A 57,671-nucleotide genomic window follows, 5' to 3' on the forward strand; every position below is an offset into this window, starting at 1 on the left:
AATTCGTAAGAATTTTCTTGAAAAGCCTCTTCAGGAATTTCAGGACTATTGTCAGGAGTAATAATGGTGTAAGGTTTTCCGCAATGTCCGTCCGAATTTGCTCAGATGCTTACCGCTATGAAAAACAATGCCAATAATACAGTTATTTTCATAATTCCTACTTTTCCGCCATTTTAACGGCTGGTATTATGATATATATTTGTCTACGAGTATTCAACAGAATTTACTTCAGCGACTGCAGAAGAAAAACTTATCCGGAAAATCTGCAGGCACCAAGGCAAAGTGAATAATGACTGCAGTCGGGACAATCTTCTGAAAAATTGTTTGACCTGAACTTTTCTAGTTTATCGGATTCAAGCATTTGTTTGAAATCATCTTCAAGAATATTTCCGAGGACCAGATCGCTCTGTTCGCATGGTCTTACGTTGCCGTAAAAATCCACGGCAAATTTGACGATTCCGCATAGGCAGGAGCCGAATTTTAAGTTCTTGAACAGACTAATATCGCCTTTACACCTTTCAAAAGGAATACCGAAAATGACTGGAAATCCGTATTTTCCTGAAAATTCATCGGCAATTTTTATTATTCCCAGTTTTTCATCAGTGCTCAAAGCAAGTTCCTCTTTATTTTCAGCTCCCCTCCCAGATGGTGTAAAAAAATTGATTGTCGCCGAATCACAGGAAAAGGCAAAGGCAAATCTCAAAAGATCGATTATTTCAACTAAATTTATTTTCATGGCAGTCACCGATAGGTTTACCCTGAATCTTCTCTTTTTGGCATGAGCAACAGCTGATTTTACATTGTCCAAGCCTCCGCTTTTGCATATATATAAATACTTTTCATCCATGAGTGTCGGGAGGGAAATGTCTATTAAGTCGAGTTTTTTTAGATCAATCCTTGAGAAAATATTGCGGTCAAGATTTTTGCCGTTGGTCGCAAGACTTATGAATTTTACATCAGGTCTGCATAATTCAATCAATTCCGGCAGTTCAGGGGATAAAAGCGGTTCACCGCCAGTAAAGCAGATTCCCGTTGGTTTTATTTTCTTTATTATGTTTTCAAGTGCCTTTTTTTTGTCTATATTGGTTTTTCCGCTGTCTTGAAAATTTCTATTTTTCCAGATATTGTAGCAGTATAAGCAGTCATTGTCGCATTCCCTGGTGATCTCGAAAACGACAAACAAATCATTCATGGGAGAGCAGGTCTCTAAAAAGCGTGTCCATGAATGGCATTATGGTTTCAATGTAAACGATATCGGCTTTTGTTTTTTCCAAAATACCTGCGTAAGATTCATAAACCGAATCGCTTAAAATTCCTTCGTTTCTCAGCGATTCAATTTCACCTAATATCGCCTGAAGACTTCTGTCAATATCCATTTCGTTGATATCTGCCGAGCGAAGATTCAAGGGTATTTCCCATTCCCATTTGCGGAGAATTTCACTGGATACTGATATTTTCGCGTAAGTCTCCAAGTTTAAAACAATGTTGTCGAGGGCGGAATCAAACTGATCTTTCGTTATCTTTCCTTCATCCATCAGTCTGTGGACAGTGTCCGTTCTGGAGTCTATGGTCTTGATAAGCCTGTCAAGTCTTATTTCGATAGAAGTAGGCATCATCCTTGTTGTGTATAAGTACCCGGATATGTATTTAATTCGCGATTCTGCGATTGCGGAAAGCAAGTCAGTTTCAAACGAATTTAAAAGTCCTTCTTCATTCAGACTTTCCAACGAAGCCACGGCTTTTTCCAAATAAGATCTTTGTCCCGACATGTCGATGTATATGTAATGCAACTCTGAAGCATCTGAATCCGGATGACTGTAGTCAATAACCCCGTCAAGCTGCCTCCACATTTCCCTGTAATCACCCCAGTAAGAAGAGGTCAAAATTCGACCCGCCCTTCCATCCTCTTTTCCGTTTTCGACGGGTTTATGCGAGCCTTCCTCCCCTTTTCGGAGACTGCATTTGATAATGTTCATCGGTATTGAAATTGAAAAAACAAAAGCAAATGTTCCTATTTTCTTAAGTAGCTGAATTCCTTTCATCAAAATACCTCTCTGTGTTTTTGCGGCGCCAAAATCTTAAAAGTTTGTTATTTCATTCTTCGGTGCAGAGATCTCTGAAAAGCGAATCCATAAAAGGTGCTATTGAATCGAATACCGCGAGATCGGCAAGAGTTTTGTTGTAAATTTCGACGTAGTCCATGTATTCGTCTTCAGTCATTCTGCCGTCCTCCCTGATAGAGTCAAGCCTCGACATAGTAGCCTGAATTACAACTTCGATGTCGATATTGTCATTATTTTCCAGAGAGGGATTATATCCATATTTCGCATCCCATCCCCAAGATTTGAGATATTCATGAGCGATTTGCATTCGTGCAAATTCATTCAGGTTCCTGACGATGTTTTCCAGAGCTGAATCAAGCTGCTCGTCGGTTATCAGCTCTGAACGTTTCAATTCTTCAAGTTCAACAATCATCATGTTGATTCTTTTTATCCTGTCGTCCATTTTTATCTCAATCAGAGGCGGTATTGATCTTGTAAGGTGGTTAAAACCTGACATGTACTGGATTTTCGACTCAGCCATGTCTGAGAGTAATTCCATCTCAAAACCGGAAATCAAGCTGTTTTCCTGAAGATCCTTAAGTGAAATCAACGATGCTCTCAGGCTATCGCTCGGTTCTCTCAAATCGATATATTTGAATTCCTGTAACAAGCCCGAATCATCCGAAAATCCATAACGGGCGACTTCGTCCATCTCTCTCCACGCCTTCCTGAACCTTTTCCAGGAATCAGTGGAAGTTATTTCATAAAAACGCCCTCTGTGCTCACGGTTTTCTTCGCCGCTGGATTCCTGCCCTTTTTTTAGGTTTAAAACACATTTAAAAAAAGTCAGAGGAAACGATACTGACGCTATCATCATGTGTATCCAAAATTTAGAATAGATAAGTTTCATAACTGTCTTTAATCAAGCAAAATAAATGATTCACCGAGAGTGGTTCGGTTGTTTTTGATACGGACAATATATTTTCCGGAAGTCAGGGGATTGCCGTTGCTGTCCATGGGTAGCCAAAATAAATCGTGGTTTCCTGCTCTGAAAAAACCCAGTATCGAATTAAATACCGCCCTGCCCGAGATATCGAAAACTTCAAGAGAAACCTCACCATCCTCCGTCATGAAGAACGAAATCTCAGAGGGATTCAAAGACCTGTCAAAAACCATTCCGAAAGCCTGAGTTTCAGGGTACGGCTCTACGTTTTCGTCGACGAAAACATCCACCCCGGACCTGTAAAGGATTTCGGTATTTCCGTCGGAGACCACAAAAACTCTCTCCGGACCGAAATAGCCTGTCCAAGCTGTATAAAAAGAATCGTTCGCGTTGAACTCCAGTTGGTTTAAACCTGTGATAATATCCCTTAAAACAACGTAAGAATGAACGTTGACGAATGTGTCGTATACATAAAAAAGAACTTCAAAATTAGCGTCTTGGTCGAAATCGCTGGACAATCCCAAAATATCGAAATAATAGACTTCTGAAGGAAGGGGCAGGGAAAACGAACCCAAAGAATTAAATCCTGTGTCCATCAACCAAAAAAAATACGTTTGGTTGGGCTGAACAATCAAAAAAGGTTCAGAAGGAATGCCTGTCGGAGCGAAAACCCTGACTGCCCTGGTGACTTCAATTTGAGAAAATACTGTGCTGAAAGATGTAATCAGAAAAAAGGCAAAAAGAAATCTTTTCATTTTAGCCTCCTTTTTATGGTTCCGAAACGGTAGAAAATTTTAGAGAAAAAGACTGGGCGGTTTTTCCTCCGTTCCCGTCCAAGACTTCAACCGTGACTGGAAAAGTGCCCTCACTGGGAGTTAGCCATGAAATAATGCCGTTTCTATCGACGGTCATTTCCGAGGGGGATTGGGTCAACGAATAAGTGAGAATGTCTCCGTCAATATCAAAAGCGGCTATTTGATATGTATAGGTCCCTCCACCTGTTACCACAGGAGGCGATGAAGTTATAGACGGAGGAGAGTTTGAGATTATTACAGAATTTGTTGAATATTTGACTCCGTTTCCGTCTGTCAATTCGAGCGTCAATTCATCTCCTCTTTTAAAACCCGAGAGAGAAATGACAGAGTCCTCTGCTCCGGGTATGGTTACACCGTTTTTATACCATTTGCAAGAAAAGCTGAAGTTTGACCTGTCGCCAACAATCTCTATTCTCGTAATTCTCAGTACATCAGAAACCGTCACGGAGTCTGGTCCTATTCTTGCTGCGGCTATAGAAGCGGATGAAGGCGATAAAAGAATGAGAACTTCGGATTCAAAGATTCTAATTTTGCCGTCTTGGAAAACTACATAGACTACCGTCTTGATTTTAGCTCCGACAGGAATCTGAGAGGTCTGGAGAGTCTTGGAAGCCATTCCAATTGTTTCCTCTTCTACCACCCACAAATTGTAAATTGAATCAACTCCAGGAACTGAATAGTAATAATCGGCTGATATGACATCGCCTCGGGTTGGGTTGACGGGAACAAGACGTATTTCCATACCCGGAAGGTTGTTGTCTGATTCCGAGGAACCGTTTTGACCTGAAGGCGTGTCATCCTTAGAGCAGGAAAACGCGAATATCAGAGTTGCAGAGATAAATATCATCTTCTTCATTTATTCCCCTTCCGTAATTTGAGCCTGATTTTCATCCAAGGCTTCAAGGATCCATTGGTAAATCGTGTCGCTCAGTGATATCTCTTCTCCCGCATCCTCTGGAAGCTTGAAATATTCGACATAACCGTCTTTCCCTTCAATCGTAGGAAAAGCGAAATTCGCGTCCAAACCTGGTAACAGGACGAGTTTTGAGATGTCATTCGTCAGATTTCTCGCTGAAGAACTTTCGAAAAGTTTACTGGCGTTATCAGGAGACACAAATTGGTCTTCTTCACCATGGAGAAAAAGAAAGTAGCAGTTTGAATTTCCGATTTTTTCAAGAGGTTCAAAGTCGAGAAGGGATCTCGCATAGGCGAGGTTTTCCCTCTCCCCTGGAAAACCAGCTATTTCAGTCCAGTATTCGTCTGTATTTCTAAGATTTTCCAAACCCAATTCAAGGTCTTCAATTTGCTTTCTGAGCCTTTCTTCAGACCACTGCCTCTCTATTGCCTGAAGGACAAGCATCTCGATATTCCCTGAATCCACAGGATTAAGGGAAGTAGCTCCGAGTGATACGACACCTTTTATTCTGTCTTTATAGGCCGGATCGGAAGCGAGATCAAAAGCTATTAGAGCTCCTTCTCCATGTCCGATGATAAAAACATTTCCGGTGTCGACACCGGGTGTTGACATCAGATGGTCTAAAGCCAGGGCGGCGTCTGAAGCTAAAACGCCCCAATGCAGAGAGTCATAACTGCCCTCGCTATTGCCCGTGCCTCGTTTGTCGTATGTCAATACAGCAAAAGAACCTGTCGAAGCCAATTTGTGAGCGAGGGAGGAAAACACTCCCATTTCGCGTCTGTCGACCGCGGCGCTCGAGTGTATGAACAAGACACCCGGACTATTATCACCGGATATCGGCAAATATAGGGATCCGGAAAGTCTCACTCCGTCACTGCCGCTGAATACGGCTTCCTCTATTTTGTAATTTTCAGGATTGAATGAAAATATTTTTGGTTTGGCAAGGGTCAAAGGAGCTTCCGAATCTTCGAAAATGCTCAGAGTTACACCCGAAGGAAGAACTACCCTGGATTGTAGCAACGTCCCGGCTCTTCCGTCACCCCTCATAATCGTCCTCACGATAGCGTAGACGCTGTCATTACCCCAGAACAACATTGAATCCTTTTCAATTTCTTTTCTGTAGACAATCCTGAATTCCGCTGTATCTCCTTTCAGCCTCGTCAACTCTATAGCCGCCCCACCCCATTCACCAAAAGCTGAAGGTATGATGACCGGAATTTCCTGAACTCTCTCCCAGACAGAGTCTTTAAGTATATACCTGTTTACGAGAATTTCTATAAGCAGAGCCCTATCCCACTCTATTATCGCAGGTCCATCAGGATCCTTGGGGTCACTGTTGTAGTACCTCGGAGAAGAGACAACACTGTTTTGGAGAAGTATTATCCAGGGTTTTTCGTATTTTAACCTGAAAGATATTCTTTGTCCGGGTAATTCTTCGAAACACCTGTAACTTACTACCTGTGAAGACGCGACCCCGGGGGCAAGTATCAATTTTGATTCGTATGTTATCGGCCTTAACCTGAAAGGCCTCTCCTGGGTAGAAGAGACTATTATCGTGTCATGGACTTGTTCCCTTTTGATTGTTTCATAACCCACTTGATTGTTATCGACGGCTATGTTGTAAGTTGTTTGAGGAGGAAGGGGGGAGATTCCCGAAGAATGTCTTTGGGAGCAAGAAATCAGTAATACAATGGGCAAAAACACTTCTTCTATTTTCATGTTTTCTCCCTTTTTATAAGCTTTACTCTATTGAAATACAAAGACCAAAAAATATCAATGACTTTCTCCCAAAAACATCTTCAAAGCATGAGGCATAATCTTCGCCACGACACCAGCGCAAAGCTTTGCGGCTTTGACAGAGCCGGGAAAATTTACGATTATCGTCCTGCCCTTGGTTCCCGCGTAAAGCCTTGACAGCATCGCGTTCGGAGTCTCTTTTAAGCTCTCGACTAAAATTGCCGTCGACAGCCCTGGAAGTTCGCGTTCGCAGTATTTTTTTGTGACATCGGGAGTTACATCTCTTTCGGATATCCCTGTTCCCCCGCTCGTAAAAATAAAATCGCAGTCGTAGTTTTCTTTGAAAGCTTTGAGTATTGATTTTTCTTCATCGGGGACAATCCCGCGCTTTATCTGTGCTTTGGGATACGCCTCTTTAATCACATTTTCTATTTCAGGGCCCGAAAGGTCTTCGTATACTCCCGCGTAAGCTCTGTCAGATATCGTAATAACAGATACTTTCACTGTCTATTTCCCCTTCCTCCATAACTTCGGCGAAAACGCCTTTTTTAGGCAAAGCGCTGATACCTAAAAGCTTTTTTATGGCGTTTTCATCTTCTTTTTTCCCTATCTGGGTCACCTTCAAAACCGCTTTGCCCAGGTGAATTTCGGTTCCAATCGGAAGGTTCGAAAGGGCAGCTCCTTTTGTAGTGATGTTTTCCGCGAAATCGCCAAATGTTATGTCGGTTCTTTCTTTTGCTATTTCATTGATGTCTTCAATCGCGAGCAATGTGACTTGCCTGTGCCATTTTCCGGCGTGAGCATCCCCTTGTATTCCCCAGTTTTTTTTCAAGACAATTTTGTCAACAGGCGTTTTTTTCGTTCCCCTCTCATTGGATACATTGACTGAGAGAACGAAAAAATATTTTTTCATCATAAATCCTTTCTCTTTTCTACAAGCTTAATTCCCGTTATTCTCATATTCCTGTCAACGGCTTTACACATATCGTAAATCGTCAAAGATGCTATCGCAACCGCTGTCAGAGCTTCCATTTCGACGCCTGTCTTGGATTCTGTCTTCGATTCGGCGCTTATCAGTATTCCGTCTGGAGCGAAATCAAATGAAAGTTTGACGTGCTCAAGCGGGATGTTGTGGGAGAGAGGCACCAGTTCAGGTGTTTTTTTTGCGCCTTGAATTCCAGCTAAATTCGCCACAGCGAGCACGTCGCCTTTTGCGACGGCGTTTTCTTTGATTAGATTTAAAGTCTCTTTTGAAAGCTCGATTTTACCTTCAGCCCGAGCGAATCTGTTAACCAATTTTTTCCCCGAGACATCAACCATTCCGGCTTTTCCTAGTTCGTCTGCATGAGTGAACTTCATTTATTATCCTCCTATCTCGCTCATGGTCCTGTTGACGCAGACATATCCCTTACTGGGCTTTGCCATAATTGTTTTGATAATGCTCCCTTGGATGTCGTTGAAATCAACTTCAATTTCAATGTTGCTGTGAAGACAGGGTTTGAGTTTGCCGTCTGAGAGCAGTCTTATCCTGTTGCAATCCTCGCATTTGGGAGGTCTGTCGAATGTAGTTTCAATTTTTTTTTGACCGAGGTTGTAAGCATTTATAAGCTGGAGAGAGATCTCGAGTTTCGCACAGAATTCCTTCATTTTCTCGATGTCTTCTCTTGTTGTGTCATTGAGAACCACTGTGTTGATTTTGACGCCGAGACCCGCTTCTATTGCTTTCTCGATGCCTTTGAAAACCGGTCTTATATCCCCCACCCGTGTGATTCTTTTGTATCTTTCGGGATCTAGTGTGTCGAGTGAAACGTTGACTCTGTCCAGTCCGTTTTCTTTCAACTTGACTGCCTTATCTGCCAGATAAGTTCCGTTGGTCGTCATGCAGATCTCTTCTATTTTTCCTATTTCATCTATCATAGCCACCAGGTCCTCAATTCCAACACGTACCAGCGGTTCGCCTCCAGTGAGTCGTATTTTTTTTATTCCCAATCCGGCAGAGGCTTCGACAATTTTTACTATGTTTTCGTATGAAATAATCGATGAATGCTTTTTTTTCTGAACACCTTCTCTGGGCATACAATAAAAGCATCTAAGGTTGCACCTGTCGGTGACGGAAATTCTAAGGTAGGTTATTTCGCGGTTATATCTGTCTAACATCCACTTGCGACCCGGGCTTAAATACTTTCTGCCCTATGTCAAATTTTAAAAGCGCGTTTGACCTTGTAAGAGCCACTATGTCTCCTGAGCCATGGTAGTTAACGTTTTTGACTATTCCCTGATCTATTTTCACCGGCAAATATTCGACCCTCTCAGCTGTTTCTCTGATGCGACCTTCCTCGTATATCCCTTTTTGGGTATTCGGTTTGTACGAAAACTTCATGAGATTGTACACAAAAGGCTTAACAATCATCTCAAAGATCACGAAGACCGAAACAGGATTTCCTGGCATTCCAAATGCGAATTTTCCTTCCCTCTCTCCGAACATCGTCGGTTTTCCGGGTTTTATAGCCAAAGAGTCGAACCTTATTTCCAATCCGTTCTTTATAAAAGCCCTTCCCGTCAAATCCAAATCTCCCACTGAAGAGCCTCCTGTAATGAGTACTATATCGCATTCATCGAGGGCTTTGCCTATTATGCCCGTCATTTCGTATAAATCGTCAGAAACTCTCATGTAAAGTTTTTTTCTGAAAAAGCATGAATCCAGAAGCGAGGAAATTTCAAATAGGTTGCTGTCGTATATTTTACCGTAAGAAAGCGGCCTACCAGGCTCTTCGAGTTCGTTTCCTGTCGTTATGACTCCAATAAGAGGACTGACTGGCATCATTATTTCCCTGTATCCCGATGAAACAAGAACGCTGATTTCTTTTGGTCCAACAATGCATTTTTGAAGGACTATTTGGTCTTTTTTTACGTATTCTCCCTGTTTGACAATGTTTTGAGCTTCTTCGGCTCTTATTATTTTCATTTTTCCGTCTTTTTCTTCAGCGTATTCTTTTCTGATTATGGTGTCGGCTCCCTCTGGAACTATTCCGCCTGTCATTATTTTCGCGCATTCTCCGCTCGAAACCTTTTTTTCAGGCGTTTTCCCCGCCGGGATGAACTCAGTTATTCGGAATTCGTCGGACAGATCTACAAAATCATAGGCAAAACCGTCCATTGCAGCTTTTTTGTAAGGGGGCAAATCCATCTTGGAATACACATCGTAGTTAAGTGGTCTTCCAAGAGCATTTTCAATGAGTACCGGTTCACTTTTTAGAACCATTTTCTTTCCCAAAAGAAATTCGACAGCTTTATCAGGATGAAGCATCAATTCTCCTTTTTTGGTTTATTATCTGTCAAATTAAACTTTTTGACAACATCTCTGTGATTAATCCCAGCGAATAGCAATCTTGACATACAACAGGAACTAACTTATAATTTTGTGAATTTCTAAACAAGGGTTTTTTTTCGCTGTAAAACCCACACCATAAAATGACGGTTTTTGACAGAGTTGACTTCAGTTGAGGGTTAAAAGACTCTCGCAAAAGACAAGGAGGACTAATGGCAGAGGTAATCAACGTCGGGTGCAAAACTCCAGCGAATGTCGCAGAAACACTTTCAAGGACTACTTGTGTCCAAAAGACGGCAGCTTCCAACTGGAAGCTCATTATTTTGGGAATTTTTGCCGGTGTCTATATCGGATTCGGAGCTTCGATAGCGACATTGGTCGCCTCGGACTCGGCAAAATTTTTCGGTGTTGGAATGGGCAAATTTTTCACGGGGGCGGTTTTCAGCGTTGGACTCATGCTCGTCGTCATAGCCGGAGCGGAACTCTTCACGGGAAACAACCTCATGCTAATGAGCGCTCTGGACAAAAAAGTTTCAATCTTTAAAGTTCTGTTCAAATGGCTCGTGGTCTATTTGGCGAATTTTATCGGTTCTGTTCTTCTCGCGTATCTTATTTATTTAAGCGGTCTTTGGAAAGGCGGAGAATTTTTAACCGGCATCACAGCTATTAAAATCGCATCCGCGAAAGTCAGTCTTCCCTGGGTTGAAGCTTTTGTAAGAGGCATTCTCTGCAACATACTCGTATGCCTGGCAGTCTGGATGGCTCTAGCCGCAACCAACGTAATCGGAAAAATTTTCGCGATATTTTTCCCGATAATGACATTCGTAGCCATGGGTTTTGAGCACAGCATCGCCAACATGTATTTTATTCCTCTGGGTCTTTTCCTCAAAGGAACAGCAGCAGCAGGGGCTTCAGGGCTCGACTTGAGCACATTGACGTGGGCTTCTTTCTTTATCAAAAATTTGATCCCCGTCACTCTCGGCAACATCGTTGGTGGAGCGGGATTTGTCGGTGCCCTGTATTGGATGGTTTACGTAAAAGACAATAAATGAAGAGCAGCGCTGCTGTTATTCTCGCCGGTGGAAAAAGCACCCGGTTCGGGAGTGACAAAGCTTTTGCAAAATTCGGGGACTCGACTCTGGTCGAGTCCGTTTTCTACTGCCTGAAAAAAATCTTTGAAAATATAATAATCGTCACAAATAACCCCGGGCATTTTCCACGTTTCGATGCATTGATTGTCAAAGATAGAGTCGCCGGCAAAGGTCCTTTAGGAGGTATCTATACGGGACTAAAAATGTCAATTTCACCCAGAATATTCGTTTTTGCATGCGATATGCCTTTTTTAAATGAAGGTTTTATCAATTACATGATTTCTATAGATAAAGGAGATGTAATCGTTCCGAAAATCGGCTGTTTCACGGAGCCACTGCACGCAATATACTCATTATCATGCCTTGAACACATTGAAAAACAGCTTCTTGTAAACGATAACAAGATCCAGAATTTTTTTGGAAAAGTTGACACGGTTTATATAGCGGAAAAAACATCGAGAAAATTTGATCCGGAACTTAAAATGTTTTTTAATATCAATGAAAAAAAAGATATCACCAGGATCATCAATGTATAAAAAAATCCAAATTACAAGGTTTGACCTGCGAACAGGAGAAAGCAAGCTGGAAGACAGAATCATAGTCGAATCTGTCCTCAGGATTTTCATCAACGGATCCCACTTCTCATCCCTTGTCTGCACTCCATCTTTCGTCGAAGAGCTTGCTGTAGGCAACCTTTTTTCGGAGGGATTCATAGAAGATTCGGAAGAAATATCTTCCGTCAGGAAGAGCGAAGAAGGGACATCGGTTTTTGTTGATCTTAAAAAAGCGACTGACCATTCATTCGCCGATAATGAATTTATAATAACTTCCGGATGCGGCAGGTCTTCCACAGCATCATTCGATTTCGAGGGAGAGATAAAAAAAAATCAGACTCCAGGAGACGTCAACCCGATATTCATTCTCTCACTTTTCAGAGAATTCCATGAAAAATCCGTTTTATTCTCCCAGACGGGGGGTGTCCATTCAGCGGCTCTCTGTGATGAAAACGGGATAATTTCGTTCATGGATGACATAGGCAGGCATAACGCGGTCGATAAAATCATCGGCAGATCTCTTTTACAGGGGGAAAAAGGCGAAAACAAGTTTTTAATATTTTCCGGAAGAATTTCATCTGAAATCTTTCTCAAAGCTCACAGATTCGGAGTCTATATGATAGCGTCGCGTTCAGCGCCTACAGACAGATCCGTTGATATGGCGAAGGCTTCAAACATCAGACTCATAGGCTTTGCAAGAGGTCAAACACTAAATTTATATAACTGAAAATACGGCGTTTTCTGACTGCTGCTTCGCCGTATTTTCCTGCCGGTTGTCTTTTCTGGCCTATTCCATGTCCAACAGATTTAGTTCAGCCTGGGTGAAAACAGGCCCGTCTGTGCAGCAGTACTTGTGTCCGATAAGACAATGCCCGCACTTTCCGATTCCGCACTTCATGTGCATTTCCATTGTCGTAATAATGTCTTCAGGTCTCATTTGCTTTTCTTCAAGAGTCATATTCGTGAATTTTATCATTATGGGAGGGCCACAGACATAGGCTACGGTCCTCGACGCGTCGAACTGAACTTTCTCGAAAAGTTTGGTTACAACTCCGACGCTTCCTTTCCAACTTTCATCTGGGCTGTCCACAGTTCTCAATACTTCGACGTCATCGTATTTTGCCCATCTTGCCATTTCATCATCATAGACGCACTCGGCTGGGCATTTAGCTCCATAGAGTATCCATATCTTCCCGTACTTTTCGCGATTGTTGAAAACGGCGTTCATGACAGACCTTAAAGGCAATAGACCTATACCTCCAGCGACAAAAAGAACGTCTTTTCCTTCGTATTCCTTCCATGGAAAAGAGTTTCCATAAGGACCTCTGACAAAAAATTCTTGCCCGTCCTTCAGATCATGCAGGGCGTCAGTCAGCGTTCCCACTTTTCTGACAGCTATTTCAAGATTGTCCCCTCTTTCGCAAGTTGAAGTGATTGATATGGGAGCTTCGCCTTTTCCGAAAATGGACACTTGAACAAACTGTCCCGGTTTCCAGGCAAAAGGCTGTCCGTCCTTGAATTCCAGTGTGTAGTGTTTTACGTCGAAAACCAGATCATTTACTTTTTTTATTTTTACCGCTCGGGGTAGATATTCATTTTTTTCCATTATATCGCTCCCTTACATTAAAGACTGAAATACTTCTTTTATGTCGATTTTTACCGGACACGAATCATAACACCTCCCGCAACCAACACACCCAGTATCACCGAATTTCAATTTATCCCATAATATCTTACAGTAGTAACGGTTGCGTGTACGTTGTTCTTTTCTTTCTTTTGGATTGTGTCCTCCGGCCATCCTAAAATATCCGCTTAAAATACAGGAGTCGATTACCCTCATCCTCAAGCCTTTGTCGTCTTTTTGCAGGTCTTTCACATTGAAACAAGTGCATGTAGGACAGACATAATTACAGGCTCCGCATGACAGACATCTGTCTGTTATTTCTTCGAGAACTTTTTCTTTCACAGGATTTGACATCATATTTTCGAGAGCTATCTCCTTTGTGAAATTTGTGGCCACCGGCAAAGTCATGGCTTTTTCTTTTTTGGATTCCCAAAGTTTCACTTCATCGGTTTTAGCTTGCCTGAATAGAGAAGAGTTTTCTGAAATTAAAAAACTCCCCTTTTCACTGCCGACATTGACAAAATAATCCCCGTTTTCCATATCGGTCAATTGAAGATCAAATCCATTTTCTGCAAACGGTCCTGTTTTCATAGTAGCGCAGAAACAACTCTCAGAAGGAGGAGTCAGGCACGCCATGGTTATTAAAGTCAATTTTTCTCTCGCTCTATTGTAATAAAAGTCTATGAATTCGCGTTTTGAGAAAAAATTATCCGTGTATTTTATCGCGGCCGCGTCACAATTCGGCAAACCAAACAATACAGTCTCTTCTGTTTGGTCAACACTCCTGAGCTTGGTCGTATTCCCCACTTTTTCAAATTCTATCATCGGTTCAATTTGCCCGAACAAAACTTCCCTCGCTGAAGGCATTAAAGGTTTGTGGGCTTTTAGAAGTATGTTATGTTCCTCTTCTACGGGCAGAAAAGCTACATCACCAAACTCATTTTTTTGCATGGCAAAAACTTTAGAGTTCTTTCTCATACCGGAGACAAATTTGAGAAGGTTCTCTTTCGAGATAATCAATCTATCGGCAGCCATTAGTTCTCACCTCCGATTTTAACAGCGCAAATCTTATATTCAGGTATCTTTGCGACGGGATCGAGCGCGTTGTTGGTCAGTTTGTTCACCGACTGCTCGGCAAAATGAAATGGTATAAATATGGTTCCTGGTTTTGTCATATCAACTACTTTTGCTTTGACGCGGATATCGCCTCTTCTCGATGAAACCCTGACTTCGCTTCCATTTTTGATCGAATATTTTTTTGCGTCTTCAGGATTTATTTCAACATAACATTCAGGAACTTCTCTTTCGAGGGTAGATGTTCTCTTCGTAAGAGTTCTTGTATGGTAGTGATAATATGTTCGCCCTGTGGTAAGGACAAGAGGGTATTCATCATCCGGCAATTCCGCGGGTTCTTTGAATTCTATCGCAGTGAAAAGCCCTTTGCCTCTTGAAAACTTTCCGTCTTTGTGCAGATAAGGAGTTCCGGGGTGTTCAGCAGTCGGACATGGCCACTGAAGTCCGAAGTTTTCTGACAGTCTTTCAAAACTCATCCCATGGTAACTTGGCGTTAAAACAGCTATTTCGGAAAATATTTCTTGGGCAGTTTTGTATTTCATTTTGTATCCGCACTTCTCGGCTAAATCGCAGATTATCTCCCAGTCTTGTTTGGCCTCTCCCGGAGGATCAATAGCTTTCCTGACTAGCTGGACTCTTCTCTCGGTATTTGTAAAAGTCCCGTCTTTTTCTGCGAAACTCGCACCGGGTAGAACCACATCTGCCATCTGGGCAGTCTCTGTCATGAATATGTCCTGAACTATCAGAAAATCCAGGGATTTTAAACCTTTCTCAACGTGGGCAATATTCGGATCAGATACCATTGGATTCTCACCGAGAACATAAAGAACTTTAAGTTTGCCGTCTATAGCCAAATCAGGCATGTCTGTAACTGTCGTGCCAATTTCTCCTGAAAGGTCATCAACACACCATGCTTTTTCAAATTTATCCTTGATCTTTGGATCAGACACCGGTTGATAACCGGGATATACATTGGGAAGACCTCCCATATCACAAGCGCCTTGAACGTTGTTCTGCCCTCTCAATGGATTGACCCCAGTGCCTGGTTTCCCTATATTTCCAGTCAACATAGCAAGATTCGCGCAAGATTTGACATTGTCCACACCAGTTGTGTGCTGTGTTATACCCATGCAGTAGAGTATCGCGGATTTTTTGCTTCTAGCGTAAATCCTCGCGGATTCAGCAAGATCTTTTGCGGGGATACCGGTAATTTTTTCAACGTATTCAGGAGTATATTTCTTTACGGTATTTTTCAATTCTTCAAAGTTTTCAGTGAAATTCAATGTGTATTCCTTATCTTCGAGACCTTCATCTATTATGACATTCATCATCCCGTTGATAAGGGCTACATCTGTACCAATTCTATGTCGTAAATGGTATTTTGCGTGTTTTGAGAGCTGAATGTTCCTTGGATCGGCGAGAATAAGGGTCGCTTTCCCATTTTTTACGGAATTGATTATTCTCGATGCTACAAGAGGATGCTGTTCAGTGGTGTTGGAACCGGTGACGAAAAATACTTCGGTATCTTCGAATTCCGTCACTGAATTCGTCATAGCGCCCGAACCCAATGTCGCGGCGAGACCCGCCACGGTAGAAGAGTGTCAAAGCCGAGCGCAATGATCTACGTTGTTTGTCTTGAAAACCGCTCTTGCGAATTTTTGAAGAATGTAGTTCTCTTCATTAGTGCATTTTGCCGATGCGAAAAAAGCGAGGCTTTTCGAACCAAACCTTTCAAAATGCTCCTTCATTTTTCCAGAGACGAGATTAAGAGCTTCTTCCCATGTAGCCTTTCGGAATTTTCCATTCTCTTTTATTAAAGGTTCAGTCAACCTATCCGGATGCTGGACAAATTCCGCGGCATTCCACCCTTTTACGCAAAGGCTTCCTTTGTTTACCGGGTGCTCTCTGCTTGGATAGACACCGTTTATCCTGCCGTCTCTAACTTTGAAGTAAAATCCGCAACCACATCCGCAATAGATACATGTAGTCAATACCCTCTTTTCACTAGACAAAAACCCTCCTTATCTCTTTTTATGTTTTTAGTTGTATATGTATAGCAGTTTTTTCTCATTTTAACGGTTATTATTCTCTGTGTCAAACTTTAGCATTTTAATCCTAAAAACCAACTTTTAGACATCTAACTTTTTTTGGAAGCATTAAAATATTCAATCTGAAGGAAGGGTGTTTCAAGAAACCTGATATCCGTTCAGGTTTTTCCGCGGGTATAAGAGAAAGACCAGGAATCCCTTCTCTAAAAATCGACCTCAGGCAGATGGTCGAAGGCGTTAGGCCCGTTAAATGAGAGCTCAACGTGCTTGCAGTCGGCATGCTGAAACCTTTCCCTCACATATATTCCATTTTCGAAACCAAGACCTTTTCAAAAGCTTTAGACATAAAAAAGAATATGGCAAAGTTTGCGGATTTATGAAAGGGCGCAACCATGAAAACGTCTTTTATAGATCGTCAGAAAACATACAGTACTCCCAAGAAAGTTAAAGAACTCGACGATTTTTATCGTGTCCGGAAAAGGTCTGGGAAACAGTGCGTTCGAATATTTAATTAAAGCTATTGAGACCATATATTGCGTGGAAAAATCATCTGGATTAAATTGAACATTGGAACAAAGGATCTTTATCTCTGAAAACTCAGAACACTATCACGTCGGCGAGTTTCCTCGCCATCTCGGAACTCTTTTTAGAAAAAGCGCAATCTCCTTCGATAAAAATTGATACATGAGGGTTGATATATTTCAGCGCTGAATTGCTCTCTATAATCAGATAATCAGTTTCATTTTCCCTTGCGAGATCAACCACGTGATGAATTCCTCTGTTTAAATCAGTGAAAAGTTTTTCAGGTCTATCGGGATTCGTCCTACCGTGCCCGAATTTAATGATCTTTGTCTTTTCCTTTGGAAGCTTTTGAAGCAAGAGTCTCGCCGTGGTCGTCTTTCCAACTTTGCTGCATGCGCCAGAAACTGTGATGATAATCATTCGGAACTTATCAGGTAAAACAGCCTAATTGACAGGAAACTATTTTAATTTTCAGACGATTACAGTATCTGCCGATTTCTTTTACATCCACACCCAGTTCTGATGCGGCTTCGAAAGCTTTCGAGCATTCGATGCATTCTTTGTTGTCTCTCATGATCATTTTTCGCCTTATTGTTGTTTCAATTTCTTCAGGAACCATCAAATCCTCTTTTCATTAGCGATCAGGTAATTAAAGTAAAATTTCTGCTCGCTAAATACTTAATAAGATTGTCTATATGGTTTTCCAATTCACTCGCCACGCCAAGATAAGCCTCGTAGTCCTTTCCATATGGGTCCGCCACGTGTGTTTTTTTATGTGAAAACTCCGAAATGAGTTTCGTCTTGCCCTGACCTCCCGACTTCTGGACTTTTTTCTGAATTTTTGCGTCCATAGTCAATATCAGGTCAGCCTCTTCAATGTCTTTTTTGCAGATTTTTTTTGGTTTGCCGGAAATATCAACTCCGTATTTTTCCTTTATGACCCTTAAAGTTTTATCTGAATAGACAAAGCTTTTATTGTCCACCTTCAAGCCAGCCGAACTGACGTTTAATTTTATGTCTGTTTTTGTTGATTTAAGTTTTAGAATATATTCAGCCATAGGGCTTCTGCATGTATTGCCTTCACATACAAAACATATAGACAGAGGCTCATTAGTCTGATATTTGATGTCCATCGAAGTCAGATCGCCCAGGACAAAAGGACTTATTTCACCTTTCCTCAAAACAGTCATCTTTTTGCCTGTTGTCTCTATGACAGTCGATGCAGGTTTCGCCGGAAGAGATTTGGTCTTGTTCAGAAAGTGGAATTCTTCCTTTGAGAACATGGAAGACAGATGAGATAGATCCGCTGGATTGTTTTCCCCCGAAATATTCGCCGAAGTTGCGGGCATAATATCCAAAGCCTTGATAATATCCAAAGGAGCGGGTTTTTTGGGTACTCTAACGGCAATTTTACCGTTTTCGTCAACCAGATGTTCCGGGACCTTTTTGGAAGCTTTTCCGACAACAGTCAGTGAACCAGGCCAATACTTCTGGGTCAAACCGTAAATACGAGGGTTGAAATTGTCGAAAAGCCTGTATGCCCTGTCAATAGAATATGTCAGTATAGGTACCCTTTTGTCAGGATTTCTTTTTTTCAGTTTTAAAACTTTTTCATAAGCTTCCTTGCTTTCCGGGCTGAATGCAAAACCCCAGACAGTGTCTGTTGGTATCAAAACAACTTTTCCGGAAAGAAACGCCAAGAAAGCCTTAAGAGTGTTGCATTCAATCAGTTTCGTAGAAAGCTCTCCCTGTATTCAGATAATCTTTTCTTTAAATCTTCATCGAAAAGAGCCAAAATCTCGACTGCGAGAATAGCGGCGTTTTTCGCTCCAGCATTGTCCAGGCTCATAGTCGCGACCGGAATGCCCGAGGGCATTTGAACAGTGGAAAGAATGCTGTCAATTCCTTTGAGTGGAGACGAGCTCACAGGTACGGCTATCACAGGTAAAATACTCCAGCTAGCGACAACTCCTCCGAGATGAGCGGCGTAACCCGCTATTGTAATTATTACTTTAAAACCTCTCGATTGTGCGTTCTTAGCCAATTCCGCGGTTTTTTCTGGCGTCCTGTGCGCCGACGAGATCTCGAAAACGCTTTCTACGCCGAATGTTTTTAAAGTTTCTATGACAGTGTCAGCTATTTCACTGTCGGATTTTGAACCGGCTATCACGAGGACTTCAGTCATTAATCACCCCCAGAAGGTCTTTAAGTTTTTCTGATTTAGGCGATTGTCTTAACTTCACAAGCGCCCTATCCTTTATCTGCCTTATCCTCTCTCTCGAAACGCCTAATTCTTGACCGATTTTTTCTAAAGAACAAGGCGTATTATCCTGAAGCCCAAAATATTTTTTCAGGACAAGTTGTTCCCTGTCTGTCAAATCTCTCATCAGTTTGTTTATCTCCTGTTCTTCAGCCTGCTTTAAATAAGACTCTTCAGGAGAGAGGTAAGAACTCTGCAAGCTGTCTTTGAAATAGGGGCTTGAAGGATCGAGCGAGATATCCTTTTGCGCGTATTGATAAGATTCTTCGATATCCCTTATGTCTACATCGAGCATATCTGCCATTTCTTTTATCGTCATCTGAGAATGCTCAATATCCAATCCTTGTTCTCTGCTGCTCTTCAAAAGCTTTCTCAGTTTCGCCGCTCTGTTATAAGGCATATAAGCGATTTTCTGATTGGAGTATATGTACTGAAGCATTTTCTGCCTTATCCACCAAACGGCATAAGAGATGAATTTCGTACCGTAGTCAGGATCGAATCTGCTCGCCGCCTGAATCAGACCGGTGTTGCCTTCGTTGATTAAATCCATGGTGATGTTATGACTCTTGTCGAACCCCAGGGCGGTCTTCACCACAAATCTCAAATTAGCCCTTACGAGTTTGTTTATTGCTTCTATCCTCTCCGTTGGATTGCCGTATTTAATTTTTTTTCCAAGCTCTTTCTCTTCATCCCTGGAGAGCATTTTTTCTTTTTTCAAGTCTTTCTCGTACATTCCAAAAGTGTCTTCCGATATTCTTGTTGAAGCTGGAAGTTTTTTTTCTTCAACGGGAGAAGCGGGTAAAAGATTTTGATCTTTAGCCGAAGGCAGAGCTAAAGAAGGCTTATCCCTATCTTCTTTTGCCAAAACAGACCTCTTTCATTCATATTCCCAAATATCGTCGCTTGAATTTGCCTCTCTGATTTTACCTTTCTCATCTACTAGAAATATATTTCTTCCTTCGATTTTCTTTGAGACAGGCATGTCGAGGATCTCGATGGAAATTTCCGGAAAGTCCTGTCCGAAAGGGCCGAAACGAGACAGTGTGGCCAGGACATCATCGGTTATTTGATCTTTTTTAGCAGAAAAATCTATTCGGATTTTTCTGCGGAACAGTCCCCCCAAACCTGATTTTTCAAGAGCCTTGAAAAATTCGCCCACTTTCGAGCTCTCGATTTTTGCTCCGCAGGCTTTTTTGTGACCTCCAAAAGAGCTGAACAAGTTCTGTCGCTCTTCCAAAACCGACAGTACATCTCCATAAATCGTCCTTCCTTCAACTGTCTCAAAAGAATTTTCATCCAGAGCTCCGACGACGAAAGCCGGTTTGGTTTCAGAAAGGGTCAGCTTCGAGGCTATGGATCCGAGTATACCCCTGGGTGCATCTTTATCTCTAAAAACCACGAAATGTCCGATATTTTTTTTCATCGACTCCGCCTTCGAAAGAGCTGTTTCCCGCGCCTCAATCCATTTTCGGGATCTTTTCACCATGGACTCGGCGCTGGTGGTATCTGGACTGTCGGTTAAAAAGTTGAAAGAAAGAGATGATCCTTCTACTGACATATCCGATGATATTGGAGATATGATAATCCTCTTAATCTCTTCGGTGGTCTCGGGAACAGAGGATTCCTGAAACGAACACAAGAGGTCAATAGCCTGAAATCTGAATTTGTCAAGTGCTTCAATTCCTCTTTTCACGATTGTTCTGTTTTCTCCAACCAGTGGAACCCTGTCGCTGATAGTCCCGAGAGAAGCGAGCAGCCATAAATAAGGATCCTGTGAAAATTCAAGGGCAAATTTCAAAGCAAGACCGCTTCCGGAGAGATCATCGAAAAGATAATCGCTGTCATGCCTGTGACAATTCACTATTATTCTGTCTCCAAGATAAGATGCGGGGATTTGGTGATGGTCGGTGACAACGAGCTTGACCCCTTCATCGGACAGATAAGATGCTGCGACAGTATCCCTGCTGCAGCAATCTACGGTAATTACCAGATCCGTTTTGTTTTTCTGTATTTCTCTCTTCAAAGATTCGAGGTTCATTCCGATCCCTTCGGCTTTTCTGTCCGGTATATATGCCCTGACCTTAGCCGCTGATGAAGATAGAGCAAGGTATAAAAGAGAAGCGGCTGAAATACCGTCGCAATCCTGATCCCCCCATATAAGTATCTGACCTTTGTTTTCCATGGTCTGCCTGATCACTTTCAAGGCTTTTTCAAATTGAGGAATGCCCGGGGAATCAAGCCAGATATCTTCCGTGAGAAAATTTTCTGTCAGATTCCTTTTAGAAATCACCTTTTCGATGAACTTCTCAGCTGAAGGCATATCTTCCCGTTAATTTTCCCCTGAGAAACCGAAAGAAAAGAATTTTTCGCGAGTTCGAGGACAGCCATAAAGCTGGCTATAATCCAGGGTTTGTCTTTTCTGTTGTCGAGAATTTCAGGAAATGGCACCTCTCTTGAAGGGTTTTCGAGCATGATATCTGTTATCCTGTCGATTCTATCTTCAAGAGGGATTTGATCTATTATGTATTTAAGAGACTTAATTTTTCTATACCTTTGTGTTAGTTCTCTCGCCGCGTTGATTAAAAATATCACATCCATGAATTTCTCTTTATCCTCTATCGCCGGTCTTGCGGCAGGTCTTATCTGAATGTGTCTCAATCCTTCATTTTCCATAGCTTTAAGTCTGCTCGCCGAGTCTCTGAAAAGCTGGTAGATAAGAAGCCTTTGAGTCAGTTCTTCTTTAGAAAGATCAGGCTCGGAAATTTCTTCGCTTCGAGGTGAAGGCAACAAAGCTCTGGCTTTCATCCTCATCAATGTCGAAGCCATGTCGAGAAAATCGACCGCGATTTCCATGTCGAACTCTCTCATCACGTTTATATAAGCTAAGTACTCGTCTGTGATGTGAGAAATAGGTATGTCGTATATATCGAGCCGATCCCTTCTGATAAGGTATAACAAAAGTTCGAGAGGCCCTTCAAAAATTTCTAATTTTACAGAAAATCCCATTACCCTTTAAAACCAAACATGTGTGAAATCTAAAATATCACGAAAAGATTCTTTCGGGATAACATTTATCGCAAACCGGGCACCACCAATGCCTGCAAGGTTCGCATTTAACGAGTTTTTCGCCGCAATCCGGGCAAGTTTTGGATGTCGATTTATCAATATCAGGTTCTTTGGCATAGATAGGTTGAACGTATTCAGAGCAGTTTTCACACCAGTATTTGTTATACTTACTTACATAAGTTGTATTGCCGCCGCATTTAGGGCAGAGAACGGCGTTTTCTTCATTTTTTGAAAGAGGCTTTTCTTCGACAATCGGTTTGGAAGGTGGAACTACTTCAATTTTCTCAAGCCCGAAATCGAGCGGCATGTATTTTTCACAGTTGTCGCACCAGTATCTTTGATATTGCTCAATAAACCTGACTTTTTTACCGCAAAACGCGCATTTCAAGCCTTCATCTTCCGTGGATACTTGCTCAACAGCCGCTTCTAAAATTTCTTCATCCTCCTCTTGAGGACTGACTATTTCTATCTCTTTGATGTTTATTGCCTCTTCAGGGGCAGTGTCTTGTTTTTTTCCAAAGCCAACCGGCATATACTCTCCACAGGTGTCACACCAATACCTGTCATATTGTTCGATGTATCTTGTATTTTTATTGCATTTAGGACAGATAAGTGCCACACCCTCTGATTCACCGGCTCCGACCACAGAAATCTGCTCGGCTTCATCGAGGTTCTCGACTTCTTCATTTTCAAATTCTAGGTCGAGATCGGCTGTCTCAGACCTTTTAAAATCCTCAACTCGCTGGCTTACATCCAATGCTTCCGAAGTCGCTTCTTGTTCGGAGGTAAGATTCTCACTCTCCGGCATTGGAGCCACGGTTTCCTCCTCGAGAGGAACCGAAAGTTGCTCTTCTGTCAGGGAAATAGTGCCCAGATCAACAGCCTTTTCCTTGGATTGGATAATTTCATCGGAAACTGCCGAAGCAGTCTCTTCCTCTCGTGAAACATCTGTCTTATCGGGTTCATCGCCAACGGTGACAGGAGAACCCTTGAATCCGACCGGCATATACTCTCCGCAGTTGTCGCACCAAAACCTGTCATATTGAGCAATATACCTCACTTCTTCTTTGCATTTGGGACACCTGAGAACAAGTTGCTCTTCAACGTCCGTATCATCTTCTGAGGGCGCGACAACAGTTTTTACAAAATCCTGCGTTAAATCTTTTTGAACATAGGAAACCTGTTGATCCAAATCCTGGACAACAGTCGCTGTCTCCTCTTCTACGGGTTCTTGGGCATCAATGGTATCTTCCACTCTGCCAGTTTCGATAACTTCGGCTTCCTCAACCTGATCGAAAGCCAGTTTCACAGGTTCATCGGAGGTCGGTTTTTCAATACTCTCGGGGATTATCTCTATCTTGTGTTCCAGTATTTCAGCTTTCTTTTCAGTCGAGATTTCCGATTCTAAACCAACATATTCCAGGCATTTATCGCACCAATAGCGGCCGTATTCTTCTATCCTTCTCAAAGGAGCTCCGCACTTCGGACAGTTCTTTTCCGACACTTCCGCTTTTTCTTCAGCAATTTCCTTTGAAACCGACGGGTATGATTCTTCCTTTTCAGAAGCATATTCAAGGCAGACATCGCACCACCATTTTTTATACTCGTCTATGTATCGTAAAGGGGATTTGCAAACAGGGCATGTTCTTTCTTCTGGTTTGTCAGAGGGAGTTTCTTTTAATTGCACTGATTCTGGAACCGAGACGTTTTCTTCCTCCATTTCCGAATCTGTATCACTGGAGCTTTCTACAGGTTTCCCAAAGTTGACCGGCATGAATTCTGCACACATATCACACCAGTATCTGTCGTATTCTTCGAAATATTGAAGTTCATAATTGCATACAGGACATTTAAGCTTGTGTTCAGTTTCCAGCGGGACAGTTATTTCTTCAACAGGGCTCTCTTCAACAGCTGTTTCTGATATCTCTTCTATGATTTCAGACTCGGCTTCCTTGCCGAATTCCGGTTCCATATATTTTGCGCAGGTATCGCACCAATACCTATCGTAGGGTTCAATATATCGCAGAAAACTGCCGCAATCCGGGCACTTTAGAGCTTGATCCACTTTAACTGAATCCGAACTTTTGAGGTCTTTATCATTGAAAGGTATATCGGAATCATCGAACATCTATACCTCCGTCAAAATGACATAAACGTTTTATTTGCATATTTTCGACTAATAATATATACTGTCGTCAATTAAGTTGTCAAGAAAATAACCATGAATACAGAAGAAATAATAAGATACATATCGGAAAATCCCAGAAAAACACCTGTTAAAGCCTATATAAGAGGAAAGCCCAGAAATTTGGAAAACAGTAAAATCCGAATTTTCGGAGAAGGCAATTTTTGGATTGTCTTCGGGGACTACAAAGATGTATTATCGTTTCTGGAAGAGAACAAGGATTTCATAACCGATAGACATATCGAAATTTCCGCCCGAAATTCTGCAGTTCCAACCGCTGATATTTCAAAATTCAACGCAAGAATAGAACCTGGCGCCATAATTCGAGAAATGACCCAAATTGGTGAAGGTGCTGTCATAATGATGGGAGCCGTGATAAACATCGGAGCAGTCATCGGTTCTAAGACAATGATAGACATGAATGCGGTGATAGGCGGCAGGGCTGTTGTTGGCGAAAAATGCCATATAGGAGCAGGCGCGGTAATAGCGGGTGTCATAGAACCTCCTTCCGCTAGACCTGTTGTAATTGGAAAAGGAGTTTTGGTTGGAGCCAACGCTGTTATACTGGAAGGCGTCGAGGTCGGCGAAGGTGCAGTTGTTGCCGCTGGAGCTGTCGTAATAGACGACATACCCGGAAATGAAGTTTGGGCGGGAGTTCCGGCAAAATTTATAAAAAAAACTGATTCTAAGACTTTGGAGAAATCAAAAATCGTCGAAGCCCTGAGAAATCTCTGATGCCATTCTTTTCATCTCTCTATAGACCTTTTGACTTTAAGGTGTCCTACGCCAGAGGAAATTACATTTACGACGAAAATGAAAATGCATACCTTGACGCTTTTTCGGGCATAGGAGTAAATATTTTCGGGCACAGAGACGAAGGCATCTTTAAAGCTATTACAACAAAATTAGAAAGGTTTGGACACATTTCAAACCTAATCAAAGACGAAGATGCCGAAAGGGCAGCCGAAGCTATTGGAAGAAGATTTGACGTTTCTTCAAAAGTGATATTCGCCAATTCAGGGACAGAAGCCGTCGAGGCTGCTCTGAAGATTTTAAAAAAAAACAACCCCCAGGGATTGATAGTATCTTTCACCGGCAGTTTTCACGGACGTTCGGCGGGTAGTCTTTCACTTACCGGAATTGAAAGCATGAAAAAACAATTTCAGCCCTTGTTACCGAACACAGTAACCCTGCCTTTCAACGAAGCCTCTGTCTTCTGTGAATTCTGCAAAAAAAACAAGGTCGCTGGAGTCTTCTTCGAAGCAATCCAGGGTTCAGGGGGAATTGTCCCCCTGAAAGACGATCTATCCCATGAAATAACAATCGCGCAAAAAGATTACGGAATTGCCGTTGTGGCGGATGAAGTTCAAAGCGGACTCGGAAGGACCGGAAGTTTCTTCGCGTACGAAAACTTCGGCGTCAATCCCGACATTGTTATATTGGGGAAAGCTCTCGGTGGAGGTATTCCTCTCGCGGCAGTCATCGCCAAAAACCCTTTCGGCCAAGTTTTAAAACAGGGAGAGCACGGTTCGACTTTTGCCCCAAATCCCGCAGCCCTATCCGCTTGCCTGGAAATACTAAGCCGCTTGACCCCTGAACTGATACTCCGAAACAAAGCCAGGGGTGAATACTTTTTTAAATCCCTGAAGTCTTTTCTTCCCTTAACTTGTCAAGTAAGAGGCAGGGGTTTGATGATAGGCATACAAACAGACAAAGACGCCAACTCCTTGAAAAAATTCTGTTTCAAGGAAAAAATACTCATCAACACGATAGGCGACAGGATAATAAGGCTTCTTCCTCCCTTCACGATAACCGAAAAGGAAATTGACCGAATATGCATGTGTCTGTCAAAAGCTGTCGAGCAGGCACCTTTTTTGATTCCTGGCAAATGAAAAAAAACTTCGATCCGAGAGAACTTGCTTTGTTCTTCTTGAAAGATTCCGCGCGTAGGAATCTCGGTTCGGACCTGTTTTTCAGCGAAGAGCTCTCTTCCCTGGGGAAAAAAGACCGCGCTTTTTGCTTCAACTTAGTCTTAACTACGGTGAGAAATTACATTTTTCTGGATCATGCTTTGTCGAAACACCTCAAAAAAATCTCAGATTTGCCCCAAGAAATCCTCTGGATTCTCAGATTAGGAGCATCCCAAATAATTTTCTTTTCTTCCGTTCCCGATTACGCAGCGGTGGATACATCTGTGGAACTCGCGAAGAAGGCAGAAAACAAAAAATTCGCCGGGCTCGTGAACGCGGTGATGCGTAAGACTGCCAAAGACGAAAACGTTTTACCCGAAGGAGAAGACCCGGCGTCTTTATCCCTGCGCCATTCAGTCCCTCTTTGGCTCATAGGAAAGTGGAACAGAGATTTCGGCGACATGAGAACATCAGGGATTCTCGAGTTCTTTTCCTCCAGGCAACCAATTTGCTTCAGCGTTATAGATCCCGCCCAAACTGAAAAGATCGTCTCGGAAGCGACAAAACAGGGTTTCAAAATCTCACCCGCGCACTTTTCAAAAAAGTGTTTTTATTCTGATCGATCACTTATCTACAGCCGATTTTTCAAAGAAGGCTCCATAACAGTTCAAGATGAGAGTTCTGAACTCGTAGAAGAAGTCTTCGACTTTCCTCTTCTTGGAACGGTTTTCGATCTTTGCTGTGCACCCGGAGGGAAAACCGTATCAATTTCAACTGAAAGCTCTTATACATGCGCGTGCGACATCGAATTGGCTAAAATGAAAAGTGTCCTCGAAAATTCAAGAAGAATAGGCATTTCTGAAAAAATATCTCTTTGCGTCTCAGACGCGGTCCACCCCCCTTTCAGAGAAAATTCAGCAGACCTTGTCATAGCAGATGTGCCCTGTTCCGGGACAGGCACACTGCATAAAAACCCTGATATAAAATTAAAACTAAAAAAAACCTCTTTCAGAAACATAGCTTCCTTGCAATTTAAAATACTCTCTAGCGCATCAAAACTTGTCAAACGCAAGGGTTTGCTCTTATACTCAACATGCTCTCTTGAAAAGGAAGAAAATCATGAGGTGGTACAAAGGTTTTTAAAAGATTCCTGTGAATTCAGCGTCGTAAGACCAAAAAAAGAATTTTCCGCGTTTTCCGACGAAAATGGATTTTGCATTTTCACTCCTGATATTCACGGAATCAGCGGTTCTTTTGCCGCTCTGATGAAAAGAGACTGCTTATAGTTGACTTTTAAAATACTGCCGCATTTACTTATAAAAAAGGAGAAAATTATGAAAAATGAATACAAGGTATCGGATATTGGGCTTTCTTCTTGGGGTAGGATGGAAATTGACCTTGCAGAAAGAGAAATGCCCGGACTCATGGATCTTAGAAAAAAATACGGCTCTTCAAAACCTCTCGCTGGAGCCAAGATCACCGGCTCTCTGCACATGACTATTCAGACCGCTGTCCTGATTGAAACTCTCACGGATCTCGGCGCCCAAGTCAGATGGTCGAGTTGCAATATCTTTTCCACCCAAGATCACGCCGCCGCGGCAATAGCTAAAAGAGGTATTCCTGTTTTCGCATGGAAAGGCGAGACACTTGAAGAGTATTGGAATTGCACCGAAAAAGCTTTGACTTTCCAGGAAAGCCAAGGGCCTGATCTTATAGTTGACGATGGAGGCGACGCCACCCTAATGGTTCATTTGGGTTACGCGGCCGAAGAAAACCCGTCGGTTCTCGAAGAAGAATCGCATTCCGAAGACGAAAAATTTCTGAAAGAACATCTCAAAATTACTCTCAGGGAAGACCCCGAAAAATGGCATAGATCAGCAAATTCGATAAAAGGCGTCTCCGAAGAAACCACTACAGGCGTTCAGAGACTCTACAAAATGAACAGAGATAAAAAACTTCTTTTTCCCGCTATGAACGTAAACGACTCGGTGACAAAATCCAAATTCGACAACATTTACGGATGCAGGGAATCCTTGATTGACGGAATAAAAAGAGCTACGGGAATCATGATTGCAGGAAAAAACGCGGTTGTCTGCGGATACGGCGACGTAGGAAAAGGATCCGCTCAAGCCCTGAAAAACTATAAAGCGAAAGTGTCAATCACCGAAATTGATCCAATCTGTGCCCTTCAAGCCGCAATGGAAGGTTTTGAAGTAAAAACTCTCGAAAACACTCTCTCAGAAACCGACATTTTCGTCACTGCTACCGGAAATCGGGACGTAATAACCCTCGAACATATGCTTGCGATGAAAGACCATGCAATTGTCTGCAACATAGGGCACTTTGACAACGAAATCCAAGTAAACAAACTGATGACCTATCCTGGTGTCAAAAGGACCACCGTTAAACCTCAAGTCGATATATTCACTTTCTCTGACGGGCATTCAATTATTCTTCTTGCGGAAGGCAGGTTGGTCAATTTGGGATGCGCAGCGGGTCACCCGTCTTTTGTTATGAGCACATCCTTTTCGAATCAGGTGCTCGCTCAAATAGAACTTTTTTCAAAAAAGCGCTCCATCGGAGTTTACGTACTGCCTAAAATTCTCGACGAGGAAGTGGCGACGCTTCACCTTGAAAATCTCGGAATATCATTGACTAAATTAACACCCGAACAGGCTCAATACATCGGAGTGCCGGAGCAAGGTCCTTTTAAAAACGAGAATTATCGTTACTGATTGGGTTTTGTATTCACGGTAAAGATGGTTTGAGAAACAAAAAGAAATTCCAACTGATTTTTTGCCTGGCCTTTTTACTGGCCCTTTTGGTTGTAGCGGCATATATCTTTCAAAAAAGAACATTCAAGCTTTCTAAAAAACAAAACGGTATATGGCTCGCTCATCACTGGGTAGATGAGAAACCTGATCAATACAAAGTCGCGCGACTAGCGGATAATTTAAGAAAAACCGGAATAATTCATGTCTTCCAGCACGCTGGCCCTCTGGATTCATTGGGAAATATTTCTCCGTCAAAATACTGTTTTTCAAGAGAGTTTATTACAGAGCTAAAGAGAATCTATCCTGAACTTATTTCAGTTCAAGCATGGATAGGCCAGATAGAAAAAAGAGGCGGAGGGTCTCTTGATATCACTTCGGAACAAATCAGAAAAAACATCGCAAAAACCTGTGCGGAATTGGTGAAAGCCGGATTCGACGGTATACATGTCGATATAGAACCCATATACGAGGGAGATACTTGTTTTGTGATCCTTTTGGAAGAAATCAGAAAATCTTTGGGAGAAGAAGCTGTTTTGACCTGCGCCGTGCCTAAAATTTCTTTGGGAAAAATTTTTGGCGAGAGCTTAAAACTGCTTTTTTCCGTTAAAGGACTTTGGAGCGCGGAATATTTTCAAACGGTATCGAAAAACACCGACTTCACCGTAGTGATGCTCTACGACACGAGAATCAAAAATCCGCATTTATATTCTCTTTTTGTGTCCCTCGAAGTAACTAAAATCACGAGAGCGGCTGAGAATCCAGTAATGGTAGGAATTCCTAGTTATGAAGACGAAAAATCTACGTTCGACCCGGTTATTGAAAACGTTGAAGCCGCTTTGGAAGCTGTTTTTTCGGGACTAAAATACGGCGATAGAGAGAAATATATGGGTTTTTCAATTTACGCCGACTGGACGATGGATGAACAAGAATGGAAAACCGTGCAAAGACATGTTGAATCGGAGAAACTCTATGAATGAACTTACTGTCAAAAGAGGAGACGGCAGGCGCAAACAATACTTGAAAATCGAAGCATGCGTAATTCTTGACAATTTAAGGAGCGCGAGAAATGTCGGGGCAATTTTCAGAACTTGCGACGGAACCGGAATAAACGAGTTAATACTCTGCGGGACAACTGCCATACCTCCGCATGATGGAATTACTATGACTGCCATGGGATCTGAAAAATTCGTCGACTGGTCATATTCCAGCTTCACCATTGAAGCCGTAAGAAAGAAAAAAGACGAAGGTAAACACATAGTCACACTGGAGACGACATCTTCGAGTAAATGCTTCTGGGATGCCGATTACCCGGATGGAACAGTCCTGGTTATGGGAAATGAAGCTCTAGGAATTTCCGAAGAAATCGTCAATATTTCTGATGAGATAATCGAGATCCCCATGCTCGGTTATAAAAATTCCCTCAACGTGGCTTCCGCTTTCTCTGTTATTGCTTATGAAATACTGCGCAGGAGAAGAGCGCTTATAGGAATAGAGTCATAGACTCAGTCTTATCCTCCGGTATTATCAGAAAACGGTTTCACGAAAATCACCTTTTCTCTGTCGAGAACGACCAAGCCTTTAGGCGCTTTTCTCGGTTTTCTGACATACTTTCTCAAAGCGTATTGAACTGGCACAAGAGAAGAAAATCTCGCCAAAGAAAAACCCGCAGCTACTGCCGCTGCGAATTCAATATCCTCTTTCAAAGGTTCTTTTGCACCATGCAAAAACAAAATTACATGAGAACCTTTAGAATCTTTAGCGTGAAAAAAAAGATCATCTCTTCGAGCTATTTTCATCGTAAGATAATCGGCACTTTCTGCGTTTTTTGAAACAGCGACTGTCTTCCCTGAAGGGGAAAGAAAAACTCTGTATTTTGAAAGTTCCCCTTCATCTTTCTTTTCATCACTTTTCGTGAATTCTCCTCTTTCAATTTTTTCTATCAATTCCTTTGTATCGCAGAGTTTTTTTTCGTATAAAGCTTTCTTTCTCAGGTTCTTCCTGTACAAGCTGAATAAATTTTCAATGATATTTCCCTTTTTCTTTCCGAGTACCGAAAGGTAAAAAGCTTCAAGGTTTTTATCCAGCGGTTTAATGGAGGAAAGTTCTTCATCACCCGCCGATTTTATCTTCTCACCCAGAGCTAAAATATCCTGGGGATTTATCATGCACGAAAGAGATTTTAAAATGTCCCTTTCATTTTTCTTGAGCCTTTTCATTTCTTTTTCAAGGATTTGATTCTCGTTGTTATTCTGAGGAGATTCAGAGAGTTCTGAAATTATCTCTTCCGGATTCTTGGCCTCCGAGCCTGGTATCAAAATGCCGGGAACAGCGTAAAAATAATCTTCGACAGGGATCAACGCGATTTTTGAAGGGTTCGAGATTTTCGGATCCTTCAGTATTTCCATATATCTAGGATCAATTTTTTTGAGCACTTTTGCCGATTCGAGCCACTGTGAAATATACCGAAGTCTCGGCTTTTCTTCTACAGGTAGGACGTATACATCACCAGAACCTAAGTTCCTCTTTTTTGAAAAGGATTTTCTGTAGTGCCTCACGATTTTGCCGTCTTCCTTTTTTGTCAGAAAAGCGTTCGGAAAACCCCCGAAAAACTCAAACCAAATTCTCCAAGCCTTCTCTTCGCCAATTTCAGTAAGCCGTTTTATGTCCAGGAAGAGAATCCTGTCCGCTCCAATTTGACCTGCGCAGTCAATAGTGCCGTCTTTAATGGATTGAGCCCAACCGCTTGCCCTTTCCTTTTCGAGATTTTCTGATGCGTTGAAAAAAATCCAGCTGAACCTCGGATGAAGAAAGGCGTCTATAGTTCCTTTTGTAGTAGATAAAGACAACCCGTGAGAAAAAAAATCGACGGATTTAACCGTTCCTCCGACAAAATTATCTAGAATTCTGGAAATCAGAAAAAAAGAATACCCGTCGCTTTTAATTTTCATGCTTCAATCAATTGTCCGATGTGGTTATTTACTCATTCGCTCCATATACTCATCTGAGCGCGTGTCTATCCTGATCAAGTCGCCTGTGTTTATAAAAAGCGGAACGGTTATCTTCACTCCACCTTCGACAAGAGCGGGTTTTGATCCTGCCGTGGCAGTGTCACCTTTATATCCCGGTTCAGTTTCCAAGACTTTTAACTCGACGAAGAACGGAATCTCTGTATCGACAATTTTACCCTCGGCGTAGAGAAGGTCGCATTCCATGTTTTCTTTGAGCCATTTGGCTTTTTCTCCCATCACTTTAATATCGACGGAAATCTGTTCGAAATTTTCCACGTCCATAAACCAATACGTCCCGTCGTCATGGTAGAGATATTGATATTTTCTTCGTTCAAGTCTGATTACGTCAAATTTGTCATTGTCTCTCATTGTCTCTTCGACGACTTGACCGGTTTCCAGGTTTTTCAGCCTCGCTCGGGCGAAAGCTCCTCCTTTTCCTGGTTTTACATGCTGAAAATCGACTATTTTTAAAATTTTACCATCGTATTTAATAGTGATATTTTTCCCTATATCGGAAAGAGATGCCATCAAACCTCCCTATTCAATTTGATCCAACCATTTCTTAAAAGCCTCTAATCCTTCTTGATTGTAATTGAATTCTTGTCTTTCCTCCGCTTCAGAATCCTCCTTTTCACCCTTTTCTTCTTCCGGTACAAGAATAGCCATATGCCGCTCGATTTTCTTTAATTCTTCCAAAGTTTCTGAAGCTACTTGGCTGAAAATCAGGCTTTCCGTGTCCTCTGTCGATTTTTCCGTTTCCAGTTCTACTTCTTCTTTTTCGTTTTCACTTATGTCAAAGAAATCTTGTTCCTTCGGCAACTGATCAATTTTTTCTTGTTCTGTCTCTTCGTAAGCTCTATCCCCTGAGTCAGAAACACTCTCGCCTGTTTCGGTATTTATAACGTTTTGCTCTTTGACGTCCTTTTCCTGAGTCTGAGAGATCAAATCCTGGACTCTTTTGACATCTTCTGATAATTCGGGATGATCGGGAAGTAGCTTTTCATAAATAGAAAGAGCCTTTTCATAATTCCGCTGTTTTTCGTATATACCCGCCATTGTCACGCTTTCAATTTCACCTTTATAGAGAGGAATCCCTTCTTGATTGTCCTTTATCTCTTTCTCCTCAACCTCTTCAAAATTATCTTCAGGCTTGAATAAAGCTTCGTCCTCAACGGCGGTCTGACCCATGCGAATATCTTCTGTATCCTGAGGTTTTTCGTCTTTCTGTTTTGGTGTATCTGTTCTTACGTTTGCTTCCACCTCTTTTTCAATGCTGTCTTCAAGCTCTTTTTCGAGCATCTCGACTTCAAGGTCGAGTATTATTTCATCGTTGGGTTGATCCATAACAGAATCACCAGGGAGTCCCGTCCCTTGAATTTCTTCTTCTTCTTTGAAGATTTCTTCTATCTGCGCTGTTTTCTCTATAGGAAGCTCCAAATCGAGAGACAGGTCATCTCCGGTTTTTCCCGTCTCCTCCTCGATAAAAATCAATTCTTCTTCGGCTTTTTCAGGGTGTTGCTCTGAAGTCTCCATCTGATGTCGCATCTGATCGCGAACGTTTTTCTTTTGAATAATGTCTTCTATTTCAATCATAATTTGCTGTATGCTTGAATCAAAAGGATTTAAGTCGAGTAGTCTTTTATAAGAATCAAGCGCTTTTTCGTATCTACCTGATTTATAAGCTCCCTTGGCGACTTTTTGAAGAGCGAGCAGGTTTTCTTTGTCCTTTTCCAATACCCTTATGTAAATATCTAACGCTTTATCCTCTTCGCCGTTTTTTTCGTAACATTTACCCAAAACCATGAGACCCGAGATATAGTCCTGATGCTTTTCAACCCCTTTTTCAGCGATTTTTATCGCCTGTTCGGTCATATCCTCCGATAGATAAGCATCGGCAAGTCTCGCGAAGATAAGAGAATCGGGTTCTGCGTCGTATTTTTTCTGCAGTTTAGAAATTTCGGGGCTCGGTGATTTCGAAGCCATCTAGCCTCCTAAGATATCGTTTTAAAAGTTTTAGCTATAAGCCTTAACTCCTCGAGGTAAAATGATTTCTTGTTCCCCGGGGCAAAAAGATGTACATCTATTACAAATATTCTTCCCTTTTCTGATAAAATCCAAGACTTGAAAGGACCTCCAATGCTCTTTCGGCTGTTCTGCCATAAACCTGAATAGAAACAGCCGATATCGTCCTCTCCGTAACTTTCAACAACGCATGAATCGCCTTCGAAAAAAGCTTCCGAGATATTATCTCTGAACAGCTTGAAAGTTTCCGCATCAGGAATTTCGCCCGAAGAGTCTTCAAACCAGAAAAAAGACACATAACGGCTTACTGCGTTGTCTGTGCCGCTACGCATGTGCTGAACGGATATCAAATGCCCCTTCTCGACAGATCCTTGAGAATCAGCAACGACATAATAATAGGGCATCATGACGTCAAAACCGAATTGTGCTCTCGTAGCCAGTGAAAGATTTTCTTGGTATCCTCCAGCGTAAATCATGTATTCAATTCTTTCCGAAGAAGCTCTGTAGAAGGATTGGAATATTTCTTCACCGTTTTCTTCGACCAATCCGGCGACACTCGAAGTATCGGATTTTAAAACAATTATCAGCTGAGGCGATGCCCACACGTCTTGAAAAGATTCCAATTCAGTTGTGGGCTGTATTTTTTCACGAAACAAATTCCACATTTCTTCTCTGTTTTCCGGGGTGACAATAAACAAAATGTTGTGCCTGCGCCAATAATCGGTTTTCTCTTCCCAGAATAAATCGGGACTCACCCATTCTATGTCGAAAACATGCTCGAAAGAAGGGTAGTAACGAGTGTCCCAGAGGACTTCCTTGACCTCGTTTTGGCATAATTCCCACGTTGTGCTGTCGGTGACTACCTGAACAATGTCTCTGGGGCCAAAAGCGTGAGGTCTATAGTTTCCGCTGCAGGAAAATAAAAAACCGCCCAAAACCACCGGAAACAAACAGATTTTTTTCATTTTACGTAAACCAGTCTTTCAACGCGGGTGCCTGAGGATGAAACAACCGCAAAAACATAAACCCCTGAAGGTTGAGATGTCATATCAACGGTAAAACTATCTGAAAAATACGACGAGCGCAACATTCTGCCGGAGACATCGAATATTTTCAGTTGGGAAAAACCAGAGGATTGTACGTGCGCCCAATTTTTTTGAAGGCTTATTTGAATTACGTCCGTTCCGACAAGCGCTACCGGTAAATCTTCTTCGACTTCAGACGTCGTCCCGACAAAACAAAGCGAAGGGTCTCCGAAGTAAGTGCGGTCGAGAAGAGTATAAAGATTTCTGTCGTAACCCCCGTAATAATTTATATCCCAAAAAGGTATCAGCTTATTTTTTGAAGCATAGAAAGCAGGGCCTATTTGGTTTATTGAGCTGTCGAAAACAGCTTCTGCAAACCAGACATTCATATACTCGCTCGGTCCCATGGCCGGAAGAATACCTTCCCAACCGTAGCTCGTGTTAAAATCGCTTATTATTCCCCCTCCCCCCTGTTTGTTGAGCAGTGATACTGCCGCGCAGCTGCCTTCATGATAAGCTCCGGTCATGCAGGCAATTGAAGTATGAACCGCGAGTTTACCCGCGTTTGTCATGTTCGGTATATCATTGTTGTGGAGCATTCTCACATTATTTGAATTGTACCAATAGACGCCGTATCGATTTCCATGGCCCGCTCATTGCGTCCATGCGACTCCCTCGTTTACCGAGTCAATAGCTCCCTCGGGGGAGTTGCCGTACAGAGTTTCATACATTTTGACATGGTGCCAATTCGATGGGAGATGGTCTGCTATTGATTCGCAGACGGCTTCTCCCGTAATTGTGTAATACTGATTTTCGAAAAGAACCGCTCCCGCCAAAAGACTTCTTGTCCTCCATTGACCCTGAGGCGGGTCCGTCTCGTATTGGCAGATTTTTTCGACATTGACACTGAGCTGCGAAATCGAAGAGACTACAAGTCTTCCGACGAAAACATCTGCGTACAAATCGAGACTGTCATCTGGCTGTCCGTACCTGTTGTCAGAATTGAAATTCCAATCTCCGTCAAGATCGGCGAAATAGAGGTCAACCGGAGCGCTGTCGTCATAATATACTCCGTTTGTATCTCTGCAGTTTAAAAATATTTCTCGGGGCTGAAGAAGGTTTTTATCGCCTACTAGCAAGACGAATGTTATTCCATCGGTTTGATGCCTTTGAATAATGTAATTCCTGATTTTTTCAGGAAGATCAGAACCGCTAACCGAAGACGAAATCATCTCCTTTGACGCTGTGTCGCAGACAAGACCCCTGCTCGACTTGTGGCTGACAAGAGAATCAATAGCAGCTGTCGCCAAGTAGCTTGAGGGCGCTATGATGAGGTAATCGAAATTGCCATCACGGACTGAAGGTGACCATTGATGAAGCATTTCCGGATTGCACACAATCCCGCTAATTATCTTTTTGTGTATTTCAAAAGCGAGAGGAGTCAGATTTTGAGTCGCGGAGGTTCTGTCGTATTCGACCGTGATGGTCACATTTTCGTGCATCGTCAATTCGCCTGTCTGGGGATACCAGCTGTATGGAACAAGTAAAACACTGAGAATTTTAAAACCAGCCTGGTTGCCAAAATGGCTATTCTGGAGAATACTTGCGGGATACTTTTCAAAACCGTCGTAAACCGACGGGTCTGTTCTCATGAAAACCTCTTGTCTCATCCCGAGAGGAGCCTGAACCAGGGCTGGCAGAGGCAAGGGCACATAACCTACGAAGCATGGATCTGATCCTTCTGTTTTGATGCTTTTGAGTTCGGCGTCGTAGGGAAGGAGAATCTGCAAACGTTTTGCAGGCAAGACAGGGAGAAAAGCTCTTCCAAAATAGTCCAGGTCTAGTGCTGAAATCAAAGTGTATTCACCATAGCCAGTCAGTGAAGTGTTGTCCGCGTCCAAATTTACCCTAACGGAATAGCTAAATGTTTGGATTATACAGAACAATGACAAAAAAAAGCCCATGGTTTACTCCTTATCATTAGAGTATGAAAACACACTAAATCCTTAAGTTATTGCAACGTAAAGTATAGCATGTTTTAATTATATTTGAATATACTATAAGTTTTGGTTTGTGAATATACAAAACTTCGCGGAGAAAAATATGTTTGATTTGAAAGCTTTTCTAACGCCTTACCCTAAAAAAGGGGACAGACTGCTTGAGATAAACCCATGCTCGAAGAGGATCAAACTTTTTACCGACATGGGTTTTTCCGTCACGGGTTTGGACATGAATTTAGACAACCTTCAACTTTGTCAAAAATTGTCTCCCCGCGCTTTAATGAAATACGGCAGTCTTCTATTTTCGCCTTTCGGCAACCATGAGAAGTTCGACGTAATCGTATTTTTCGGAGTTCTTTCGGGAATGATGTATGACGAATCTAAATCTTTCATCTACTCAGTGAGCTCGACATTGAAGGAAAAGGGGTTGGCTGTTTTTACTTTACCGAAAATCGGCTTTCATCCGCCTTGGTGGGAAGAAGGAGAATTAATAAACTACGGCCGGTTGGCTTGTACACCGCCTTACACTGGGGAAGTATTTTGCGATTACGACATGGAAACAATCAGAAAGTTCATGCTCGATTTTACAGACATCAATTTTCAAGAGGTCGGAAATCTTATAATCGCGAAAGCAGTGAAATTCTGAAAGACGTCCTCGCCGAAATTGAAAGTCTTAGAGATACTATAAGGAAAAGGGATTACGAATACTACGTATTAGACAGCCCCACCATAACGGACGAGGCTTACGACAGGCTGTTTTCCAAGCTTAAAAAACTTGAAGAAGAAAACCCCGAATTCAAGACTCCTGATTCACCGACTCAGAGGGTCGGGGAAAAACCGTCCGGAAAATTTAACCAGGTCAAGCATAAAATTCCCATGCTCTCACTCGACAACACTTATACTTTCGAAGAAATTGAGGATTTCGACAAGAGAATAAAAGAGGCTTTATCCTCAAGATCGATACAATACGTAGTCGAGCCGAAAATTGACGGAGTCGCTGTTTCTGTAATTTACAAAAATGGAGTCTATAAAGCCGGAATCACGAGAGGAGACGGAAATGAAGGCGACGATATCACCGCCAACATAAAGACCATCAAATCCCTGCCTCTCAAACTGATCTCTTCTGCCGATTTCCCGCAAATCCTCGAAATTAGAGGCGAAGTCTACATGAGAACCGAAATTCTCCTAAAACTCAACAGAGAAAGAGAAGAAAGCGGACAAGAGCTTTTCGCCAACACGAGAAACGCCGCAGCGGGTTCTTTGAAAAACCTCGATCCTTCAGTCGTCTCTTCGCGCGAGCTCGACATCCTTTTTCACACTGTCGTGGGAGATAGCTGGGAAAAACATTCGGAAGCTGTCGCTAGGCTGCACGATTTCGGACTGCCAGTATTTTTCCCGTCGAAGGTTTTGAATGGAGTGGATGAAATTATTGAAGAGTGCAAATCATGGGAGAAAAAACGCGATGATCTACGTTTCGGAGTCGATGGCTTGGTTGTAAAAGTTGACGACATAAACCTCAGACGAATTCTCGGACAGACAATGCGATCCCCAAGGTGGGCTATAGCCTATAAATTTCCAACTGAAAGGGCTAAGACGAAGATCAACAAAATAGTCGTTCAAGTTGGAAGGACAGGTTTTTTGACCCCTGTGGCTCTCATGGTTCCTGTGAGATTAAAAGGGACCGTCATATCGCGCGCTTCACTATACAACGCCGACGAAATCGAGAGACTCGGAGTGAGAGTCGGAGACGAGGTTCTGATTGAAAAGGGGGGGGAAATTATCCCGAAAGTCGTGGAAGTGTTGAGCCATGAAGACAGATCAAAACCTTTTAAAATGCCCAAAAACTGTCCAGTCTGCGGAAGTGAAGTAGTCCACTACGAAGGGGAAACCGCATACAGGTGCATTTCCCCAGCCTGCCCGGCTCAGCTCAAAGCCAAAATTCTGCACTTTGTCTCAAGAGGAGCTATGGACATTGAGGGCATCGGAGAAAAATTTGCCGAAAAACTCGTTGAAAAAAGCCTTGTCCTGGATCCGGCTGACCTTTATTTCCTTAAAAAAGACGACATTTCGAATATCGAAAGGATGGGAGAAAAGTCGACGGATAACATAATTCAATCGATTATAAAGAGTAAATCTGCTCCTTTTCACAAAGTAATCACCGCAATAGGAATACCCAACGTCGGAGTGAAAACGGCGAAGAATCTCGCCTTGCATTTTTCCTCAATCAGAGATTTGTCCAATGTTTCAACTGAAAAATTGGTTGAAATTCCTGACATAGGACCTATAGTCTCAAAAGCGATTGTCGATTTTTTCAAACTCAATACAACCAAAAAAATGATCGACAAACTCGAATTAGCCAATGTGAAATTGAAATCTGAAGGACAAATTTCTTCGGGCGGCATTCTCGGAGACAAAACATTCGTAATAACCGGCACATTGTCAAACCCTCGCGAATACATTAAAGAAATCATTGAAAATTCCGGAGGTAAAGTCACATCTTCGCTGAGTCTGAAAACAGATTATCTATTATGCGGTGAATACCCGGGATCCAAACTAAAAAAAGCTAAGGAACTCGGTGTCAAAATAATCGGAGAAAAGGAATTTTTGGAACTTCTCAAAAGCCAGCCCTCGTGAAATAAACACAGTTACTGCATCAGTTTCGCGGGAACGCCTGCCACAACGGAATTTTCGGGGACGTCTTTGGTAACTACAGCTCCGGCTCCTATTACGGAGTTTGCGCCGATAGTGACTCCGCACAGGATCGTCGCCCCACTGCCCACCGAAACACCCTTGCGTACGTATGTCCGGACACAAGACCAGTCATCCTCGGTTTTCAACGATCCGTCGTCGTTGACGGCTTTCGGATACTTGTCGTTGATGAAAGTCACTCCGTGACCTATGAAGCAGCAATCCTCAATTACAACACCTTCACATATAAAAGTGTGGCTGGATATTTTGCAGTTTTTACCCACCTTTGCATTTTTCTGTATTTCGACGAAAGCGCCAATTTTTGTTCCGTCTCCAATATCACATCCGTAAAGATTGACGAAATTGAATATTTTGACGTCTTTTCCAAGTTTTACATCTTCTGAAATCACACAGTAATTCATTTAGAATCTCCTTTGCCCAGAGAGATTTCTCTCGTGAAATCGCTTCTTTCTTCCAAAAAGCGTCTGTCATAAGCGCTGTGATAACCTGCTTTTCCCCCGTCTTGAACTACAGGTTCGATTAAATCAATTTTTTCTATCGTGTGAAGAAACAAAATCCAGGCATAATCAAGAGTCCTTCTGTACACGTCCCTGACTTCTTCAATTCGAGGAAATATCTTGAATTTAACCATGGATATAATAGGTCCGGTGTCAATTCCCTCGTCTACCAAATGTATTGTGGCACCGTGAAATTCTTCTTCGTTTTTCAGCGCCCAATTGATAGGATTCAGACCTCTGTATTCCGGAAGCAGACCGGGATGAATGTTTATCATCTTTTCAAATCTTTCGAGAAAATCCTTCTTGAAAATCCTGTCGTAAAAAATCGAAACACCCAAATCACACTTGCCCTGGAAATCGACATCACTGTATTCACCCGATTCAACAAGGGATATGCCGCTTAAGCGGCAGAATTCGGATAGAGATTCCGTCCATTCTGGTTCCGGAATCACGGGCACGACGCACAAAAGGTCATATAAAGAGTTTTTCCTGAAATAATCCGCGATTTTCAGAGAGAGTGAACCCTTACCGAAAAGTATTACTCTTTTTTTCATTTTTCAGTTGTTCAATACTGCTGATTATCGTTTTTTTCAACCTCTCATCCCTATGCTTCTCTGAGGATTTAAGTGATTTTTTAAAACTTGCAATAGCTTCGGCTTTCCCACCTTTAACCCTGTAAGCTTCGCCGATGTTGAATAGAATAACTGTTTCTTCAGCTGAATTCGAAGCCAAAGCGATAGACAGAGCTTCTTTGTAAAAAGAAAGCGCTTTCTCCAAATCGCTTTCAAAAAGAGCCCCCATGGTCGTAAGTGTCCGCATTAGACCTAACTTTGCTTCGGTTTTCCTGTAAAGGTCTATCGATTCAGAGAGCAAAGCCTCTGCTTTCTCCTTTTCTCCTATCTTCATCTGTATAGACCCCATGTTGTGAAGCGAGGAAGCTTGACCCGAAAGGTCTCCTATTTTCTTTTTTATGCCATAGGATTTTTTGAAAGAAGACAGAGATTTTTTTACAAGACCTCTGTTGAGGTAGTTTATTCCGAGATTGTTGTAAACACCGGCTTGAAGTCTTTTGTTTTTCCTGAATTCTTTGATATTTTCGCATTTGATCAAACATTTTTCGGAATTTTCATAATCCCCAACTAGATTGAAGACTGCGGACATGTTCATCAATATTTTAATCTGCCCCAAAGCCAATGAATTTTTTGTCGCTATTTCAAGGGCTTCTTCGTATTTTTCGAGAGCTTCATTTAATTTGTTTTGATTTCTGAGAATCAGGCCTTGAAGGTTTTCCATGTCGAGAAAAGTTTCTGTCGAGGATTTTTTGTTTATGATACCTGCGCTCCTCTTTAGAGTTTTCTCCGCTTTCAAGATATCGCCCATAGCCAATTCCACTCCAGCCTTGTTGACGAGAATTATTGAAACCAGTTCCGAATTTTTGACCTTTTTGGCTGAGGCAAGTGCATTTTTAAGAGCTTTCAAAGCATGCGATTTTTCACCTTTCATTTCGAGTATCTTGGATAATTGAAGAGTCGTATGGGAGTACTGCTCTTCGTTCGATTTTTTTCTGTGAAACACCGCGATCTCCGAAAAAATCTTTTTTGCCTCCTCAAGGGCGTATTTCTCGACGAGGTTTTCAGCGTGCACTTTAGCCCAATAAAGCCATTTATCCGTCAAACCGCACCTTTTAGCCTGCTCGTATATTCTCGCCGTTTCCGTTTCACGGTTCGCTTCCATTGCGGCAAGAGCTTTCCTGTGAAGCTCTTTGCGTTCTGATGGCATCAAGAGGTTGTAAGCAGCTTCTTGAAGCAGATTATGTGAAAAAGACAGGTAGTTGCCACCTTTTTCAACGAAGACATTTTTATCAATAGCTTCAATCAAATATTGATCTAAATCCTGACTTTTCAACCCATCGAGTTTTTCGAGTATTCTTTTAAAAAAAGCATACCCCAGGACAGATGCTGTTTTTACTGTTTCTTTCGTGTAATTCTCGAGAGAGTCTATTCGCGAAGTCAAAACGCCGTAGATGGTCCTCGGGAGTTTTGTCTGTGGGATTTCCTTCTCTTTTACGTTTTCTTTCAATGAAATTGCAAGCTGTTCCGCGAAAAAAGGATTGCCCTGGGATTTTTGTATTAACGTTTTTGCAATCTCGGATTTTCCATACAAGCCATAGTGCCCGATTATCGTCTCAATAATTTTTTTATTAAGCGATTTTAGGTCTATCTCCGCGTATTTGTTTTTGCATATCAAGTCCTTGACCCAATCAACTTTTCTCGAAACGAGAATTATGCCGATTTTCATGTCTTTTTTAGCGCGGATGATTTTCTCGATGAATTTTCTCGACAATTCGTCTATAAACTGAAAATCATCGACAACCACTACGGCTTTTTTACCGGAAGATTTTTCTTCTATCAATCTTGTAAGGCAATAGATCTGTATCTGAAGCCTCCCAGCTTCATCGGTCTGTTCGTATAAGCTGTTGGAAATTTTATATCCGCACATCGAAGCTATGAAGCTCGAATAAGGATTCAAATCTAAAAAATTTCCCTGAAGCTTGTTTTGTATGTCTTTGATTAAGCTCTTTCTTTTATCATCGGTGATCCCCATGAACTCTTTAAGCCAAGGTTTAAAAGGATTCCAGGGTTCGCTAACAGTGCCATCGCATTTAAGTCTCGTGACATCATATCCAGCATCAAGGCTTTTCAAAAATTCTTCTACGAGTCTTGTCTTTCCGATACCTACTTCTCCGGTAATGAAAATCGGATTTTTCCCGTCTTTTCCCAAAACCGTTTCCAGTGATTTTGAAAGCTCGGATATGTCTTTTTTTCTTCCGGTAAACGGAGTGTGGTACCTTTGGTTCGAGAGCTTTTTCAATTCTCTTAGTGAAAACAACTTTTGAGGTCCTTTTTTCCCCTTCAGTGACTCAGTTTTCTTCAAGTCAAAAACAGCTATGTCAGTTGAGAAATTAACTAAATTAACAGACACAAGAACTTCTCCCTTGTCCGCGGTTGACATTATTCGAGCGGCTGTATTGACAGAGTCTCCAATCACCGTCCATTCGTTCCTGAAAACACAGCCTGTCAAACCAGCGTAAGCGAGCCCGTAATCGACTCCGATTTTGGCTTCAGGAAATTTCGATATCATCTCGATGCAAAATTTTAGGGAAAGCAGGTCGGCGTTCTCACGGGCTTTTGGAGCGCCGAAAACAACAAGGGCAGTAAGACCTTTGTCGTTGTACTCAATTTTGTTGAAATAGCCCCAATATTTTTTTGATAGTTCAAAACAGACTTTTGAAGCTATGTCGATTGACTTGTGTGAAGAGTCTTCTCCAAACTTCACAAAAACCGTCACAATCATCCTGATTTCGGATCTGAGAGAAGCAGCGAATATTTCCTCGGGGAAAAAATGTTTTTGAACTGTTTCAAGTTGTGTTCCATGATCTTCAAAAGTCAACATCTTTTGCGAATTTGAGCAATTTCCGATGGAGGGATTTTCGGCGGCAAAAGCTTTTCTCACCGCTTCACCGGAAAAATAATAAAATGATCTTTCAGCGTTTCCTGTTATCCCCCATTTTATTTCACCGTTAGAAAAACCGTATTTGAGAGTGAGCCCTCTGGCCGGACCGTTTTGAAATATCTTAGGCATTTTCTCAACAGTTTTACAAACAGACCTTCCTTTGTCCCCCGGAAATATTGCGAGAAAAGCATCTCCCGCGAATCCTGATACAAACCCGCCGTTTTCATACACAGCTCTCAGGGGCATGTCGAAAGCCGAGAATAATATACGGGAAATTTTTTCTGCTCCGGTGTCGGCCTTCTTGAAAAGGTTTTCAGTTTTACAAGTGAATCCGGAAACATCTACGAAAAGAGCCGAACCCCTGAATGATCCTTTTTTTTCATTCCGAACCTTTTTTCTAAAAATAAAATCCGGTATAAATGCGAGTATTTTTTCTTCCATAGGTAAAATGTATGATATAATATTTGCGGTTCATCGAGCAAACGATAAGATTTTATATCGGAGGTGAATATGAAGAAATATTGGGTCGTTTTTTTGGCAGCCATTTTAATCTCATGCTCCAGCAACTCTCCCGAAGACCCAGGTTCACTCGATTTAAACGCCATCACCAATCTCATTAACGACGAATACGCCAACCTTCTTGGAGACCCTTCCCATTACGGTTCCGAAGACACCGTCTCAGGAAACAACAAAAGAGGCGATATACAACCTCTGTTTTGGTACAGGGACATACCCACTGAATTTGAAAAAGACTTGGACATCAGCATAGACAACGATACTGCCGACGTATCCTTTATATACAATCAATCGGGAGAACTAAAAATCTTTTTTGCAGAAAGCCTCGGCGTTGATTCTGTCGTTAAGGTATATTCAGACAATGTAATTCGCATCGCGAGGTTTATTAGAGTCGGCGGCGCGAACGATCCAAACCGTGGCTGGAAACTCAGGGGTATATCAATGCCCGTGATAAACTCTCAAAACACAGAAATAATGATAGACAGCGTTGTCATAGCTCTGCCAGACACTACTTATCACTTAACCCGTCACTACTTCGAAAGCCTTAATCAGATTTCTGACAGTTTTTACGAGCTCGTGAGAATAAGGCTGAACGACACCTTCACAACGACTGTATTTACGAGAGGAAATCAAGCATCGTTGTTTCTCCACATCACCTGGCCCGGCATGAAACATAGAGTGGCGCTGGGCGAAATTCAAACAGGAATCCACTCAAGAAATATAGCGCTCAGAGACACGAGCATGACTGAGATCGTCCATTTCACTTTCGACGCTTTTGACAGAAGAACCCTTTTCACTGACGACTGGCAGTATTATTCAAAGGGATTTTCTCTACCAGTGAAAATAATCAATCAATAAAAAAGCCGTGTCGGTTGGGTTTTATCCTCTTTTGATTTCAATATCGTGAAATCTAAAGTTGGTTTATAAGTACCATGAAAAAAAACAGTCCCGTGAAAAGTGTTATTTCTAAGCGTCAAAAGTTTTAAGTAATATTCATAGTGTTTTATCGGATATCTGATCCATTATTTGTATCCAGTTTTCGAATTTCTGAGATGATTGACATGAAAGCAAATGTACCGGAAATAACTTCGGGCGGAGATTCAGCTCTGTTCTCGATGTCATTCCCATTTCATATCGAGAATAAAAATTTTTGACATCAACCCTGATATTTCTTTAACAGAGTGCTCTTTGAAACAAAATTTCTCCCTGCAGAGTTCAACGACTTCTTCCGTTACAAGGACTTCTCCCGAGAAAGCAACCTCTTCTCCTAATTTACTTGACTTGTTGACAGCCGATCCATAGACGTCATAATCGCCTATTTTGAGTATTTTTCCCCAGCTTATCCCGACGCACAAAAGAATCTTTTCTTCACCGGTTTTTGCCCTGTTGTATTCTTTCAGATGCTCCTGCATCGCAAGTGAACATGACACCGCCTTTTCGACATTTCTGAATATCACGAGCATGCTGTCACCTTCCATTTTAATCAAAATGCCGTCAAACTCTTCAATAATAGGCACGAGAATCCTTTCGGATTCATAAATTGTCTGCAGAAAATGAATTATTCCAAACTTCTCCACTTTTCTCGAAAAACCGGTAAGGTCGGTGAACATTACCGCCCATTGTTCACCGAAAAGGTCCCAAATTTTTTCGTCAATCTTTTCCTTGTCTGCGCCAACTTCCAACCTTTTGGACAACAGTTTTGAAAGTCTCTCTTCTGAAGAAGAAAACCTTATGTTTCTCGAATAAATCATAAAGACCTCCCCGCTCGATTCTATGATATGTCAAAAATCAATAACATCTGGTAAAATACCTTTTTAAGGATACGACAAACAGACCTCGGAGTGAATATGCGATTTAAACCAGTGAAAAAAGAAACTTTTGCGCTATTTTCTCTTGCGGGAATTTTCACTCTCGTAGGCGTTTTGTATTTGCTTCAAATCTCAAAAAAACCATTTTTCGGTTATTACCTCGGCGATTCGATGTATTTCGACAAATACGCCCGGGCGATCGCTCAAGGAGACATTTTCGGAAATGAAGTCTTTCACAAAGCTCCTTTTTATCAGTATTTTTTAGGTCTCATCTACGCAGTCTTCGACTGGACTCCTTTCATGCCGAGACTTATACAGATTTTTTTAAATTCGATATCTTCGATATTCGTTTTTTTCATCGCGAAAAATATTTTCGGTAAAAAAACCGCCTGGACATCTTTTTTCTTCGTCTCATTGAACGGAGTGCTGATTTACTTTTCAGGCGAAATACTCATGCCGACTCTACTGACTTTTCTAATCCTATTTTCTATTTATCTTTTTCTCCGAACTCATAGATCCGGATCTTCGGTTTTATACTTTTTTACAGGTTTTGCTTTCGGCCTCGCATCTATAACGAGGCCCAACTTTCTAGCCGCGGCGACGGTTCTAATAGCCGTTTCTGTGATACGGGGCAAGAAGACTCTTATCAAAAAAAACCTGCTCTTGATCTTCGGGTTGATAATTCCGATAATTCCAGTCACTCTCAGTAATTTCTTTGCGGGTAAAGATTTCGTTCCTATATCCTCCCAGGGCGGAGTTATTTTTTACATCGGCAACAACAGACTTTCAGACGGAATGACCGCGGTTATACCCGGAGCCGGAGACGATTGGGACGAAATAGCCCTAGCCGAAAGAGAGACCGGAAGAACAATGAAACCTTTCGAAGCCTCAGGTTTTTGGTCTAATAAAACATTCAAGGAAATTGGAGAAAATCCGGTATTTTTCATAGTTCTGATTTTAAAAAAAACCGCGTATTTTTTTTACGGTTTCGAAATTCCCAACAACAAAAACATATACCTCGCTACCCGGGGAACATTTCTGTCATTTTTTGTAAAAAAGATCCCCCTGCCCATGGGTTGGAGCCTTTTTATACCTTCAGGAATACTGCTTCCTCTTGGATTGTCCGGAATGATAGTTTCCCTCCGGAACCGTAAAGCGCTGCCTCTTGTTCTCACTGTTTTATCTTATGCAGTTTCGATAATCGTATTTTTCGTCTTCAGCAGACTAAGGGCTCCTCTTTTGCCGCTGTTTTCTATTTTCGCCGCTTTCTTCACCGTTAAAATTTATCAAGAGCTGAAGAATAAGAGGTTTTTAGCCTTTTCGTTGCCCCTTTTTTTGATACTTTTCCTGTTTTCAAACTACGAATGGATAAAATCCGACTTTTCATCGCAGGCAATGCACCACTTCAACTTGGGTTTGAAACACCTCAACAAATCCGACCTCGGAAAAGCCTCCCTTGAATTTCAAACCTGCCTGAGGTTGAACCCCGTCTACCCCAGAGCTAATTTGAACTTGGGGTTGATCTCCCAAAGATGCGGAGACCTCAACTCGGCTAAATACTTTTACGAGCGCGAAAAATCCCTCCATCCTGAAGAGTTCAGGGTTTACAACAATTTAGCGGTCGTGAATTCTCTCGAAGGTCAAGATTCCCTAGCCATTGAAAATTGGAAAAGGGCTATACGGATCAACCCTCGATACACACAAGCGCGCATAAATCTCGCCATAAAGTATGAATACTTCGGATTTCAAGATTCGGCGATTATACAATACAACCAAATTCTCGAATACGACAGAAAATCAATATCTGCCCTGTTGGGCAGGGCGAGAATCCATCACGCTAGCGGCAGATTACAGGAATCAGCGAACGACTATGAAAATGCGATAGCAATCGACGCGGGTAATTACGAGGGCTATTTCAATTATTCACTTTTGCTGTCACAAAACAACAATTACGATTCCGCACTGACTCTTCTCATGAAATCCACCCAATTAAATCCTGATTTTGCTCCCGCATACAACAATATCGGACTGTGTTTTTACTACAAAGGAGATTTTGAAAACGCTTTATACTATCTAAAAAAAGCAGTTTCTCTCGACTATGAGTCAATCCAGAGCCACCTCGCCCTCGCGCTTGTATATGAAGCTATTGGTCAAACTGAAAAAGCTGTTTCAGAGAGAAGAATCGCCTCATCTCTTTCGGAAGAGATTAAACAAGACCTTTAATTTGATGTTTTTTAAAGTCCAATTGACCTAAATTGTTTTTTGAAGTATTATAGGGTTCATCGGTCCCTAAAGAATCGCGCAAAATATCAAAACTTTCAAGGAGGAATGTTGAAGAGAATTCTCGTAACTGGTTCTGCAGGACAAATCGGCTCTGAATTGACTATGTATCTCAGAGGTAGATACGGTTCTGAAGGTATCGTCGCTGGAATACACAGAACTCAACCCTCTGAAAAAATAATTCAATCCGGTCCGGTCGAAAAAGTTGACTGCAGAGATTATAAAGCTCTCACTGAAATCGTTGAAAAGCACAAAATAGAAGTCATATACCATCTCGCGGCGATTCTCTCAGCGACAGGGGAACAAAATCCTCAGCTCGCGTGGGATATCAACATGAATGGACTATACAATGTCTTGGAAATAGCCAGAGAAAAAAAATGCGCTGTATTCGTTCCCAGTTCAATAGCCGCTTTCGGGCCTGAGACCCCGAAAGACAAGACCCCTCAGGACACTATTCAGAGAGTTTCCACTATGTACGGAGTGACCAAAGTCGCCGGAGAACTCCTGAGCGACTACTATTTTAATAGATTTGGAGTCGACACGAGAGGGTTGAGATACCCCGGCATAATTTCCTATGAAACCCCTCCCGGAGGGGGTACGACGGACTACGCCGTTGAGATTTTCTACGAAGCTATAAAGAAGGGAAAATACGGCTGTTTTCTCAAATCCGACACAATGCTCGACATGATGTACATGCCCGACTGCCTTAAGTCTACAGTTGAATTGATGGAAGCCGACCCTTCAAAACTAAAACACAGAAATGCTTTCAATGTCACTGCCTTCAGCTGCACTCCGGAACTCCTCGCTGAAGAGATTAAAAAACATATACCGGAATTTTCCATATATTACGAAATCGACGAAGTTAAACAGTCGATAGCCAACTCTTGGCCAAACAGTTTAGACGACAGCGCGGCGAGGGATGAATGGGGTTGGAAACCTGATTACACGCTTTCAGCGATGACAAAAGATATGCTGGAAAAACTCTCAAAAAAGATCAACGGATGACAGGAGGTCAGTTATGCCGGTAAATAAACTTGAAAATGTCCTCGCTTCCTCTTTAGCGGACCTGAAGAAAAAAGGTACCGCGAAAGGAAAAGAATTCATCATAGAAAAAATCATCAAGCCACAGGGGGAAAAGGGTCCTCGGTATTTTCTGAAAGGTTTTGAGGAAAAAGAATACATCAAGATGAATTCGAATTCATACCTCGGTATGTCTTTGAGACCGGAAGTCGTTGAAGCCGAAGAAAAAGCTGTCAGTGAATACGGAGTAGGACCAGGCGCTGTCAGATTTATCAGCGGAACACATAAACCGCACAGAGATTTGGAAAAAATGCTCGCCAAGTTTCATGGAAGAGAAGACGCGATGATATTCAGCGCCGCTTATGTAACTGTACTGAGCACAATATCTGCTCTTGCTTCACCTGAAACAGTAATAATAAGCGACGAATTGAACCATAACTGCATAATTAATGCGGTCAAACTTTCAAGACCGAAAGCCAAGACCATATACAAACACAACGACGTATCCGATCTGGAGGAAAAAATCAAGAGTTTTGTCGGCAAAGCTTCCCGGATACTGATAATAACCGACGGCATCTTCAGCATGAGAGGCGACTACGCGCCTCTGGACAAGATCACGCAAATCATAAAAAAATACGATTCCAATTTCGACGAAAACATAATTTTAATAGTTGACGATTCCCATGGAGTGGGCGCTTTTGGCAAAACAGGAAGAGGGACAGAAGAATACACGAATTCCGGAAAGATCGATATTTTAATTGGAACTCTAGGCAAAGCCTTCGGCGTAAATGGCGGTTACGTCACCGCGGATGAGACGATAATCAACTTTTTAAGGGAATCTTCACCCATGTATATCTATTCCAACCCGATCACTACTTCCGAAGCCGCGTCGGTTATAAAAGTTTTGGAGATTATAAACAGCGAAAAAGGCGCAGAAATATTAGAACACCTGAGAAGCATGACGAAAAAATTCGAAAAAGGCCTTCTGGATCTCGGTTTTGAAATTATCGTCAGCGACCATCCAATCGTTCCTGTTCTCGTAAGAAACACCGAAAAAACGGCTGATCTCGTCAAATTCCTTGTGGAAAACGGAGTTCTGGCGACAGGACTTAATTACCCGGTTGTCCCGAAAGGAGACGAAACGATTAGGTTTCAAGTAAACGCTGATCACACTCCTCACGACATTGATTGCGTAATTGAAGTTCTGAAAAAATACAAAGAAAAAAAATAAAGAAGGGGATTTCTCCCTTTTAATTTTTTTTTAACAAGTTCACGGATTAGGAGAGAGGACCTCTCCTCTAGTATAATTAACAAGCTTTCGGATTAGGGGAGATTCTCTCCCCTCTAATCTTCGTATGCATCGTAGGTGTAATGGCCTACTTCGGTCACTCCTACTTCGTAATCCTCCCCGTCTACGCTAATGACAAACTTTCTTGAAGGATGGTTTTGAGGGATAAAAATGTCTCTTGCGTCTTTTTCCTGTTTGTCTTTCTGTTTCATTGGATCTTTTCTAAATTCAAAGAAATCCCTCGCGGGTTGAGGGAAAAGAGCGTATGACAATATATCTTCTTCATCTTGGGTTAAATCTTTTATTTCATCCTTCATCTTATCCCATTCTTTGCCGATAGTGTCTGCTGGTCTTCCGATAATGACTTTTTCGTCGCCAATTGCGAGTTTCATTATTTTTTTGTCGATTGGAGCAGGCGTTCTGCCGTACAAGCCTTTGCAGAGATCTTTGACCTCTTTTATCACGACTTTGTACCTCTCACCCAGAAGAACGTTCATAGCCGCCTGGGTTCCTACAATCTGACTCGTCGGAGTGACCAGTGGAACCCATCCGAGCTCTTCTCTCACTTTTGGAATCTCCTTGAGTACATCTTCAAACTTATCCATAGCATCCTGTTTTTCAAGTTGGCTGACGAGGTTCGAAAACATGCCTCCCGGAACCTGGTATATGAGAGCTCTCACGTCGACTCTCTCCGCGAGATCAATCCAGTAATTTGAATACTTTTCTCTTATGGAATTGAAAAAAGATATCAGTTCAGGAAAGTATTTGTCTTTTATACTCGTGGGATTGTCCGTCTCTCTGAGCGCTTCGACGATACTTTCAGTTGTAGGCTGCGAAGTTCCTTGCGAGAGAGGGGATATTGCAGTGTCGAGATGATCCACTCCGGCTTGAGCCGCGGCGTAATAACTTATCGGGGCAAGACCGGCGCTGCAATGGCTGTGAAGACAAACCGGGAGTTTTATCTCTTTTTTCATCTTTGAGACAAGATTGAAAGCGGCGACCGGAGATATCAAACCCGCCATGTCTTTTATTGTTATGATATCAACTCCCAGGTCTTTTAGTTTTTTCCCGACATCAACAAAAGTATCAAGAGTGTGAACGGGACTTATGGTGTAATTTACCGCTCCTTGAACTATCGCCCCGCATTTTTTAGCCGTTTCTATGGACTTTTCCATGTTTCTGACGTCGTTTAAAGCGTCGAATATCCTGAAGACATCTATACCGAGGTCGAACGCTTTCTTCACGAACCTTTCGAGAATATCATCACCGTAATGCCTGTATCCCACGAGGTTCTGACCTCTCAAAAGCATTTGAAGGTGGGTTTTTTTCACTCTTTTTTTAAATTCTCTTATTCTGTCCCATGGGCTCTGCTTTAGGTATCTAAGAGCTGTGTCAAAAGTTGCCCCTCCCCACATTTCAAAAGACCAATAACCCATTTGATCCATTTTTTCGAGAATTGGAATCATATCCTCAGTTCTGAAACGAGTCGCCATCAAAGACTGATGAGCGTCCCTGAATACAGTCTCAGTTATTTTAACCGACATTTTCACTCCAGTCCGATCAAAGGTTCACCCGCTGTCACGCTCTGTCCTTTTGAACAAAATATTTCTGACACTTTCCCGTCAGCGGTGGCGTTGATAGCCGTTTCCATTTTCATCGCCTCAAGTTTTAAAAGAAGATCTCCTGTTTTCACATCGTCGCCTATTTTGACGTCTATTGACAGCACGGTTCCCGACATCGGCGCGGTCACTTCTTTTCCACCGCTAACACCCGCACTTTTTGTTTTTTGTCCGGCATCTTTTAACACGATTTCTCTCGGTGCGATCTGTGAAGGAGGAGGGATGTAAGGTTTGTTGACCTGTCCCGCCATTCTCAATATTTCCGGAGAAGTAATTTCCTCGACTTCAACTTCATATTTTTTCCCTTTGAATTTTATTTCGTATTTTCTCTTCATTTCTTCCACCCTCTCTTGAATGAAGATTTCTGGTTCATTACAATTTGACGCCGCGTTATTCCCCAAAGGTTTATGTCGCTCGTGTGAACAGGTTTAATGGAGAGAATTTTGCAACCAACCCTTTCGTTTTTAAAATACTCGGAAAGTGCGGCAAAAATCAAAACTATTTTTTCTTCCGTCAATTCACTCATTTTATCTCCTCTAAAGGGGCATATTGTCATGCTTTTTGGCCGGCAGAGAATCTTGTTTGGTCACGAGAATCGAAAGCGCACTTGCCAACCTCATCCTGGTTTCCTCTGGAAGTATTACCATATCGACCAATCCCCTCTTGGCAGCTTCATAAGGGTTGGTGGTAGTGTTCGTGTACTCGTCTATCAGTTCTTTTCTCTTTTTAACAGGGTCCGCAGTGGCTTGAATCGCTTTGTTGAATATGATGTCAACTGCGCCATCGGCTCCCATCACCGCAATTTCAGCTTGAGGCCAAGCCATGACGAAATCAGCTCCGAGGTCTTTGTTGCACATCGCAACAGAAGCGCCTCCATATGATTTTCTCAGGGTTATGTTAATTTTAGGAACCGTCGCCTCGGAATAAGCGTAAAGGAGTTTGGCTCCATGCCTGATTATACCGCCAAATTCCTGTGTTTTACCGGGTAGAAAACCCGGAGTGTCGACAAAAGTGACGATTGGAATGTTGAAAGCATCGCAAAATCTTATGAACCTCGCTGCTTTATCCGAAGAATTTATGTCGAGACAACCCGCCAGTACTTTGGGCTGATTGGCGACAATACCGATCGAAATGCCGGCTATCCTGGCAAAACCTATCACCATATTCTGAGCGTAAAGGGGTTGAACTTCAAAAAAATCTCCGTCATCGATTATTTTTTTTATCACTTCAATGACGTCGTAGGATTGTTTGCCTTCGGTGGGGACGATATACCTCAGATCCATATCCATCCTGTTGATGTCGTCGCCTGAGTTGAAATAAGGCGGATCGTCAATGTTGTTGGAAGGTATGTAGGATATGAGCTTTTTAACCATTTCAAAACATTCTTCCTCGTTCTGAGCGATAAAATGACCGTTTCCGCTGATGGCGTTGTGAGTATACGCTCCTCCTAATTCTTCCGAAGATACATCTTCCGCCGTAACGGCTTTTATGACTTTGGGTCCGGTTATATACATGTTGCTTACGCTGTCGACGAGAAAGACAAAGTCTGTCAGAGCCGGGCTGTAAACAGCTCCTCCGGCGCAAGGGCCAAGAATTACGCTTATCTGGGGAATTACACCCGAGCTTCTGGAATTCCTGTAAAATATCTGCCCGTATCCATGTAGTGAATCCACTCCTTCCTGAATCCTCGCCCCGCCAGAATCATTTATTCCTATTAGGGGAGCTCCCGTTTTAAGAGCCAGATCCTGAATCTTGGCGATTTTCAAAGCATGCATCTCTCCTAAGGCACCACCGAAAACCGTAAAATCCTGGGAAAAAACGTAAACGAGTCTCCCGTTTATGAAACCATAACCTGTGACAACTCCTTCTCCGGGAAGTTCTTTATCTCTCATTCCGAATTGCTCCGCTCTGTGGTGAACGAGCATGTCGGTTTCAATAAATGAACCTTTATCGAGGAGTAAAGAAATTCTCTCTCTCGCTGTTTTTTTGTTTTTAGCATGCTGCTTGACGGCTCTTTGCTCATCCAAATCGAGAACAATTTCTTTTCTGTCCACAAGCTCTTGAATGAGTTCGTTTATATTTTTCTTCACTCTACCCCCTTTCAGTCATTTTTTGAAACGAGTGCCGCGCTGACGAGTTTTCCTTCGTCTTCAAGTTTCATCAATCTGACTCCCTGAGTGTTTCTTCCTGTTTTCCTTATTTCTTTTACAGGTATCCTTATCACTTTACCAGTCTGGCTTATCAATATCAATTCGTCATCTTTAGACAAAGCCATTACGACCACGACATCTCCGTTCCTTTCGCTCGTGTTTATCCCTATTACTCCTTTTCCTCCTCTGTGGTGACGGGGATAATCTTCATCGTAAGTCAATTTTCCATAACCGTTTTCGCAGGCTGTGAAAATCAAAGTTTTTTCACTCAGACCCTTTTCTATCCTGACCATACCGACAACGTAATCGCCGTTATCGAGTTTGATACCTCTCACCCCAGCGGCTGTTCTTCCCATTTTTCTGATTTCTTTTTCTGAAAAGCAAATCGCCTTTCCTTTTCTCGTCGAAAGTAGGATCTCGTTTTCTCCGTTCGTGACAACCGCCCCGATAAGCTCATCGTCCCAGTCGAGAGAGATGGCTTTAATACTCTTCTTCTGCGGTCTGGAGAAAGCTTCAAGTGAGCATTTTTTCACGTTTCCCTTTTTTGTGGAGATCAATACGAATTTGTCGTTTTCGAAATTCCTGACAGAAAGCACGTTTTTAATGCTTTCTTTTGACAGATCCAGGATATTTGCAAGAGATCTTCCTCTCGCGTCCCTCGCTGCTTCCGGAATGTTGAAAACCCTCAACCAATGCAGTTTTCCTCTGTCGGTGAAACAAAGGAGGTAATCGTGGGTGGAAGCGACGTAGAGATCTTGAATGTAATCTTCAGAATAAGCTTTTGTGCCTATCACGCCTTTGCCGCCTCTAGCCTGTTGCCTGTAAGCGGATACCAAAAGCCTTTTAATGTAACCTTTCTTCGTCAACGTTATGACGACGTCTTCTTCCTGTATCAGATCTTCAATATTTACCTCTTCAAGCTCATCAAGCTTTATCTGAGTCCTTCGTTTGTCGCCGTATGTAGACTTAATCTGCCTGAACTCGTCTTTGAGTAGATTCAGTAAAAGTTGTCTTGATTCGAGAATCGCTCTGAGCCTTGCTATTTCCTTTATCAGGGAAAGGTATTCTTCTTCAATTTTTTTTGACTCAAGGGAAGTGAGTTTCGCTAGTTTCATGTCCAGTATCGCCTGAGCCTGAACCTGGGTCAGAGAAAATTTTCTTTCAAGGTTTTTACAAGCTGTTTCTGTGTCCGAAGATTTTTTTATTGTCTCTATTACGGCATCAATCTCTTCAATGGCTTTTTTCAGTCCTTCGAGTATATGAGCTCTTTTTTCGGCTTCGCTGAGCTCAAATTGCGTTCTCCTTTTGACAATGTTTTCCCTGTGTTTTAAAAAACGAACCAACATATCTTTCAAAGGAAGAGTCTTAGGTGTACCGTCGACAATCGAAAGCATAAGACAGCTGAAAGAAGTCCGCAGCTGAGTGTGTTTGAAGACCTGGTTTAGAACAATTCTTGAATCGGCGTCTTTTTTAATTTCAATAACTATCCTCAGTCCGTTCCTGTCTGATTCGTCCCTAATGTCGGATATTCCCTCAATTTTCTTTTCTTTTACCAAGTCGGCGATTTTCATTATCAGAGCAGACTTGTTTACCATGTAGGGGATTTCATCTATAACGATTTTTTCTTTTGAAGACTTTTGGGATTCTTCAATGTGAACTTTTGATTCGACTACAATCTGCCCTTTCCCGGTCGCGTATGCTTCTTTTATCCCTTTTGTTCCGACGATAATTCCCCCGGTGGGAAAATCAGGACCCGGTATTAATTTAAGCAATTTTTTCAAATCCATTTCGGGGTCGTCAACCAGAGCGATACAGGCGTTCATTACTTCGTTCATGTTGTGGGGAGGGATGTTAGTGGCTATACCGACGCCTATACCGGAAGAACCATTCAATATCAAATTAGGGAATTTAGTCGGTAAAACCACGGGTTCTTTGTGAGACCCGTCGAAATTGGGCACAAAATCCACGGTGTCTTTGTCAATATCCGCGAGGAGTTCAGCGGCGATCTTACCCAACCGAGTCTCTGTGTATCTGTAAGCCGCCGCGGAATCGCCGTCTATGCTTCCGAAGTTTCCCTGCCCTTCGAGCAGAGGATACCTGAGAGAAAAATCCTGGACCATTCTGACGAGGGTGTCGTAAACCGCGGCGTCTCCGTGAGGATGAAATTTTCCGAGAACTTCTCCGACAACTGTTGCGGATTTTTTAAAAGGCCTATTATGGTGCAGTCCGATTTCTTTCATTGCGTATAAAATTCTGCGGTGAACTGGTTTCAGACCGTCTCTGACGTCCGGAATCGCTCTTCCTATGTTGACGCTCATCGCGTAATCTATATAAGAGTCCTGGACTTCTTTCTCTATGCTGACTGGTTCCAAATTCTTAAACACTTTCTTCCCCTCCGTCATATGTCAAGATTTCTCACTTTGATCGCGTTCTGTTCTATGAATTGTCTGCGCGGTTCGACGTCGTCTCCCATAAGAATTGAAAATATTTCTTCAGCGTCTTCAGCGACTTCTACGCTGACCTTTTTCATTACTCTTTTTTCAGGATTCATAGTCGTCTCCCAGAGCTGTTCTGGATTCATTTCCCCGAGTCCTTTGTACCTTTGGACTCCTGAAATGTTCGTATCTTCATCTTGTATTTTTTTCAACTCTTCTTCGCTGAAAAGATATTTGATTTCTTTCGCTCCTTTTACCTTCACTCCGTACAAAGGCGGTTGAGCGATGTAAAGGCATCCGTTGTCAATAACCTGCCTTGCGTGCCTGAAAAAGAATGTAAGTAGAAGCGTCTTTATGTGTGCCCCGTCAATGTCAGCGTCAGCCATGATAATAATTTTGTTGTAGCGCAGTTTGGTTATGTCGAATTCCTCTTTTCCAATGCTGGTTCCCATTGCGGCGACTACTGTTTTTATTGCATCGTTGGAAAGTATTTTATCGAGTCTCGCCTTTTCGACGTTGAGGATTTTACCCCTCAACGGGAGAATAGCCTGAAAATGCCTGTCCCTACCCTGTTTTGCCGATCCTCCTGCTGAATCCCCCTCTACTATGAAAAGTTCGGATTTTTCCGGGTTTTCTTCTGAACAATCTGCTAGCTTTCCCGGAAGCGCATCCGACATCAGAGCCCCTTTTCTTCTTACAAGATCCCTGGCTTTCCTCGCGGCAAGCCTTCCTCGGGCTGCGTCAACCACCTTTCCAACCAGGGCTGAAGCTTCCTGCGGGTTTTCCTCGAAATACCTTGTCAAAGCTTCTCCGACAAATGAAGCGACCATTCCTTTTATTTCACTGTTCCCCAATTTGGTTTTTGTCTGGCCTTCAAACTGAGGCTGAGGGA

General features: G+C 42.3%; 53 protein-coding genes (1 of these 53 running past the window's edge). 15 read left to right on the plus strand and 38 right to left on the minus strand.

The features are described from left to right. Positions 1-250: 250 nt before the first annotated feature. The 11 genes from JXA84_07150 to JXA84_07200 form a co-directional block, all read right to left on the minus strand. Entirely contained in the window at positions 251-1,192 is a 942-nt protein-coding gene (locus JXA84_07150) for a radical SAM protein (GenBank protein MBN1150976.1), read from the minus strand. Beyond that, on the minus strand, positions 1,185-1,976 hold the full coding sequence (locus tag JXA84_07155) for a hypothetical protein (GenBank protein ID MBN1150977.1): 792 nt from the start codon (positions 1,974-1,976) through the stop codon (positions 1,185-1,187). The genes JXA84_07150 and JXA84_07155 overlap by 8 nt, the downstream gene beginning before the upstream one ends. 118 nt (positions 1,977-2,094) lie before the next feature. Beyond that, positions 2,095-2,952 carry a hypothetical protein gene (locus tag JXA84_07160; protein MBN1150978.1) on the minus strand — a complete coding sequence of 286 codons (858 nt, stop codon included), beginning with the start codon at positions 2,950-2,952 and terminating at the stop codon, positions 2,095-2,097. Between the two features lie 8 nt (positions 2,953-2,960). Continuing rightward, positions 2,961-3,740: a hypothetical protein gene (locus JXA84_07165; protein ID MBN1150979.1), complete on the minus strand. Its 780-nt coding sequence runs from the start codon at positions 3,738-3,740 to the stop codon at positions 2,961-2,963. Positions 3,741-3,753: 13 nt separating this feature from the next. After that, the gene (locus JXA84_07170) at positions 3,754-4,656 is read right to left on the minus strand and encodes a hypothetical protein (protein ID MBN1150980.1); all 903 of its coding nucleotides are present in this window, start codon (positions 4,654-4,656) and stop codon (positions 3,754-3,756) included. Beyond that, positions 4,657-6,435 (minus strand): alpha/beta fold hydrolase, encoded by a 1,779-nt coding sequence (locus JXA84_07175; protein MBN1150981.1) that lies wholly within the window; start codon positions 6,433-6,435, stop codon positions 4,657-4,659. 54 nt (positions 6,436-6,489) lie between these two features. Further along, positions 6,490-6,957 carry a MogA/MoaB family molybdenum cofactor biosynthesis protein gene (locus tag JXA84_07180; protein ID MBN1150982.1) on the minus strand — a complete coding sequence of 156 codons (468 nt, stop codon included), beginning with the start codon at positions 6,955-6,957 and terminating at the stop codon, positions 6,490-6,492. Continuing rightward, complete coding sequence (locus JXA84_07185) at positions 6,929-7,366, minus strand: MOSC domain-containing protein (GenBank protein ID MBN1150983.1); 438 nt, start codon at positions 7,364-7,366, stop codon at positions 6,929-6,931. Before JXA84_07185 ends, JXA84_07180 begins: the two co-directional genes overlap by 29 nt. Further along, positions 7,366-7,812, minus strand: a complete 447-nt coding sequence (gene moaC, locus JXA84_07190; GenBank protein MBN1150984.1) for a cyclic pyranopterin monophosphate synthase MoaC — start codon at positions 7,810-7,812, stop codon at positions 7,366-7,368. Before moaC ends, JXA84_07185 begins: the two co-directional genes overlap by 1 nt. Before the next feature lie 3 nt (positions 7,813-7,815). Then, positions 7,816-8,610, minus strand: a complete 795-nt coding sequence (locus JXA84_07195) for a radical SAM protein (GenBank protein ID MBN1150985.1) — start codon at positions 8,608-8,610, stop codon at positions 7,816-7,818. After that, the gene (locus JXA84_07200) at positions 8,594-9,760 is read right to left on the minus strand and encodes a molybdopterin molybdotransferase MoeA (GenBank protein MBN1150986.1); all 1,167 of its coding nucleotides are present in this window, start codon (positions 9,758-9,760) and stop codon (positions 8,594-8,596) included. Before JXA84_07200 ends, JXA84_07195 begins: the two co-directional genes overlap by 17 nt. A 233-nt stretch (positions 9,761-9,993) precedes the next feature. Here JXA84_07200 and JXA84_07205 point away from each other — a divergent pair, with 233 nt between their 5' ends. The 3 genes from JXA84_07205 to fdhD are packed head-to-tail and all read left to right on the plus strand — an operon-like array spanning position 9,994 to position 12,153. Continuing rightward, the gene (locus tag JXA84_07205) at positions 9,994-10,833 is read left to right on the plus strand and encodes a formate/nitrite transporter family protein (GenBank protein MBN1150987.1); all 840 of its coding nucleotides are present in this window, start codon (positions 9,994-9,996) and stop codon (positions 10,831-10,833) included. Further along, positions 10,830-11,408, plus strand: coding sequence for a molybdenum cofactor guanylyltransferase (locus JXA84_07210; GenBank protein MBN1150988.1), 579 nt, complete (start codon positions 10,830-10,832; stop codon positions 11,406-11,408). Before JXA84_07205 ends, JXA84_07210 begins: the two co-directional genes overlap by 4 nt. After that, the gene (gene fdhD, locus JXA84_07215; protein MBN1150989.1) at positions 11,401-12,153 is read left to right on the plus strand and encodes a formate dehydrogenase accessory sulfurtransferase FdhD; all 753 of its coding nucleotides are present in this window, start codon (positions 11,401-11,403) and stop codon (positions 12,151-12,153) included. The genes JXA84_07210 and fdhD overlap by 8 nt, the downstream gene beginning before the upstream one ends. Before the next feature lie 60 nt (positions 12,154-12,213). Here fdhD and JXA84_07220 read toward each other — a convergent pair whose 3' ends face one another. From JXA84_07220 to JXA84_07270, 11 genes are all read right to left on the minus strand, one after another. Beyond that, positions 12,214-13,032 carry an FAD/NAD(P)-binding protein gene (locus tag JXA84_07220; GenBank protein ID MBN1150990.1) on the minus strand — a complete coding sequence of 273 codons (819 nt, stop codon included), beginning with the start codon at positions 13,030-13,032 and terminating at the stop codon, positions 12,214-12,216. A 12-nt stretch (positions 13,033-13,044) separates the two neighbouring features. Then, the gene (locus JXA84_07225; protein ID MBN1150991.1) at positions 13,045-14,085 is read right to left on the minus strand and encodes a 4Fe-4S dicluster domain-containing protein; all 1,041 of its coding nucleotides are present in this window, start codon (positions 14,083-14,085) and stop codon (positions 13,045-13,047) included. After that, positions 14,085-16,136 carry a formate dehydrogenase subunit alpha gene (gene fdhF / locus JXA84_07230; protein ID MBN1150992.1) on the minus strand — a complete coding sequence of 684 codons (2,052 nt, stop codon included), beginning with the start codon at positions 16,134-16,136 and terminating at the stop codon, positions 14,085-14,087. Before fdhF ends, JXA84_07225 begins: the two co-directional genes overlap by 1 nt. A gap of 633 nt (positions 16,137-16,769) precedes the next feature. Next, on the minus strand, positions 16,770-17,114 hold the full coding sequence (locus tag JXA84_07235; GenBank protein MBN1150993.1) for a hypothetical protein: 345 nt from the start codon (positions 17,112-17,114) through the stop codon (positions 16,770-16,772). A gap of 10 nt (positions 17,115-17,124) precedes the next feature. Continuing rightward, positions 17,125-17,313 (minus strand): hypothetical protein, encoded by a 189-nt coding sequence (locus JXA84_07240; protein ID MBN1150994.1) that lies wholly within the window; start codon positions 17,311-17,313, stop codon positions 17,125-17,127. 22 nt (positions 17,314-17,335) lie between these two features. Then, positions 17,336-18,367 (minus strand): Sua5/YciO/YrdC/YwlC family protein, encoded by a 1,032-nt coding sequence (locus JXA84_07245; protein ID MBN1150995.1) that lies wholly within the window; start codon positions 18,365-18,367, stop codon positions 17,336-17,338. 53 nt (positions 18,368-18,420) lie between these two features. Then, on the minus strand, positions 18,421-18,879 hold the full coding sequence (purE, locus tag JXA84_07250) for a 5-(carboxyamino)imidazole ribonucleotide mutase (GenBank protein ID MBN1150996.1): 459 nt from the start codon (positions 18,877-18,879) through the stop codon (positions 18,421-18,423). Continuing rightward, positions 18,872-19,819: an RNA polymerase sigma factor RpoD/SigA gene (locus JXA84_07255; GenBank protein ID MBN1150997.1), complete on the minus strand. Its 948-nt coding sequence runs from the start codon at positions 19,817-19,819 to the stop codon at positions 18,872-18,874. The genes purE and JXA84_07255 overlap by 8 nt, the downstream gene beginning before the upstream one ends. A gap of 12 nt (positions 19,820-19,831) precedes the next feature. Beyond that, complete coding sequence (locus JXA84_07260; protein MBN1150998.1) at positions 19,832-21,274, minus strand: DHH family phosphoesterase; 1,443 nt, start codon at positions 21,272-21,274, stop codon at positions 19,832-19,834. After that, positions 21,241-21,960: a segregation/condensation protein A gene (locus JXA84_07265; GenBank protein ID MBN1150999.1), complete on the minus strand. Its 720-nt coding sequence runs from the start codon at positions 21,958-21,960 to the stop codon at positions 21,241-21,243. Before JXA84_07265 ends, JXA84_07260 begins: the two co-directional genes overlap by 34 nt. A gap of 37 nt (positions 21,961-21,997) precedes the next feature. Then, positions 21,998-24,148 carry a hypothetical protein gene (locus JXA84_07270; protein MBN1151000.1) on the minus strand — a complete coding sequence of 717 codons (2,151 nt, stop codon included), beginning with the start codon at positions 24,146-24,148 and terminating at the stop codon, positions 21,998-22,000. Between the two features lie 93 nt (positions 24,149-24,241). Here JXA84_07270 and dapD point away from each other — a divergent pair, with 93 nt between their 5' ends. Genes dapD through JXA84_07300 form a run of 6 tightly spaced genes read left to right on the plus strand, consistent with a single transcriptional unit; the run spans position 24,242 to position 30,389 of the window. Beyond that, positions 24,242-24,940, plus strand: a complete 699-nt coding sequence (gene dapD, locus JXA84_07275; protein MBN1151001.1) for a 2,3,4,5-tetrahydropyridine-2,6-dicarboxylate N-acetyltransferase — start codon at positions 24,242-24,244, stop codon at positions 24,938-24,940. Then, entirely contained in the window at positions 24,940-26,097 is a 1,158-nt protein-coding gene (locus JXA84_07280; protein ID MBN1151002.1) for an aspartate aminotransferase family protein, read from the plus strand. Before dapD ends, JXA84_07280 begins: the two co-directional genes overlap by 1 nt. Then, a complete protein-coding gene (locus JXA84_07285; protein MBN1151003.1) occupies positions 26,094-27,401 on the plus strand; it encodes a hypothetical protein in 1,308 nt (435 codons plus the stop codon). The genes JXA84_07280 and JXA84_07285 overlap by 4 nt, the downstream gene beginning before the upstream one ends. A gap of 48 nt (positions 27,402-27,449) precedes the next feature. After that, positions 27,450-28,850 (plus strand): adenosylhomocysteinase, encoded by a 1,401-nt coding sequence (locus JXA84_07290; protein MBN1151004.1) that lies wholly within the window; start codon positions 27,450-27,452, stop codon positions 28,848-28,850. Between the two features lie 29 nt (positions 28,851-28,879). Then, complete coding sequence (locus JXA84_07295) at positions 28,880-29,866, plus strand: hypothetical protein (protein ID MBN1151005.1); 987 nt, start codon at positions 28,880-28,882, stop codon at positions 29,864-29,866. Continuing rightward, positions 29,859-30,389: an RNA methyltransferase gene (locus JXA84_07300; protein MBN1151006.1), complete on the plus strand. Its 531-nt coding sequence runs from the start codon at positions 29,859-29,861 to the stop codon at positions 30,387-30,389. The genes JXA84_07295 and JXA84_07300 overlap by 8 nt, the downstream gene beginning before the upstream one ends. A gap of 8 nt (positions 30,390-30,397) precedes the next feature. Here JXA84_07300 and JXA84_07305 read toward each other — a convergent pair whose 3' ends face one another. Genes JXA84_07305 through JXA84_07330 form a run of 6 tightly spaced genes read right to left on the minus strand, consistent with a single transcriptional unit; the run spans position 30,398 to position 36,908 of the window. Beyond that, positions 30,398-31,837 (minus strand): NFACT family protein, encoded by a 1,440-nt coding sequence (locus tag JXA84_07305; GenBank protein ID MBN1151007.1) that lies wholly within the window; start codon positions 31,835-31,837, stop codon positions 30,398-30,400. A gap of 24 nt (positions 31,838-31,861) precedes the next feature. After that, a complete protein-coding gene (gene efp / locus JXA84_07310) occupies positions 31,862-32,425 on the minus strand; it encodes an elongation factor P (protein ID MBN1151008.1) in 564 nt (187 codons plus the stop codon). 9 nt (positions 32,426-32,434) lie between these two features. Then, on the minus strand, positions 32,435-33,880 hold the full coding sequence (locus JXA84_07315; GenBank protein MBN1151009.1) for a tetratricopeptide repeat protein: 1,446 nt from the start codon (positions 33,878-33,880) through the stop codon (positions 32,435-32,437). Between the two features lie 8 nt (positions 33,881-33,888). Beyond that, positions 33,889-34,884 (minus strand): DUF4837 family protein, encoded by a 996-nt coding sequence (locus JXA84_07320; GenBank protein MBN1151010.1) that lies wholly within the window; start codon positions 34,882-34,884, stop codon positions 33,889-33,891. After that, positions 34,881-35,543, minus strand: coding sequence for a T9SS type A sorting domain-containing protein (locus JXA84_07325; protein MBN1151011.1), 663 nt, complete (start codon positions 35,541-35,543; stop codon positions 34,881-34,883). The genes JXA84_07320 and JXA84_07325 overlap by 4 nt, the downstream gene beginning before the upstream one ends. 54 nt (positions 35,544-35,597) lie before the next feature. After that, a complete protein-coding gene (locus tag JXA84_07330; protein ID MBN1151012.1) occupies positions 35,598-36,908 on the minus strand; it encodes a hypothetical protein in 1,311 nt (436 codons plus the stop codon). Between the two features lie 139 nt (positions 36,909-37,047). Between JXA84_07330 and JXA84_07335 the strand changes: the two genes are divergently transcribed. Both JXA84_07335 and ligA read left to right on the plus strand, forming a co-directional pair. Continuing rightward, positions 37,048-37,590 carry a hypothetical protein gene (locus JXA84_07335; GenBank protein ID MBN1151013.1) on the plus strand — a complete coding sequence of 181 codons (543 nt, stop codon included), beginning with the start codon at positions 37,048-37,050 and terminating at the stop codon, positions 37,588-37,590. Continuing rightward, on the plus strand, positions 37,485-39,578 hold the full coding sequence (ligA, locus tag JXA84_07340; GenBank protein ID MBN1151014.1) for an NAD-dependent DNA ligase LigA: 2,094 nt from the start codon (positions 37,485-37,487) through the stop codon (positions 39,576-39,578). The genes JXA84_07335 and ligA overlap by 106 nt, the downstream gene beginning before the upstream one ends. Before the next feature lie 11 nt (positions 39,579-39,589). Here the strand turns inward: ligA and JXA84_07345 are convergent, their stop codons facing one another. From JXA84_07345 to JXA84_07355, 3 genes are read right to left on the minus strand one after another with little or no spacing between them, the layout of a single operon-like run. Continuing rightward, positions 39,590-40,054 (minus strand): N-acetyltransferase, encoded by a 465-nt coding sequence (locus JXA84_07345; protein MBN1151015.1) that lies wholly within the window; start codon positions 40,052-40,054, stop codon positions 39,590-39,592. Further along, the gene (locus JXA84_07350) at positions 40,051-40,704 is read right to left on the minus strand and encodes a hypothetical protein (GenBank protein MBN1151016.1); all 654 of its coding nucleotides are present in this window, start codon (positions 40,702-40,704) and stop codon (positions 40,051-40,053) included. The genes JXA84_07345 and JXA84_07350 overlap by 4 nt, the downstream gene beginning before the upstream one ends. After that, the gene (locus tag JXA84_07355) at positions 40,676-44,104 is read right to left on the minus strand and encodes a tetratricopeptide repeat protein (GenBank protein ID MBN1151017.1); all 3,429 of its coding nucleotides are present in this window, start codon (positions 44,102-44,104) and stop codon (positions 40,676-40,678) included. Before JXA84_07355 ends, JXA84_07350 begins: the two co-directional genes overlap by 29 nt. 69 nt (positions 44,105-44,173) lie before the next feature. Here JXA84_07355 and JXA84_07360 point away from each other — a divergent pair, with 69 nt between their 5' ends. Continuing rightward, on the plus strand, positions 44,174-45,037 hold the full coding sequence (locus JXA84_07360; GenBank protein ID MBN1151018.1) for a hypothetical protein: 864 nt from the start codon (positions 44,174-44,176) through the stop codon (positions 45,035-45,037). Positions 45,038-45,297: 260 nt separating this feature from the next. On the opposite strand, the gene JXA84_07365 is transcribed toward JXA84_07360, so the two are convergent. Beyond that, positions 45,298-45,930, minus strand: coding sequence for an adenylate/guanylate cyclase domain-containing protein (locus tag JXA84_07365; GenBank protein MBN1151019.1), 633 nt, complete (start codon positions 45,928-45,930; stop codon positions 45,298-45,300). Between the two features lie 96 nt (positions 45,931-46,026). Between JXA84_07365 and JXA84_07370 the strand changes: the two genes are divergently transcribed. From JXA84_07370 to JXA84_07380, 3 genes are all read left to right on the plus strand, one after another. Beyond that, positions 46,027-48,210 carry a tetratricopeptide repeat protein gene (locus JXA84_07370; protein MBN1151020.1) on the plus strand — a complete coding sequence of 728 codons (2,184 nt, stop codon included), beginning with the start codon at positions 46,027-46,029 and terminating at the stop codon, positions 48,208-48,210. 105 nt (positions 48,211-48,315) lie between these two features. Beyond that, positions 48,316-49,272 (plus strand): L-threonine 3-dehydrogenase, encoded by a 957-nt coding sequence (locus tag JXA84_07375; GenBank protein ID MBN1151021.1) that lies wholly within the window; start codon positions 48,316-48,318, stop codon positions 49,270-49,272. A gap of 13 nt (positions 49,273-49,285) precedes the next feature. Beyond that, positions 49,286-50,518, plus strand: coding sequence for an aminotransferase class I/II-fold pyridoxal phosphate-dependent enzyme (locus tag JXA84_07380; protein ID MBN1151022.1), 1,233 nt, complete (start codon positions 49,286-49,288; stop codon positions 50,516-50,518). A 113-nt stretch (positions 50,519-50,631) separates the two neighbouring features. Here the strand turns inward: JXA84_07380 and JXA84_07385 are convergent, their stop codons facing one another. The 6 genes in view from JXA84_07385 to gyrB are tightly spaced (at most 11 nt apart) and all read right to left on the minus strand, a layout consistent with a single transcriptional unit that may run on beyond the window. After that, the gene (locus tag JXA84_07385; protein ID MBN1151023.1) at positions 50,632-52,119 is read right to left on the minus strand and encodes a pyruvate carboxylase subunit B; all 1,488 of its coding nucleotides are present in this window, start codon (positions 52,117-52,119) and stop codon (positions 50,632-50,634) included. Positions 52,120-52,121: 2 nt separating this feature from the next. Beyond that, positions 52,122-52,529, minus strand: coding sequence for a biotin/lipoyl-binding protein (locus JXA84_07390; GenBank protein MBN1151024.1), 408 nt, complete (start codon positions 52,527-52,529; stop codon positions 52,122-52,124). Next, positions 52,526-52,720 (minus strand): hypothetical protein, encoded by a 195-nt coding sequence (locus tag JXA84_07395; GenBank protein MBN1151025.1) that lies wholly within the window; start codon positions 52,718-52,720, stop codon positions 52,526-52,528. Before JXA84_07395 ends, JXA84_07390 begins: the two co-directional genes overlap by 4 nt. A gap of 10 nt (positions 52,721-52,730) precedes the next feature. Then, positions 52,731-54,284: a methylmalonyl-CoA carboxyltransferase gene (locus tag JXA84_07400; protein MBN1151026.1), complete on the minus strand. Its 1,554-nt coding sequence runs from the start codon at positions 54,282-54,284 to the stop codon at positions 52,731-52,733. Positions 54,285-54,295: 11 nt separating this feature from the next. Then, positions 54,296-56,746, minus strand: a complete 2,451-nt coding sequence (gene gyrA, locus JXA84_07405; GenBank protein MBN1151027.1) for a DNA gyrase subunit A — start codon at positions 56,744-56,746, stop codon at positions 54,296-54,298. Continuing rightward, positions 56,743-57,671, minus strand: the final stretch of a protein-coding gene (gyrB, locus tag JXA84_07410) for a DNA topoisomerase (ATP-hydrolyzing) subunit B (GenBank protein ID MBN1151028.1). 994 nt of this gene lie beyond the right edge of the window; 929 of the gene's 1,923 nt are visible here — the last part of the coding sequence; its start codon lies beyond the right edge, outside the window — the gene reads right to left on this strand; the stop codon is at positions 56,743-56,745. Before gyrB ends, gyrA begins: the two co-directional genes overlap by 4 nt.

The organism is candidate division WOR-3 bacterium (genome assembly GCA_016926475.1).
GTDB lineage: Bacteria > SDB-A > SDB-A > SDB-A > SDB-A > JAFGIG01.

Excerpts from the sequence above, each read along its gene's own strand:
- JXA84_07320 (MBN1151010.1), bottom strand. The coding sequence starts at position 34,884 with ATGAAAAAAATCTGTTTGTTTCCGGTGGTTTTGGGCGGTTTTTTATTT.
- JXA84_07205 (MBN1150987.1), top strand. The coding sequence starts at position 9,994 with ATGGCAGAGGTAATCAACGTCGGGTGCAAAACTCCAGCGAATGTCGCA.
- JXA84_07370 (MBN1151020.1), top strand. The coding sequence starts at position 46,027 with ATGCGATTTAAACCAGTGAAAAAAGAAACTTTTGCGCTATTTTCTCTT.
- purE (MBN1150996.1), bottom strand. The coding sequence starts at position 18,879 with ATGACTGAAGTCCTCGTGATAGCCGGTTCAAAATCCGACAGTGAAATA.
- JXA84_07220 (MBN1150990.1), bottom strand. The coding sequence starts at position 13,032 with ATGGAAAAAAATGAATATCTACCCCGAGCGGTAAAAATAAAAAAAGTA.
- JXA84_07170 (MBN1150980.1), bottom strand. The coding sequence starts at position 4,656 with ATGAAGAAGATGATATTTATCTCTGCAACTCTGATATTCGCGTTTTCC.
- JXA84_07155 (MBN1150977.1), bottom strand. The coding sequence starts at position 1,976 with ATGAACATTATCAAATGCAGTCTCCGAAAAGGGGAGGAAGGCTCGCAT.
- JXA84_07375 (MBN1151021.1), top strand. The coding sequence starts at position 48,316 with ATGTTGAAGAGAATTCTCGTAACTGGTTCTGCAGGACAAATCGGCTCT.
- JXA84_07305 (MBN1151007.1), bottom strand. The coding sequence starts at position 31,837 with ATGAAAATTAAAAGCGACGGGTATTCTTTTTTTCTGATTTCCAGAATT.
- JXA84_07395 (MBN1151025.1), bottom strand. The coding sequence starts at position 52,720 with ATGAGTGAATTGACGGAAGAAAAAATAGTTTTGATTTTTGCCGCACTT.
- JXA84_07160 (MBN1150978.1), bottom strand. The coding sequence starts at position 2,952 with ATGAAACTTATCTATTCTAAATTTTGGATACACATGATGATAGCGTCA.
- JXA84_07330 (MBN1151012.1), bottom strand. The coding sequence starts at position 36,908 with ATGGGCTTTTTTTTGTCATTGTTCTGTATAATCCAAACATTTAGCTAT.
- JXA84_07235 (MBN1150993.1), bottom strand. The coding sequence starts at position 17,114 with ATGATTATCATCACAGTTTCTGGCGCATGCAGCAAAGTTGGAAAGACG.
- JXA84_07210 (MBN1150988.1), top strand. The coding sequence starts at position 10,830 with ATGAAGAGCAGCGCTGCTGTTATTCTCGCCGGTGGAAAAAGCACCCGG.
- JXA84_07335 (MBN1151013.1), top strand. The coding sequence starts at position 37,048 with ATGTTTGATTTGAAAGCTTTTCTAACGCCTTACCCTAAAAAAGGGGAC.
- JXA84_07380 (MBN1151022.1), top strand. The coding sequence starts at position 49,286 with ATGCCGGTAAATAAACTTGAAAATGTCCTCGCTTCCTCTTTAGCGGAC.
- JXA84_07265 (MBN1150999.1), bottom strand. The coding sequence starts at position 21,960 with ATGGGATTTTCTGTAAAATTAGAAATTTTTGAAGGGCCTCTCGAACTT.
- JXA84_07195 (MBN1150985.1), bottom strand. The coding sequence starts at position 8,610 with ATGTTAGACAGATATAACCGCGAAATAACCTACCTTAGAATTTCCGTC.
- dapD (MBN1151001.1), top strand. The coding sequence starts at position 24,242 with ATGAATACAGAAGAAATAATAAGATACATATCGGAAAATCCCAGAAAA.
- JXA84_07240 (MBN1150994.1), bottom strand. The coding sequence starts at position 17,313 with ATGGTTCCTGAAGAAATTGAAACAACAATAAGGCGAAAAATGATCATG.
- JXA84_07185 (MBN1150983.1), bottom strand. The coding sequence starts at position 7,366 with ATGAAAAAATATTTTTTCGTTCTCTCAGTCAATGTATCCAATGAGAGG.
- JXA84_07355 (MBN1151017.1), bottom strand. The coding sequence starts at position 44,104 with ATGGAAGAAAAAATACTCGCATTTATACCGGATTTTATTTTTAGAAAA.
- fdhD (MBN1150989.1), top strand. The coding sequence starts at position 11,401 with ATGTATAAAAAAATCCAAATTACAAGGTTTGACCTGCGAACAGGAGAA.
- JXA84_07365 (MBN1151019.1), bottom strand. The coding sequence starts at position 45,930 with ATGATTTATTCGAGAAACATAAGGTTTTCTTCTTCAGAAGAGAGACTT.
- JXA84_07345 (MBN1151015.1), bottom strand. The coding sequence starts at position 40,054 with ATGAATTACTGTGTGATTTCAGAAGATGTAAAACTTGGAAAAGACGTC.
- JXA84_07300 (MBN1151006.1), top strand. The coding sequence starts at position 29,859 with ATGAATGAACTTACTGTCAAAAGAGGAGACGGCAGGCGCAAACAATAC.
- JXA84_07175 (MBN1150981.1), bottom strand. The coding sequence starts at position 6,435 with ATGAAAATAGAAGAAGTGTTTTTGCCCATTGTATTACTGATTTCTTGC.
- JXA84_07285 (MBN1151003.1), top strand. The coding sequence starts at position 26,094 with ATGAAAAAAAACTTCGATCCGAGAGAACTTGCTTTGTTCTTCTTGAAA.
- JXA84_07290 (MBN1151004.1), top strand. The coding sequence starts at position 27,450 with ATGAAAAATGAATACAAGGTATCGGATATTGGGCTTTCTTCTTGGGGT.
- JXA84_07280 (MBN1151002.1), top strand. The coding sequence starts at position 24,940 with ATGCCATTCTTTTCATCTCTCTATAGACCTTTTGACTTTAAGGTGTCC.
- JXA84_07385 (MBN1151023.1), bottom strand. The coding sequence starts at position 52,119 with ATGTCGGTTAAAATAACTGAGACTGTATTCAGGGACGCTCATCAGTCT.
- JXA84_07260 (MBN1150998.1), bottom strand. The coding sequence starts at position 21,274 with ATGCCTTCAGCTGAGAAGTTCATCGAAAAGGTGATTTCTAAAAGGAAT.
- efp (MBN1151008.1), bottom strand. The coding sequence starts at position 32,425 with ATGGCATCTCTTTCCGATATAGGGAAAAATATCACTATTAAATACGAT.
- JXA84_07390 (MBN1151024.1), bottom strand. The coding sequence starts at position 52,529 with ATGAAGAGAAAATACGAAATAAAATTCAAAGGGAAAAAATATGAAGTT.
- JXA84_07325 (MBN1151011.1), bottom strand. The coding sequence starts at position 35,543 with ATGCTCCACAACAATGATATACCGAACATGACAAACGCGGGTAAACTC.
- moaC (MBN1150984.1), bottom strand. The coding sequence starts at position 7,812 with ATGAAGTTCACTCATGCAGACGAACTAGGAAAAGCCGGAATGGTTGAT.
- JXA84_07150 (MBN1150976.1), bottom strand. The coding sequence starts at position 1,192 with ATGAATGATTTGTTTGTCGTTTTCGAGATCACCAGGGAATGCGACAAT.
- JXA84_07315 (MBN1151009.1), bottom strand. The coding sequence starts at position 33,880 with ATGGCTTCGAAATCACCGAGCCCCGAAATTTCTAAACTGCAGAAAAAA.
- gyrA (MBN1151027.1), bottom strand. The coding sequence starts at position 56,746 with ATGACGGAGGGGAAGAAAGTGTTTAAGAATTTGGAACCAGTCAGCATA.
- JXA84_07350 (MBN1151016.1), bottom strand. The coding sequence starts at position 40,704 with ATGAAAAAAAGAGTAATACTTTTCGGTAAGGGTTCACTCTCTCTGAAA.
- JXA84_07360 (MBN1151018.1), top strand. The coding sequence starts at position 44,174 with ATGAAGAAATATTGGGTCGTTTTTTTGGCAGCCATTTTAATCTCATGC.
- JXA84_07200 (MBN1150986.1), bottom strand. The coding sequence starts at position 9,760 with ATGCTTCATCCTGATAAAGCTGTCGAATTTCTTTTGGGAAAGAAAATG.
- JXA84_07165 (MBN1150979.1), bottom strand. The coding sequence starts at position 3,740 with ATGAAAAGATTTCTTTTTGCCTTTTTTCTGATTACATCTTTCAGCACA.
- JXA84_07225 (MBN1150991.1), bottom strand. The coding sequence starts at position 14,085 with ATGGCTGCCGATAGATTGATTATCTCGAAAGAGAACCTTCTCAAATTT.
- JXA84_07270 (MBN1151000.1), bottom strand. The coding sequence starts at position 24,148 with ATGTTCGATGATTCCGATATACCTTTCAATGATAAAGACCTCAAAAGT.